The 56609-nt window shown below is 70.1% G+C and carries 51 protein-coding genes and 1 tRNA gene (1 of these 52 running past the window's edge); 25 read left to right on the forward strand and 27 right to left on the reverse strand.

All coding sequences use genetic code 11. The annotated features are described in order from the left end of the window. Window positions 1-555 (forward strand): murein hydrolase activator EnvC family protein (locus FIF60_RS11025; protein ID WP_144186136.1); only part of this gene is annotated, 555 nt, incomplete at its 5' end. 6 nt (window positions 556-561) lie between these two features. Here the strand turns inward: FIF60_RS11025 and FIF60_RS11030 are convergent. Then, window positions 562-1845, reverse strand: a complete 1284-nt coding sequence (locus FIF60_RS11030) for an MFS transporter (protein ID WP_144186137.1) — start codon at window positions 1843-1845, stop codon at window positions 562-564. Between the two features lie 203 nt (window positions 1846-2048). Here FIF60_RS11030 and FIF60_RS11035 point away from each other — a divergent pair, with 203 nt between their 5' ends. Continuing rightward, window positions 2049-2495 carry a hypothetical protein gene (locus FIF60_RS11035; RefSeq protein WP_144186138.1) on the forward strand — a complete coding sequence of 149 codons (447 nt, stop codon included), beginning with the start codon at window positions 2049-2051 and terminating at the stop codon, window positions 2493-2495. A 6-nt stretch (window positions 2496-2501) separates the two neighbouring features. On the opposite strand, the gene FIF60_RS11040 is transcribed toward FIF60_RS11035, so the two are convergent. Together FIF60_RS11040 and FIF60_RS11045 are read right to left on the reverse strand one after the other, a co-directional pair. Beyond that, complete coding sequence (locus FIF60_RS11040; protein WP_144186139.1) at window positions 2502-3380, reverse strand: ATP-binding protein; 879 nt, start codon at window positions 3378-3380, stop codon at window positions 2502-2504. A gap of 20 nt (window positions 3381-3400) precedes the next feature. Continuing rightward, window positions 3401-4156 (reverse strand): SDR family oxidoreductase, encoded by a 756-nt coding sequence (locus FIF60_RS11045; protein ID WP_144186140.1) that lies wholly within the window; start codon window positions 4154-4156, stop codon window positions 3401-3403. Between the two features lie 117 nt (window positions 4157-4273). On the opposite strand from FIF60_RS11045, the gene yajC reads away from it, so the two are divergent. Further along, entirely contained in the window at window positions 4274-4708 is a 435-nt protein-coding gene (gene yajC / locus FIF60_RS11050) for a preprotein translocase subunit YajC (RefSeq protein WP_338032074.1), read from the forward strand. A gap of 123 nt (window positions 4709-4831) precedes the next feature. On the opposite strand, the gene FIF60_RS11055 is transcribed toward yajC, so the two are convergent. Next, entirely contained in the window at window positions 4832-5443 is a 612-nt protein-coding gene (locus FIF60_RS11055) for a superoxide dismutase (protein WP_144186141.1), read from the reverse strand. Between the two features lie 120 nt (window positions 5444-5563). Here FIF60_RS11055 and FIF60_RS11060 point away from each other — a divergent pair, with 120 nt between their 5' ends. Then, window positions 5564-6394, forward strand: a complete 831-nt coding sequence (locus tag FIF60_RS11060) for a phytoene/squalene synthase family protein (protein WP_158639168.1) — start codon at window positions 5564-5566, stop codon at window positions 6392-6394. Here the strand turns inward: FIF60_RS11060 and FIF60_RS11065 are convergent. Further along, the gene (locus FIF60_RS11065) at window positions 6378-7589 is read right to left on the reverse strand and encodes an MFS transporter (protein WP_158639169.1); all 1212 of its coding nucleotides are present in this window, start codon (window positions 7587-7589) and stop codon (window positions 6378-6380) included. The two genes, FIF60_RS11060 and FIF60_RS11065, sit on opposite strands and share 17 nt — an antisense overlap. Before the next feature lie 61 nt (window positions 7590-7650). After that, the gene (gene trmFO / locus FIF60_RS11070; protein ID WP_144186144.1) at window positions 7651-9003 is read right to left on the reverse strand and encodes a methylenetetrahydrofolate--tRNA-(uracil(54)-C(5))-methyltransferase (FADH(2)-oxidizing) TrmFO; all 1353 of its coding nucleotides are present in this window, start codon (window positions 9001-9003) and stop codon (window positions 7651-7653) included. 61 nt (window positions 9004-9064) lie between these two features. Here trmFO and FIF60_RS11075 point away from each other — a divergent pair, with 61 nt between their 5' ends. Then, window positions 9065-9604: a hypothetical protein gene (locus tag FIF60_RS11075; protein WP_144186145.1), complete on the forward strand. Its 540-nt coding sequence runs from the start codon at window positions 9065-9067 to the stop codon at window positions 9602-9604. Window position 9605: 1 nt separating this feature from the next. Here the strand turns inward: FIF60_RS11075 and uvrA are convergent, their stop codons facing one another. After that, complete coding sequence (uvrA, locus tag FIF60_RS11080; RefSeq protein ID WP_144186146.1) at window positions 9606-12485, reverse strand: excinuclease ABC subunit UvrA; 2880 nt, start codon at window positions 12483-12485, stop codon at window positions 9606-9608. A gap of 157 nt (window positions 12486-12642) precedes the next feature. On the opposite strand from uvrA, the gene ssb reads away from it, so the two are divergent. Further along, entirely contained in the window at window positions 12643-13152 is a 510-nt protein-coding gene (gene ssb, locus FIF60_RS11085) for a single-stranded DNA-binding protein (protein WP_144186147.1), read from the forward strand. Between the two features lie 182 nt (window positions 13153-13334). Here ssb and FIF60_RS11090 read toward each other — a convergent pair whose 3' ends face one another. Beyond that, complete coding sequence (locus tag FIF60_RS11090; protein WP_158639170.1) at window positions 13335-14705, reverse strand: phosphatase PAP2 family protein; 1371 nt, start codon at window positions 14703-14705, stop codon at window positions 13335-13337. Window positions 14706-14961: 256 nt separating this feature from the next. Between FIF60_RS11090 and FIF60_RS11095 the strand changes: the two genes are divergently transcribed. Then, window positions 14962-15636, forward strand: a complete 675-nt coding sequence (locus FIF60_RS11095) for a hypothetical protein (RefSeq protein WP_144186149.1) — start codon at window positions 14962-14964, stop codon at window positions 15634-15636. A gap of 19 nt (window positions 15637-15655) precedes the next feature. On the opposite strand, the gene FIF60_RS11100 is transcribed toward FIF60_RS11095, so the two are convergent. Then, window positions 15656-16141, reverse strand: a complete 486-nt coding sequence (locus FIF60_RS11100) for a GlcG/HbpS family heme-binding protein (RefSeq protein ID WP_204251167.1) — start codon at window positions 16139-16141, stop codon at window positions 15656-15658. Between the two features lie 142 nt (window positions 16142-16283). On the opposite strand from FIF60_RS11100, the gene FIF60_RS11105 reads away from it, so the two are divergent. Both FIF60_RS11105 and FIF60_RS11110 read left to right on the forward strand, forming a co-directional pair. Continuing rightward, entirely contained in the window at window positions 16284-16892 is a 609-nt protein-coding gene (locus FIF60_RS11105; RefSeq protein WP_144186150.1) for a 2-hydroxychromene-2-carboxylate isomerase, read from the forward strand. Continuing rightward, entirely contained in the window at window positions 16889-18154 is a 1266-nt protein-coding gene (locus FIF60_RS11110; protein WP_144186151.1) for an NAD(P)/FAD-dependent oxidoreductase, read from the forward strand. The genes FIF60_RS11105 and FIF60_RS11110 overlap by 4 nt, the downstream gene beginning before the upstream one ends. Window positions 18155-18172: 18 nt before the next feature. Here FIF60_RS11110 and FIF60_RS11115 read toward each other — a convergent pair whose 3' ends face one another. Together FIF60_RS11115 and FIF60_RS11120 are read right to left on the reverse strand one after the other, a co-directional pair. Further along, window positions 18173-18637, reverse strand: coding sequence for an Hsp20/alpha crystallin family protein (locus FIF60_RS11115; RefSeq protein WP_158639171.1), 465 nt, complete (start codon window positions 18635-18637; stop codon window positions 18173-18175). Between the two features lie 88 nt (window positions 18638-18725). Then, window positions 18726-19340, reverse strand: a complete 615-nt coding sequence (locus tag FIF60_RS11120) for a class I SAM-dependent methyltransferase (RefSeq protein WP_144186153.1) — start codon at window positions 19338-19340, stop codon at window positions 18726-18728. A gap of 198 nt (window positions 19341-19538) precedes the next feature. Here FIF60_RS11120 and FIF60_RS11125 point away from each other — a divergent pair, with 198 nt between their 5' ends. The 4 genes from FIF60_RS11125 to FIF60_RS11140 all read left to right on the forward strand — a co-directional run bounded on the left by FIF60_RS11125 (window position 19539) and on the right by FIF60_RS11140 (window position 28073). Further along, window positions 19539-20945 carry a PleD family two-component system response regulator gene (locus tag FIF60_RS11125; protein ID WP_144186154.1) on the forward strand — a complete coding sequence of 469 codons (1407 nt, stop codon included), beginning with the start codon at window positions 19539-19541 and terminating at the stop codon, window positions 20943-20945. 319 nt (window positions 20946-21264) lie between these two features. Next, window positions 21265-22371, forward strand: coding sequence for a helix-turn-helix transcriptional regulator (locus tag FIF60_RS11130; RefSeq protein WP_144186155.1), 1107 nt, complete (start codon window positions 21265-21267; stop codon window positions 22369-22371). A 157-nt stretch (window positions 22372-22528) separates the two neighbouring features. Then, window positions 22529-23944, forward strand: coding sequence for a calcium-binding protein (locus tag FIF60_RS11135; RefSeq protein WP_158639172.1), 1416 nt, complete (start codon window positions 22529-22531; stop codon window positions 23942-23944). Between the two features lie 109 nt (window positions 23945-24053). Next, on the forward strand, window positions 24054-28073 hold the full coding sequence (locus tag FIF60_RS11140) for an Ig-like domain-containing protein (RefSeq protein ID WP_144186157.1): 4020 nt from the start codon (window positions 24054-24056) through the stop codon (window positions 28071-28073). A gap of 37 nt (window positions 28074-28110) precedes the next feature. On the opposite strand, the gene rpmG is transcribed toward FIF60_RS11140, so the two are convergent. From rpmG to ruvX, 10 genes are all read right to left on the reverse strand, one after another. Further along, window positions 28111-28278 carry a 50S ribosomal protein L33 gene (rpmG, locus tag FIF60_RS11145; RefSeq protein WP_144186158.1) on the reverse strand — a complete coding sequence of 56 codons (168 nt, stop codon included), beginning with the start codon at window positions 28276-28278 and terminating at the stop codon, window positions 28111-28113. Between the two features lie 33 nt (window positions 28279-28311). Beyond that, window positions 28312-29817 (reverse strand): S41 family peptidase, encoded by a 1506-nt coding sequence (locus FIF60_RS11150; protein WP_144186159.1) that lies wholly within the window; start codon window positions 29815-29817, stop codon window positions 28312-28314. 103 nt (window positions 29818-29920) lie between these two features. Beyond that, complete coding sequence (locus FIF60_RS11155) at window positions 29921-30604, reverse strand: hypothetical protein (protein WP_144186160.1); 684 nt, start codon at window positions 30602-30604, stop codon at window positions 29921-29923. A 25-nt stretch (window positions 30605-30629) separates the two neighbouring features. Then, window positions 30630-33257, reverse strand: coding sequence for a type I DNA topoisomerase (topA, locus tag FIF60_RS11160; RefSeq protein ID WP_144186161.1), 2628 nt, complete (start codon window positions 33255-33257; stop codon window positions 30630-30632). A 47-nt stretch (window positions 33258-33304) separates the two neighbouring features. Further along, window positions 33305-34426 (reverse strand): DNA-processing protein DprA, encoded by a 1122-nt coding sequence (dprA, locus tag FIF60_RS11165; protein WP_144186162.1) that lies wholly within the window; start codon window positions 34424-34426, stop codon window positions 33305-33307. Further along, window positions 34423-35031: a glycerol-3-phosphate 1-O-acyltransferase PlsY gene (plsY, locus tag FIF60_RS11170; protein WP_204251168.1), complete on the reverse strand. Its 609-nt coding sequence runs from the start codon at window positions 35029-35031 to the stop codon at window positions 34423-34425. Before plsY ends, dprA begins: the two co-directional genes overlap by 4 nt. Further along, complete coding sequence (gene pyrC, locus FIF60_RS11175) at window positions 35028-36296, reverse strand: dihydroorotase (RefSeq protein WP_144186217.1); 1269 nt, start codon at window positions 36294-36296, stop codon at window positions 35028-35030. Before pyrC ends, plsY begins: the two co-directional genes overlap by 4 nt. A gap of 5 nt (window positions 36297-36301) precedes the next feature. Continuing rightward, the gene (locus FIF60_RS11180; RefSeq protein WP_144186218.1) at window positions 36302-37234 is read right to left on the reverse strand and encodes an aspartate carbamoyltransferase catalytic subunit; all 933 of its coding nucleotides are present in this window, start codon (window positions 37232-37234) and stop codon (window positions 36302-36304) included. A gap of 95 nt (window positions 37235-37329) precedes the next feature. Beyond that, on the reverse strand, window positions 37330-38835 hold the full coding sequence (locus FIF60_RS11185) for an ABC transporter substrate-binding protein (protein ID WP_144186163.1): 1506 nt from the start codon (window positions 38833-38835) through the stop codon (window positions 37330-37332). A gap of 52 nt (window positions 38836-38887) precedes the next feature. Further along, window positions 38888-39352, reverse strand: coding sequence for a Holliday junction resolvase RuvX (gene ruvX / locus FIF60_RS11190; protein WP_144186164.1), 465 nt, complete (start codon window positions 39350-39352; stop codon window positions 38888-38890). A 70-nt stretch (window positions 39353-39422) separates the two neighbouring features. On the opposite strand from ruvX, the gene gatC reads away from it, so the two are divergent. The 9 genes from gatC (at window position 39423) to FIF60_RS11235 (ending at window position 47352) form a co-directional block, all read left to right on the forward strand. After that, complete coding sequence (gene gatC, locus FIF60_RS11195; protein WP_144186165.1) at window positions 39423-39719, forward strand: Asp-tRNA(Asn)/Glu-tRNA(Gln) amidotransferase subunit GatC; 297 nt, start codon at window positions 39423-39425, stop codon at window positions 39717-39719. After that, on the forward strand, window positions 39719-41197 hold the full coding sequence (gatA, locus tag FIF60_RS11200; RefSeq protein WP_144186166.1) for an Asp-tRNA(Asn)/Glu-tRNA(Gln) amidotransferase subunit GatA: 1479 nt from the start codon (window positions 39719-39721) through the stop codon (window positions 41195-41197). Before gatC ends, gatA begins: the two co-directional genes overlap by 1 nt. 7 nt (window positions 41198-41204) lie before the next feature. Then, window positions 41205-41696, forward strand: coding sequence for a hypothetical protein (locus tag FIF60_RS11205; protein ID WP_144186167.1), 492 nt, complete (start codon window positions 41205-41207; stop codon window positions 41694-41696). After that, on the forward strand, window positions 41693-43144 hold the full coding sequence (gatB, locus tag FIF60_RS11210) for an Asp-tRNA(Asn)/Glu-tRNA(Gln) amidotransferase subunit GatB (protein ID WP_144186168.1): 1452 nt from the start codon (window positions 41693-41695) through the stop codon (window positions 43142-43144). The genes FIF60_RS11205 and gatB overlap by 4 nt, the downstream gene beginning before the upstream one ends. A gap of 91 nt (window positions 43145-43235) precedes the next feature. Then, entirely contained in the window at window positions 43236-43967 is a 732-nt protein-coding gene (gene otsB / locus FIF60_RS11215; RefSeq protein ID WP_144186169.1) for a trehalose-phosphatase, read from the forward strand. Beyond that, window positions 43964-45316, forward strand: a complete 1353-nt coding sequence (locus FIF60_RS11220; RefSeq protein ID WP_144186170.1) for an alpha,alpha-trehalose-phosphate synthase (UDP-forming) — start codon at window positions 43964-43966, stop codon at window positions 45314-45316. The genes otsB and FIF60_RS11220 overlap by 4 nt, the downstream gene beginning before the upstream one ends. 91 nt (window positions 45317-45407) lie before the next feature. Next, a complete protein-coding gene (locus FIF60_RS11225; protein WP_144186171.1) occupies window positions 45408-46052 on the forward strand; it encodes a glutathione S-transferase family protein in 645 nt (214 codons plus the stop codon). Window positions 46053-46076: 24 nt separating this feature from the next. Continuing rightward, complete coding sequence (locus FIF60_RS11230) at window positions 46077-47195, forward strand: AI-2E family transporter (protein ID WP_144186172.1); 1119 nt, start codon at window positions 46077-46079, stop codon at window positions 47193-47195. Window positions 47196-47259: 64 nt separating this feature from the next. After that, window positions 47260-47352 (forward strand) — tRNA-Ser (locus tag FIF60_RS11235). Window positions 47353-47533: 181 nt separating this feature from the next. On the opposite strand, the gene FIF60_RS11240 is transcribed toward FIF60_RS11235, so the two are convergent. From FIF60_RS11240 to FIF60_RS11255, 4 genes are all read right to left on the reverse strand, one after another. Then, window positions 47534-48430, reverse strand: coding sequence for a YihY/virulence factor BrkB family protein (locus tag FIF60_RS11240; RefSeq protein ID WP_144186173.1), 897 nt, complete (start codon window positions 48428-48430; stop codon window positions 47534-47536). A gap of 112 nt (window positions 48431-48542) precedes the next feature. Continuing rightward, window positions 48543-49574: a DUF3618 domain-containing protein gene (locus tag FIF60_RS11245; RefSeq protein WP_144186174.1), complete on the reverse strand. Its 1032-nt coding sequence runs from the start codon at window positions 49572-49574 to the stop codon at window positions 48543-48545. Next, window positions 49571-49966: a phage holin family protein gene (locus FIF60_RS11250; protein ID WP_144186175.1), complete on the reverse strand. Its 396-nt coding sequence runs from the start codon at window positions 49964-49966 to the stop codon at window positions 49571-49573. The genes FIF60_RS11245 and FIF60_RS11250 overlap by 4 nt, the downstream gene beginning before the upstream one ends. Further along, window positions 49963-50727 carry a hypothetical protein gene (locus FIF60_RS11255; RefSeq protein ID WP_144186176.1) on the reverse strand — a complete coding sequence of 255 codons (765 nt, stop codon included), beginning with the start codon at window positions 50725-50727 and terminating at the stop codon, window positions 49963-49965. Before FIF60_RS11255 ends, FIF60_RS11250 begins: the two co-directional genes overlap by 4 nt. A 272-nt stretch (window positions 50728-50999) precedes the next feature. On the opposite strand from FIF60_RS11255, the gene FIF60_RS11260 reads away from it, so the two are divergent. The 3 genes from FIF60_RS11260 (at window position 51000) to rnk (ending at window position 54223) form a co-directional block, all read left to right on the forward strand. Next, window positions 51000-51812 carry an enoyl-CoA hydratase gene (locus FIF60_RS11260; protein ID WP_144186177.1) on the forward strand — a complete coding sequence of 271 codons (813 nt, stop codon included), beginning with the start codon at window positions 51000-51002 and terminating at the stop codon, window positions 51810-51812. A gap of 2 nt (window positions 51813-51814) precedes the next feature. Next, on the forward strand, window positions 51815-53476 hold the full coding sequence (locus tag FIF60_RS11265) for an acyl-CoA synthetase (protein WP_144186178.1): 1662 nt from the start codon (window positions 51815-51817) through the stop codon (window positions 53474-53476). A gap of 315 nt (window positions 53477-53791) precedes the next feature. Further along, entirely contained in the window at window positions 53792-54223 is a 432-nt protein-coding gene (gene rnk / locus FIF60_RS11270; RefSeq protein ID WP_144186179.1) for a nucleoside diphosphate kinase regulator, read from the forward strand. A gap of 17 nt (window positions 54224-54240) precedes the next feature. Here rnk and FIF60_RS11275 read toward each other — a convergent pair whose 3' ends face one another. Next, window positions 54241-55647 (reverse strand): amidase, encoded by a 1407-nt coding sequence (locus FIF60_RS11275; protein ID WP_204251169.1) that lies wholly within the window; start codon window positions 55645-55647, stop codon window positions 54241-54243. A 4-nt stretch (window positions 55648-55651) separates the two neighbouring features. Next, a protein-coding gene (locus FIF60_RS11280; RefSeq protein ID WP_144186180.1) for a molybdopterin-containing oxidoreductase family protein crosses the window boundary here: on the reverse strand, window positions 55652-56609 show its 3' end. The gene runs 1064 nt beyond the window's last position; 958 of the gene's 2022 nt are visible here — the last part of the coding sequence; its start codon lies off the right edge, out of view; the stop codon is at window positions 55652-55654.

A 56609-nucleotide genomic window follows, 5' to 3' on the forward strand; every position in this document is an offset into this window, starting at 1 on the left:
CTCGCGACGCCCGCCGCGGCGGAGGAGGCCGAGCAGCTCGCATCGCTCCCCCTGCCGCCACCGCCACCTCCCGCACTGGCAGACGCGGTGGCGCGGGACGAGCCGACGCGGGCGGAACGGCCCGGCTCGCGCAGCGTCTCGCCGCCGCCACGCCGCCTGCCGCCCGGACGCTTCGCCTGGCCGGTTCAGGGCCGCGTCGTCTCCGCCTTCGGCGCGAAGGGCGGCGGGATGGTCAATGACGGCATGAACATCGCCGCCCCGCGCGGCACCCCGATTCGCGCCGCAGCCGACGGCACGGTGATCTACGCAGGCAACGAGGTGCGCGGCTTCGGCAACCTCGTGCTGATCCAGCACCAGGGGGGGTGGGTGACCGCCTATGGCCATGCCGAGCGGCTCCTGGTGCGCCAGGGCGAGACGGTGCGGGCTGGCGAGGAGATCGCACGGGTCGGCTCGACCGGTGCGGTGTCGACCCCGCAGGTGCATTTCCAGGTTCGCCAGGGCGGCAAGCCGGTCGACCCGGCCGCAAGGCTCGACCGCGCGATGGCGGGGCGCTGAGAAGCCTCAGCCTGCCGCTGTGCGTGCGCGCCGCCCGACGAGGATGACGGCCGCCGACGCTGCCTGGACCATGACGGCAAGCGCCAAGGGCGCAGGATAGCCGCCCGAGAGGTCGCGCAGCGCGCCGATCGCACCCGGCCCCAGCGCACCTGCCGGCTGGGCGAGCGCGAAGGCGAACGACACGACACGCTGGACATCCGTGCGCCGGTACTCGACCTGGACGATGTTCGGCACCATCGGAGCCAGGTTCGACGCCCCGAGACCGAACAGGACGCATCCCCCGGCCGCCAGCGCCGCAGCGCCCCTGACGCCCTCGCTCACGGCGAGCGCCAGCAGGCCGAGCGCGCAGGCCTGCAGGGACAGAAGCGCCGCTGCCGCGATGCGGCGGTCAGACGTTGCGCCGGGGCCGCTCTGGTACCAGGCGAACACTGTCCTGCCGCCGATGATGCTGAGCGTGGTCAGCGAGACGGCAAGCGCGCTGCCTCGCTCACCGAGGATCGGGGCAAGTGCCACCAGCAGATGGGCGAAAAGTCCGATATGCACGGATAGGCCGAGCGCGAATGCTGCCATGAGCGTGAGGAATCCGCGGTCGCGCAGCAGCGCCACGCGGGCCAATGGCGGCCCCGTGTCGGGCTCTGCCGCACGCCTCGTCGCGACGGGCGGAACCCCGTCGGGGTGCTGGCCGAGCGAAGCCGGGGTGAGCCTGATCCTCGGCCCGGCAAGCACCATGATCACGCCGAATGCTGTTCCGCCCAGCAGCATCGCCGCCGACTGGAACCCGACCGCATCGATCAGCAGGACCCAGGCCGGGACGAGCAGGAGGCCCCCGAGGGCAAAGCCGTTGACCGCCAATGCGTTCGCCGCGGGGCGCTTCCTGTCGAACCAGGGAGCGATGATGGCGAACGCCAAGACGGTGCTGCAGGCTCCGGAACCGATGCCGGTGAGCGCCGCGGCCAGGCCGAGCCCCCAGGGAGAGGCGGCGCTCGACCATGCCAGAGCACCGGCCGCGAGGCAGAGGCCGCCGGCGCGCGTCGTCGCAACGATGCCGAAGCGACTGTGAAGGTCGGGCAGGAGCGCGAACACGACGCCAGTCAGGAGTTGCGCGCCGCTTGCTGCGGCGGACAGGGCGCTGATGCTCCACCCGAGCTGCGCGTGCAGGGTGCGGATGTAGACGCCGATCCCGAAATAGCCGAGCCCCGCGCTGAACACCATGATGCCGGACGCGGCCGCCACCACCCGCCATCCGTGGAAGGGCAGGGACAATCCCGTCGAGGCAACACCGTGCGCCATGTCGGCCGCGCCTTCGGCCGGTGCATCTTCGTAACAGATTGCGCCGGACGGGCTGGATGGGTCAACGACTGGGCTTGCCTAAGCCAGTCTAGAAAAATGTCCAAAAACCGAAAAAAACGACGTCTCGAAATACGAAAACAGTTTGCAGAACCGTTAAAGGCTGCTACTCATGGTCGTAACAGTGATCGCGATGGGCTCGTATCATGGAACGCACACGCCTCAGTCGCTTTTTCCTGATTGCCGCCATGCTTGTTTCGCTTGGTGGTTGTGCGACCAGCTGGGAGCCCGCCTCCCTCCCGCTCAGCGGCGGCCCGACGCGGACAGCCGATTGCGAAGCCAAGGGGCTGTCCTGGACCCATTCGCGTCCGCTGTCGTGGCAGCAGCTTCAGATCCACCCGAACCTGATGGCCCGGCCAGAGCGGGTGAACACGCTCGTCTCGGCGGATGGGCGCACCGTCGGCTACTGCATCAATGGCTGCGGGTGCCGGACGAATGACTGGCGCCGCGTCGCCGATGGAAGGGCCGACTGCCCGGCGACGGCCCGGCCGGCGGGCATGTGCATGCCGGCCGATGCCGGAGAGACGCGCCCGCCGGAGCAGGTGCGCGCGCCCGCCCCGGCGCAGCAAAGCGCAGTCGTCGTCGCGAACTGACGGCGGTCAGACCGGCGAGGCGCGGATCGCCACGCCAAGCCGCCCCGCGAGGTCCTGCACGAACTGCCAGGCCACGCGGCCGGAGCGCGAACCGCGGGTGACGGACCATTCCGCGGCCTGGCGCTTCAGCTCGTCGGGCGGCACGTCGAGCCCGAACGCGGCGGCGTAGCCCTCGACCATCGCGAAATACGTCGCCTGGTCGCAGTGGTGGAAGCCGAGCCACAGGCCGAAGCGATCCGACAGCGACACCTTCTCCTCGACCGCCTCGCCCGGGTTGATCGCCGAGGAGCGCTCGTTGTCGATCATGTCGCGCGGCAGAAGGTGCCGGCGGTTCGAGGTGGCGTAGAAGATCACCGTCTCCGGCCTTCCCTCGACGCCGCCCTCGAGAACGGCCTTCAGGCTCTTGTAGTCGGTCTCGCCCGCGTCGAAGGAGAGGTCGTCACAGAACAGGATCGCTCGCCGGTTCACCCCGCGCAGCACCGCGAGCAGGGCGGGAAGCGTGCGGATGTCCTCGCGATGGATCTCGATCAGCGCGAGCCCGCCCGACGCGCGCGCCTCGGCGTTCACCGCCGCATGCACCGCCTTGACGAGCGAGGACTTGCCCATGCCGCGCGCGCCCCAGAGAAGCGCGTTGTTTGCCGGAAGGCCCCTGGCGAAGCGGCGGGTGTTCTCGAGAAGCTGGTCCCGCTGGCGTTCCACCCCATGCAGGAGCTTCAGCCCGACGGCATTGACCACCGGCACGGGCGCGAGCAGGCCGGGATCGGGCTGCCAGACGAAGGCATCGGCCCCGGCGATGTCGGTCGCCGCCGGCGGCGGAGGGGCGAGGCGCTCGAGCGCATCGGCGATGCGGGCGAGCAGGCGGGGAAGCTCTGTCGTGTCGTTCATGGCGGCGGATGTCTACTTGGCTAGAGCGAAGCCGTCACCCCGCCATCGACGTAGAGGATCTGCCCCGTCACGTAGCTCGCCGCATCGGAGGCCAGGAACACGGCCGCGCCGGCGATCTCCGCCGGCTCGCCCCAGCGGCGGGCGGGCGTGCGGGCGCATACCCAGGCGTTGAACTCGGCATTGGCGATCAGCGCGGCGTTCATCTCGGTGTTCACGTAGCCTGGCCCGATCGCGTTCACCTGCACGTTGTGGGGCGCGAACTCGGTGGCGAGGCAGCGCGTCAGCATCCGCACGCCTCCCTTCGCCGCACCGTAGGCGGGAACGTTGGCGCGGCCGAGCTCCGACAGGAGCGAGCCGAGATTGATGATCCTGCCGGACCGCCGCTCGATCATCTGCGGGGCGACGCGCTTGATGAGCCGGAACACGCTCGTCAGGTGGCTCGCGATGATCGCGTCCCACGCATCGTCGGGGAATTCGAGGGCCGGGGCGCGATGCTGGATGCCGGCGTTGTTGACCAGGATGTCGATGCGCCCGGCCTTCGCCACGGCCTCCGCGGCGGCGGCATCGTCTGTCACGTCGAAGGGGAGGGGCTCGGCGGCGAGCCCCGAGGAATTGAGCGAGGCGACGGCCTGCTCCACCCCCTCCGCGCCGCGGCCGTTGACGAGGACGGTCGCGCCACACTCGGCGAGCGCCTGCGCGATCGCCCGGCCGATGCCGCGCGTCGCGCCCGTGACGAGCGCGCGGCGCCCGCTGAGGTCGAACCCCTTGTACCGCATGTTTCCCTGTTCCCTCCCGAGGCCCGCGTGCCTAGGAGCCTGGGTGCCTAGGAACATGGAGGGGCCGCTGCTATGGTCCGCCCCCTTCCGAGACCGAGAGAGACTGACCGGAGCGCGATGATGCTGATTTCCCCCGCCTATGCCCAGGCCGGCGGCGACCCGACGGGCGGGCTGATGAGCCTGCTGCCGCTCGTCCTGATCTTCGTGGTGTTCTATTTCATCCTGATCAGGCCGCAGCAGAAGAAGGCGAAGGAGCATCGCGCGATGCTCGTCGACCTCAAGCGCGGCGACAGGATCGTCACCGGCGGGGGGCTGATCGCGACGGTGATCCGCGTGACGGCCGACAGCGAGGAGGTGATCGCCGAGATCGCGCGCGACGTGCGGGTGAAGGTGGTCAAGAGCACGATCCAGCACGTCATGCGCGAGGGGACGGAAGCGCCGGCCAAGCAGGACAACAAGCCGAAGGCGGAGAAGTCCGAGGAGAAGCCGGAGGAGAAGGCCGAGGAGCCGCCGCCCGCCAACGATGCCGTACCTCCACCCAAGCAGGGGTGAGCGCCTGGCGAGAGGCTGAAATCGAAGGGGCGGGCCCGCAAGGACCCGCCCCTTCCTTCATCCAGTGGAGCGCCGTGGACGGCCCAACGAGGCCGGCCACCCTCGACCCCGACCGCGGTGCGGTCAGGCCTTGGCGAGGAGGCTGTCGACGTATTCCCAGTTCACGAGCTTCTCGAGGAAGTTCGTGAGGTAGTCGGGGCGCCGGTTGCGGAAGTCGAGGTAGTAGCTGTGCTCCCACACATCCACGCCGAGGATGGCCGTGCCGGTGCCTTCGGCGAGCGGGTTGGACCCGTTCGGCGTCTTGGCGGTGGCGAGCTTGCCGTCCTTGCCGACGACCAGCCAGGCCCAGCCCGAGCCGAACTGCGTCGCGCCGGCCTGCTTGAAGGCGTCCTTGAACTTGTCGAGCGAGCCGAAGTCGGAGGTGATCTTCGCCTCGAGCTTGCCGGGCAGCGCGCCGCCGCCGTTCGGCTTCATGCAGGGCCAGAAGAGGTTGTGGTTCCAATGCTGGCCGGCGTTGTTGAACACGCCCGCCATGTCGGGCTTGCCGTACGACATCTTCACGATCTCCTCGAGCGACTTGCCCTGGAGGTTCGCGTCCTTCTCGACGAAGCCGTTCAGCGCCGTGACGTAGGCCTGGTGGTGCTTGCCGTGGTGCAGCTCCAGCGTCTCCTGGCACATGCCGCTCTCGGCGAGGGCGCCGTGCGCGTAGGGCAGGGAGGGGAGGGTGAAGGCCATGGGGGCTCTCTCCGGTTTCTTGATGTCTGTCGGCGTGCGGTTCTGACCTAGGTCGAGGCCGATGCAACGTCAACAGCACGACCCCTCGCGCGGTTGCGGCGGCCACGCCATGTTCGGGGCGTGAGCGAGGCCGAGATCCTCTCCCATCTTCGCGAGGCGGACCCTGACCGCCTCCTCTGCGTGCTCGCCTCGCCTGCCACGGCGCGCGAGCCGGTCGCGGTGCTCTACGCGTTCAATGCCGAGCTCGCACGCGTCGCCTCGTCGGTCACCGAGCCCGGGCTCGGGATGATCCGGCTGCAGTGGTGGCGCGAGGTTGCGGAGGAGGGGGCGCACGGGAAGGTCCGCCGCCATCCGGTGGCGGAGCCTCTCGGGCGCCTGATCGCCGCCCGCGGCCTCGAGCCGTCCCTCTTCGACGCGGTGATCGGCGCGCGCGAGCTCGAGCTCGACGAGGCGGGCATCCCCGACCCGATCGCGCTCGAGGCCTATGCGGGGGCGAGTGCGGCGGGGCTGATGCGCCTCTGCCTCGATGCGCTCGGCGTGACCGATGGCGCCAGCCGAGAGGCGGCGCGGCAGGCCGGGCTCGTCGTCGGGCTCACGGGCGTGCTGCGCAACGCGCCCTTCCTCGCGGCACGGGGCCGCACGCTGCTGCCGCGCGCGCTTCTCGCCGATGCCGGGGCGCGGGTCGCCGATTTCGCGCGCACGCCGCTGCCCGGGCCTGCGCGCCGCGTCACGGGCCAGGTGGCGGAGATGGCTGCGGGACATCTCGCTGCGCTTCGCGCGATGGCGGTGCCGCGCGAGGCCGTACCGGTGCTGCTTCCCGCGGCACTCGCGGCGCGGACGCTTCGGCGTCTTGCGCGCGCGGAGAACGACCTGTCCGACCGGCGCGTCGAAGGCCCGCGCGCCACGGCGCAGTGGGCGGTGTTCCGCGCAGCCCTCAGCGGAAGGTTCTGACCGCGGCGTAGGCCACCAGAAGGCCGCCGACGACAGAAAGCACCGTCACCGCCCATTGCGCGCCGAGCACGGCCGCGGCAGTACCGGACAGCACCATGCCGATCGGGCCCGTGCCGATGCACATCGTCACCAGCCCCATCAAGCGCGAGCGCGCATCGGCCGGGGCGTTCTCCAGCACGATGCTCGACTGCAACGTGCCGAACGCCGCGGTGCCGAGGCCGGAGGCGACGAGCAGAAGGAACGCCAGCAGGTAGGATGGCGCGTGCGGCATGAAGGCGAGGAACACGAGGAAGCTCGCCGATCCCGCGAGGAACAGCCGGACGCTCGCTGCCCCTGAGCGGCGGGCGAGCGCGATGGCGCCGCCGATCGCGCCGAGCGGCTCGGCAGCGACGAGAACGCCGATGCCAATGGCGGTCGCCTCGAAGGCAAGCCGGCCGATCGGCGCCATGAGCGCGATGTAGGAGAAGCCGAAAGTGTTCATCGCGACCGTGACGATCAGCACCGTGCGCACGGCGGGAAGCCCGCGCGCGATCGCGATGCCTTCCGCGACCGTCGAGGCCATCGCGCCGAGGCGGAGGACGCGGCGCTCCTGCTGGTGGTTCACGCGGATGACGAGAAGGAGCGCGACCGCGTTGAGCACCGCCGACAGCCCGTAGGCGCCGGCGATGCCGAACGCCGCATAGGCCGCGCCGCCGGCAACGGGGCCGACCAGCCGTGTTCCGGCATTGGTGATCGAGTCGAAGGCGATTGCCTGCGACATGGTCGAGCCCACCGCGCTCTCGGCGACCATGCGGCGCCGCACGGAGAGCTCACCGGCGGCGAGCAGGCCGGAGGCGAAGCCGGCGAGGGCGAGATGCCAGGAGAGAAGCGAGCCCGCCGCGCCAAGCAGCGTCACGGCGAGGGCGGCGACGGTGGTGATGACCAGGCCGATGACGAGAAGCAGCTTGCGGTTCACCGCCTCGGCCACGGCGCCGGCGGCAGGGCCGAACAGGAGCATCGGCATCGCGCGGGAGGCGGAGACGAGCGCGACGGTCATCGCGTCCCCCGTCGCGTCGAGGACAAACAGACCGGTGGCGATGAGCTCGAGCCAGCGCATGGCGTTGGCGAGGCCGCCGACCATCCAGAGACGGCGATAATCTCCGATCGCGAGCAGGGCGAGCCCCGCCCGCGCGCGTTTTTCCTCCCGACCGTGCATTGGCGGCGAGTGTGCGCCTACCCTCGCAGCCTGGAAAGACCGGCGGCGCCGGCGGGGATTCTTAAGCCGCTTCCTTCGGGGTCGGCAGCACGTGAGGCCGGCCGGCCCAGGCATCGGCGGCCGCGAGCGCGCGTTCGCAGTACGCGCGCTTGCGCTCGCGCCCCTTGGGCGGGTTTGCAAGCGGCGGGAACAGGCCGAAATTGACGTTCATCGGCTGGAACGTTTCGGCATCCGCCCCGCCCGTGATGTGGGCGAGAAGCGCGCCCATCGCCGTCTCTGGAGGCGGCGGGGCGAGGGGCTGGCCCTTTGCCTCCGCTGCGGCGAAGCGGCCAGCCAGAAGCCCGATCGCCGCGCTCTCGACATAGCCTTCGACGCCCGTGATCTGCCCGGCGAAGCGGAGATGCGGCGCTGCCTTCAGGCGAAGCGTTCCGTCGAGCACGCGGGGCGAGTTCAGGAAGGTGTTGCGGTGCATGCCGCCGAGCCGCGCGAACTCGGCGCCGCCGAGGCCGGGGATGGTGCGGAACACGCGCACCTGCTCGGCGTATTTCAGCTTCGTCTGGAAGCCGACCATGTTCCAGAGCGTGCCGAGCGCGTTGTCCTGCCGCAGCTGCACGACGGCCCAGGGGCGGCGGCCGGTTCGCGGGTCACGCAGGCCGACGGGCTTCATCGGCCCCCAGCGAAGCGTGTCCGGCCCGCGCTCCGCCATCACCTCGATGGGAAGGCAGCCATCGAAATAGGGAGTGTTCGCCTCCCACTCCTTGAAGCTTCCCTTCTCTGCGGCGTTCAGCGCGGCAATGAAGCCCTCGTACTCCTCGCGCGAGAGAGGGCAGTTGATGTAGTCGGCCCCGCCGCCCTTGTCGTAGCGCGACTGCATCCAGGCGATAGACATGTCGATGCTGTCGCGGTGCACGATCGGCGCGATCGCATCGAAGAAGGCGAGGCTCTCCTCGCCCGTCGCGGCACGGATGGCCTCTGCGAGGCCTGGCGCGGTGAGCGGGCCGGTGGCGACGATCGTGCTGCCCCACTCGGCGGGCGGAAGGCCGGTGACCTCCTCGCGCACCACCGTGACGAGCGGGTGCGCGCCGAGCGCGGCGGTGACGGCCGCCGAGAACCCGTCGCGATCCACCGCGAGCGCGCCGCCGGCGGGAAGCCTGTGCGCCTCTCCCGTGCGGAGGATGATGCTGCCGAGCCGACGCATCTCCTCGTGCAGCAGCCCGACCGCGTTGTAGAGCGGATCGTCGGCGCGGAAGGAGTTGGAGCAGACGAGCTCGGCGAAGTTCTCCGTGCCGTGCGCCTCCGTCATCCGCACCGGGCGCATCTCGTGCAGCACCACCGGCACGCCTGCCTCGGCGAGCTGCCAGGCCGCCTCGGAGCCGGCGAGCCCTGCGCCGACTATGTGAACCGCATCACCCATCCGGGGGAGATAGCCCCCTCCCGCATCGCGTTCAACGCCGCATGGGCGTATCCTGGCCGCCATGGCGCTGCCCATCCCCATCGCCCTCCCGGCAACCGCCAACCAGCGCCTCGCCGTTGCGGGGGCGACGCTCGTGCACATCACGCCTCTGGCGCGGCTCGGCGACATCGTGCAGCGCCAGGGCGGCGCGCCGAGCGGGGAGTGGGCCGAGGCTGCGCGCAGCCTTCCCGCCACGCGTGGGCTCGCGCGCATCTGCACCATCCGGCTGCTTGCGGGGCATGGCTACAGCCGGGGGCGCTGGCTGCGCGACTACTCCGTGATCGACCTGCCGTTCGGCATCGGCGGCGGGGAGGATTTCGCGCGCTACATGTACTTCTTCCGCTCGACGCCTGGCCGCTGGGCGGCGATCAAGAACATCGGGCGGTCGTGGTCGAGCATCCTCGAGACCGAGGCGGTGATCATGATCCGCGGTCTCGACCTCCTCGTGGGCGAGAATAGCGGGCCCGTGCCGCTGTTCCTGCGCGGCGACGACGATGCCGTGGTGGTGCGGCGCGCGTCCTACGAGGGCGAGGCGCTCGTCTGGCCCGTGATCTCGGGTTAGCTCACTCGGCCGCGCGGCGCCGTTTCGCGGGTGCCGAATCCCGCGTGAGCACGGGCGCGAGGAAGCGGCCGGTGTGGCTGTCCTTCGCCACCGCCACCGTCTCGGGCGTGCCTTCGGCGACGATGCGGCCGCCGCCATCGCCTCCCTCGGGGCCGAGATCGATGATCCAGTCGGCGGTCTTGATCACCTCGAGATTGTGCTCGATCACCACCACCGTGTTGCCGGCATCGACGAGCGCGTGCAGCACCTCGAGAAGCCGCCGAACGTCCTCGAAATGCAGCCCCGTGGTCGGCTCGTCGAGGATGTAGAGGGTGCGGCCCGTCGCGCGACGGGAAAGTTCCTTCGCAAGCTTCACGCGCTGCGCCTCACCGCCAGACAGCGTCGTCGCAGGCTGGCCGAGCGTGACGTAGGAGAGCCCGACCTCTGCGAGCGTGCGCAGCTTGTCGCGGATCGGCGGCACGGCGGAGAAGAACTCCACCCCGTCCTCGACCGTCATCTCCAGCACGTCGGCGATCGACTTGCCGCGGAACTGGATCTCGAGCGTTTCGCGGTTGTAACGCTTCCCCTTGCACGAATCGCAGGTGACGTAGACGTCGGGAAGGAAGTGCATCTCGATGCGCGTGACGCCGTCGCCCTGGCAGGCCTCGCACCGCCCCCCCTTGACGTTGAAGCTGAAGCGGCCCGGCTTGTAGCCGCGCTGGCGCGCCTCGGGCAGCTCGGCGAACCAGTCCCGGATCGGGGCGAAGGCGCCCGTGTAGGTCGCGGGGTTCGAGCGCGGGGTGCGCCCGATGGGCGACTGGTCGATGTCGATCACCTTGTCGAGAAGCTCTATGCCCTCGATCCGGTCATGCGGCGAGGGCGCCTCGCGCGTTCCCATCAGCCGCCGCGCAACGGCGCGGTACAACGTGTCGATGACGAGCGAGGACTTGCCGCCGCCCGAGACGCCGGTGACGCAGGTGAGCGTGCCGAGCGGGAAGGCGGCGGTGACGTCCTTGAGGTTGTTGCCGGTCGCACCCACCACTTTCAGCAGGCGCTTGCGGTCGATCGCGCGCCGCCGCTCGGGAAGCGGAACGCGGCGGCGGCCCGTCATGTAGTCGGCCGTCAGGCTGTTGCGGTTGGCGAACACCTCCTCCGGCGTGCCGATCGCCACGACCTCGCCGCCATGCACGCCAGCGCCAGGCCCCATGTCGACCAGGTGGTCGGCGGCGCGGATCGCGTCCTCGTCGTGCTCGACGACGATCACCGTGTTGCCGATGTCACGCAGCCGCTTGAGGGTTCCGAGAAGCCGCTCGTTGTCACGCTGGTGCAGGCCGATCGAGGGCTCGTCGAGCACGTAGAGCACGCCGGTGAGCCCCGAGCCGATCTGACTCGCGAGCCGGATGCGCTGGCTCTCCCCGCCGGAGAGCGTGGCCGAGCCGCGCGACAGGGTGAGGTATTCGAGGCCGACGTCGTTGAGGAAGCCGAGGCGCTCGTCGATCTCGCGCAGGATGCGGCGCGCGATCTCCATGTTCTTCTCGCTGAGATGCTTCGGCAGCTCCTTGAACCAGGCGGCGGCCTCGCGGATCGAGAAGGCAGAGGCCTGGCCGATATGCAGGCCGCGGATCTTCACCGACAGCGCCTCCGGCTTCAGGCGATAGCCGCCGCAGGCCTCGCACGGCGCGTCGTTCTGGTAGCGCGCCAGCTCCTCGCGCACCCAGGCGCTGTCGGTCTCGCGCCAGCGACGCTCCAGGTTGGCGACCACGCCTTCGAAGGGCTTCTTCGTCTCGTAGGCGCGAAGCCCATCCTGGTAGCGCATCGTCACGGGCGTCTCGCCGGTGCCGTGCAGGATCGCCTCGCGCGCGGCCTTCGGCAGATCCTTCCACGGCGTCTTCATGGTGACCTTGAGATGCCGCGAGAGGCTCTGCAGCGTCTGCCGGTAGTAGGGAGAGGAGGCGTTCTCCCAGGGCGCGACCGCGCCTTCCTCGAGGGAGAGGCGATCATCTGGCACGACGAGATCGGCGTCGAAATACGTCGTCACACCCAGGCCGTCGCAGGCCGGGCAGGCGCCGGCCGGCGCGTTGAAGGAGAAGAGCCTCGGCTCGATCTCCGCGATGGTGAAGCCGGAGACGGGGCAGGCGAACTTGGCGCTGAACACCGTGCGCTCGGGCTCGGCTCCCTTCCTCGCATCGGCGTTCTCGGCGATGGCGATGCCGTCCGCCAGGGCGAGGGCGGTCTCGAAGCTGTCGGCGAGCCGGGCCGCGATTCCCTCGCGCACCACCAGGCGGTCGACCACCACCTCGATGTCGTGCTTGCGCTTCTTGTCCATCGGCGGCACGGCATCGATCTCGTAGAGCGTGCCGTCCACCTTCACGCGCTGGAAGCCGCGCTTCTGAAGTTCGGCGAGTTCCTTCTTGTACTCGCCCTTCCGCCCGCGCACGACGGGCGCGAGGAGGTAGAGCCGCGTTCCCTCCGGCATGGCGAGCACACGGTCGACCATCTGGCTCACCGTCTGCGCCTCGATGGGCAGGCCGGTGGCAGGGGAGTGCGGCACGCCGACGCGGGCCCAGAGAAGCCGCATGTAGTCGTTGATTTCGGTGACGGTGCCGACGGTCGAGCGCGGGTTGCGCGAGGTCGTCTTCTGGTCGATCGAGATCGCCGGCGACAGGCCCTCGATGCTGTCGACGTCCGGCTTCTGCATCAGCTCGAGGAACTGCCGCGCATAGGCCGAGAGGCTCTCGACATAGCGGCGCTGGCCCTCGGCGTAGATCGTGTCGAAGGCGAGCGAGGACTTGCCCGAGCCGGAGAGGCCGGTGATCACCGTCAGGCTGTGGCGGGGAATCTCGACATCCACCCCCTTGAGGTTGTGCTCGCGGGCGCCGCGGACGCGGATGGCATCGGTCATCGGGAGGCAACCTCGGGGGGAGAAACGGAGCGTGAACAAAGCCCATGTGGGGGCGGGCGCGCAAGGTGCCAAGGCGGCCGGTCATGGGGGTGTGAAGAGGGCCCCGCCCGGCCTACACTCCGCCCCCATTCGTGCCGAATCCTGGAGGGCGTTGAAGATGGCCGGCAGCGTGAACAAGGTGATCCTCGTCGGCAATCTCGGCCGCGACCCCGAGGTGCGCGTGATGCAGCAATCGGGCGGCAGGGTTGTGTCCTTCTCGGTGGCGACCTCGGAGACGTGGAACGACCGCGCCTCAGGCGAGCGCAAGGAGAAGACGCAGTGGCACCGCATCGCGATCTTCAACGAGAAGCTCGGCGAGATCGCGGAGAAGTACCTGCGCAAGGGCTCGAAGGTGTACATCGAGGGCCAGCTCGAGAGCCGGAAATACACCGACAAGGACGGGGTTGAGCGGGAGACCTTCGAGGTGGTGATCGGCCGCTTCAAGGGCGAGCTGACGCTTCTCGACGGCCGCCAGGGCGGCGGGGCAGGGGCGATGGACGACGAGGGCGGCGGCTACCAGAGCCGACCCGCCGCGCGTACCGCGCCAGCGCGCCAGGGAACCGGCGGTGGCGGTGGCGGTGGCGGCTGGGACAGCAAGCGGGACCTCGACGACGACATTCCCTTCTGAAGACTTGGGCGGCGGTTTCCCGCCGCCCGCGCCGCCGCAGAGACCGTTTCAGAATTCGCTGCCGTGAGTCGTATGGCGCGGTTTCCGAGGACCGGAGCGGAGCGGCCTGATCGGCCGTCAGCACCGGAAGCGCAGGAAGCCGATGCCAGACGGCCGCGGCAGTAGAATGATCAAGTGGTCTCTCACTGCATCATCGTGAGCCCGCCCATCGTCGCTACCTTCTCGGCGGCGCGACGGCCGACCTCGTTGCCTGCCTCGACGTCCACCCGGTAGTGGATGCGCGCCCAGAGGCGGGATTCGCCTGCCTCACGCATCAGCGCCTCGATCTGCTCCCGGTCCGACGGGAACAGGCGCACGAGCATCGCCCCCGCCCCGCCCGAGAGGCAGGCATGCGCCGAGGGGTAGCTCGGGTGCGGAGGGGCCGCGAAGAGCGGCTTGAGGCTCGGGTCGAGTTGTGCGGGGCGGATCAGCCAGTAGGCATACTTCGCGTCCCAGCACGCCACGGCGGCATCGTGGAAGGCGATGGAGACGAGCGCGAAGGCGCGCACCGCCTCGGCCGGGTTGGCGGCAAGCCCGTGTTCCAGGACCTTCCGTGCCGTCACCTCGTTCCAGAAGGCGGGTGAGCGGAGCCCGCCCGCCGCCGCCTCCCAGTACACCGCCGCAGCGGACTGCACCCGCGACGGATCCATCGCGCGAAGCTCGGCAAGGTCGCGGGCGATTTCCGGCCCATCGAAGGCCGGAGCGGCCGGGCGGATCGCATCGCCACGGCCGAGTGCCCAGGTCCTCCAGGTTCCGGCCTGGGGCAGGGCAGGCGCCGTCCCCTGCCATTTCCCGGGCCCTGTCGGCACCGTGCCGGTCCAGCGCGCGTCCGACCCGTCCGCCCGGCCGCGCGCCACGGCACGCGCGCCGACCGCTTCGCCCAGCGTCATGCCGGCCTCGACATCGCTTCGATACTGCAGGCCCGCAGCGATTCGGCTTTCGCCTGCCTCGCGGGCCATCGCCGCATACGCAGCCGCCTTCTCGGGGAAGATGTAGGCGAGGACCGAAGCAGCCGCGGCCGCGGCGGCCGCGTGCTCGGAGGGGTAGGAGGGCGTTGCCTGGCTCGGCAGCGCGGTCGTGAGCGTCGCGTCGACTGCGGACGGGCGCACCCGCCCATGCGCGGCCTTGCTGTCGTAGGAGGCGACCGTCGCGTCATGGATCGCGGCGTTCATCAGCGCGAGATGCCGTCCGAAGAGCGGGGCGGGGATGCCGCGCCTGACGGCCTCAGCGACCGCGATCTCGTTCCAGCGATAGGCCGGCCCGCCCGCGTCCCAGTGCCGGATGCGCGCAAGCATCGCCGCGTCGCGCCGCGCGGCGAGGCGGCGCAGCTCCTCGAGCTCGCCCCGCGTCGCCGCTTCATCGGGCGGGGCGGGGAGGCGGAGCTCGGACGGCGAGGCGATGATCCAGGTGGGCCATCGCGCAACGTCGCCCGGTGCTTCGGCAACGGCGGGCGACAGGGAGGCGAGAAGCGGCATGGCGAGCGCGCTTCGTCGCAGGGTTCGCAGCAGTGTCATCGTCTCTCTCCACAGCATGTTGCGCAGAGCGAACGATATGATCGCGGTCCGTCCGCCGGGGGCGGCGCGTCTCCCTCGTTCGCCGTCTCTCTCGCCGGGCACGCCTGGCGACGGCGCCGGTCCATGCATGAGCGTGCGGAGACGATGTTTCGCGGCGATTTCAGAACGAAAACGTGATCGATGCATTGTCCGCAACGGTCGGCGCGGGATAGCCTTACTCTGGTCGTGCAGCCCTGCACGACAGGGAAGGATGCCCATGCCAATCACGATCAATGACTTCCAGAACACCTGCTACGACGTCGCGCTCGCAAACGGCGTGCAGGTGAGCGAGCAGCTCTACGGCACGAACAACGAGCACCACTTCGTCAAGAACGGCTCGACGTTCCGCTCGCACGTCGTCGCGAGCCCCTACCCTGGGCTGCGGCGCATCGAGATCATCGCCGGCAACGACACGGTGTTCCTTCCCTACTACCAGGACCAGATCGCTTCGGTGCGGCTGACCAATGCGGGGCCGGACTTCTTCATCACCGCCAACATGTCGGGTTGCGCGCTCTTCATCGGGCGCGAGAGCCCGACGAACCATCTCGTCGTCTTCCACGCCAACAGCCAGATCGGCTCGGACAAGGCGACGATGGACGCGCACGCGCCATCGCATCAGAGCATGCAGGCGCTCGGCGCGATCGACACGCTCGTGGCCACGGCGAAGCCGAACTTTCCCGCCATGCGCCTCGTCTGCTCGCTGACGAAGCCGACCTACCTCGCCAATGTCGACCAGCTCACCAACTCGGGCGGGAACTTCCTCGGCGGAACCACCATCGCTGGCTGGCGTACCGGCACGACATGGGAGTTCTGGTACCAGAACTGGGGCCAGGTGAACGGTACGGGCGGCGTGCGTCTGCTCAAGGCGCGGAAGTTCTACGAAGGCCCCTGAGCGCCGCCGCCCCGCACGCTCACCGCAGCATGTCGCGGTGCTTCTCAAGAGCGGCGTTGGCGCATTCCTCGTCGATCTGACCGCTCGGCGCACCGCCGACGCCGATCGCGCCGACAACCTCGTCGCCCGCGCGGATCGGCACGCCGCCGCCGAGAAGAAGGAAGCCCGGGATGTGGACGAGGTTGCGCGCTCCGGGATTGGTCTCGGCTGCCTGGGCCATGGCAGAGGTCGCGTTGCGCGCCGAGGCGGAGGTGTAGGCCTTCTTGCGGCTTGCGCCGAGCGTGTGCGGCCCGGCCCTGTCCGCCCGGAGCATCGCACGCACCACGCCTGCCCGATCGACGACCGTCGCGGCCACGTTGAAGTTCCGCGCGGCGCAGGCCTCGACGGCGGCGAGCGCGAGCGCCTGGGCGGCGGCAAGCGAAACGGTTCGTTCCTGGATCAGCTGGGCCTGTGCCCCGCCACCCATCAACAGAGCAGTCGCGGCAAGCAATGCCTGGCGCATCATCGACGTTCTCCCTTCCACGGTCGTCTTCGACGTTCTCTCCTGGGCGCCCGGCACGCCACGGCAGGCACGGTAGCACGGGGCGCGCCTCTTTCCAGATGCGACACGGACGCTAGGATGGACGCATTGCCGCGAAAGGACAGAGATGACCGAGACGGTCAGTTGCTACTACACGCTCTCGAGCCCGTGGATGTATCTCGGCGGGCCGCAGCTTTCCGACATCATCCGCCGCCACCGCGCGACGCTCGTGCTGAAGCCGTACGACTTCCTCGAGGTGGTTCCCGACAATGGCGGCATCCCTCTGCGCACCCGCCCGCTCGCGCGCCAGGAATACCACGCGCTGGAGCTTGACCGCTGGCGCCGCGCCCTCGGCCTGCCGCTGAACCTTCGCCCGCGCTTCTACCCGCCTGCCGACCAGCGACCCGCCGGAAGGATGGTGATGGCAGCACAGGCAGCGGGGCAGGACGCGATGCGGCTGTCGCACGCGCTTCTCCGCGCGCTCTGGGTCGAGGAGCGGGACATCGCGCTGCCCGAGACGCGCCGCGCCATCGCCGATGAGAACGGCATGGATGGAGCCGCGCTGCTCGCGGCCGAGGACGCACCCGCCATCCTCGCGGAATGGCAGGCGAACAACCGCGAGGCCGCCGAGCGCGGCGTGTTCGGCAGCCCGACGATCTTCTGCGGCGATCTCTGGATCTGGGGCCAGGACAGGCTGTTCTTCCTCGACGAACACCTGTCGCGTCGCGCGGCATGAGCGCGCTCTCCGTCGCCGTCATCGGCGCGGGTGCCGTCGGAGCTGCCACGGCGCTGACGCTCGCCCGCGAAGGCCACCACGTCACCCTCATCGAGCCAGGCGAGCCTGGCGGCGAGCAGGCCGCCTCCTACGGCAACGCCTGCTGGATCAGCCCCGAAAGCGTCGTGCCGATGGCAACGCCCGGGGTGTGGAGAAAGGTTCCGGGCTGGCTGTCCGACCCGCTGGGGCCGCTCACCATCCGCTGGGCGCATCTTCCCACCCTCGCTCCCTGGCTCGTCCGCTTCCTCCGCGCCGGCTCGACGGTCGCCAAGGTGGAGCGCACGAGCCGGGCGCTGCGCGGCCTCGTCCATGACGCTGTGGAGCGGCACGAGGCGCTTGCGGCCTCGGCAGGGGTGTCTGAGCTGATCGCCCGCAACGGCCATCTCTACGCGTTCCGCGACCGTGCAGCCTTCGAGGCCGAGGCGCTCGGCTGGCGGCTGCGGCGCGAGGCGGGCGTGCGGTGGCTGGAGCTCTCGGCGGAGGAGCTGCACCAGCGCGAGCCGGCCCTGTCACGCGAGTATCGTTTCGCCCTGCTTCTCGAGGACGCCGCGCACGTGACCGATCCGGGCGCTTATGTTGCCGCGCTCGCCTCGGCCGCTCTGGCGCAGGGGGCGATGCACCGCCGCGCGCGTGCGACAGGCTTCGAGATCAGGGCCGGGCGTCTCCAGGCAGTGCTGACCTCGGACGGCCGCGTCGCTGCCGACCGCGCCGTCATCGCCGTCGGCGCGCATGGCAAGGCGCTCGCTGCCGCGGCGGGCGATTCCGTGCCGATCGAGAGCGAGCGCGGCTACCACATCGTGATCGAGGCGCCGGAGGCCTCCGTGCGCACCCCCGTGATGGTGGCCGATGCCAAGACGCCCCTGACGCCGACGGTCCGTGGCCTGCGCGTCGCCGGCCAGGTCGAGCTCGCCTCGATCACGGCCGAGCCGGCCTGGGCGCGGTCCGACGTCCTGCTCGCGCTCGCGCGGCGGTTGCTCCCCGGACTTCCCTCCGACATCCCGCCGGAGCGGATCAGGCGCTGGATGGGCCACAGGCCTTCGGTCGCGGATGGGCTTCCCGTACTCGGGCCGGCCAGCGGCTCGGCCGACATCGTCCACGCCTTCGGGCATGGGCATATCGGCCTTGCCGCCGCGCCGAAGACAGCCGCCCTGGTGGCCGACCTCGTGGCGCAGCGTGCGCCGGCGATCGACCTCGCCCCGTTCTCCCCCACCCGCTTCCGCTGAGGGGGGCGGGCCGGGCGGTCAGCCGGTCTTGATCTCGATGCGGGTCCTTGGCTTCTCGGCCTCGGGCGGTCGGGGAAGCATCACGGTCAGCACGCCCTTGACGAAGTTCGCCTGCACGGCGTCGGTCTTCGGCGTGAAGGGAAGTTGCAGCGCGCGGGAGAAGGCGCCGTAGCTGCGCTCCTGAACGTGCCAGCCCTTCTCCTCGCGCTTCTCCTCCGTCCGCTTCTCGCCCTTGATCGTCAGCACGTCCTCGTCGAGCGAGATCTCGACATCCTTGTCGTCGAGCCCCGGAAGCTCGGCGGTGACGGTGATGCCGTCCGGATTCTCCTTCACGTCGATCGCTGGCTGCCAGTCGGAGCGCATGAGCGGCATCGGCCCGCTTCCGCCGAACGCCTTCTCCATCTGCTGCTGCAGCCGGCGCACGTCCTCGAGCATGCGGTCGATGCCGCCTGAACCGCCGAACAGATTGGGCAAGAGTGCCATCGCCTGGTCCTCCTTCTCGGGCGCCCGCATTCCACCTGGGCGCCGGGAAGGAACTACGCCGTCACCGCCAGGGTTTCCTTGATCGACCTCAACCTGCCGCGCGCGGGCGGTAATGCCATACCGAGGCGGGCGGGAGGTTGAGCGGGGTCCAGGCGAGCCGCCTGCCCTCGAGCCCGTGCGCGGCGCGGGGCAGGGGCGAGGTGATGCAGTATGAGTAGTGAAGGAAGCCGCGGCCCGGTGCGGCGTCCTCGATGGCCTCGATCAGCGCCGCCTGGCGCGGCCGCGGGAGGAGGACGAGCGGGATGCCGCAGACCACCGCGCCAACCCGCCCCGTCGCTTCCGGCCCGAGGAGAGTGCGCAGCGACCAGGCATCGCCACAGACGACATTCACGCCTTGGTAGGCCGCGGCCAGCACATCCGCCATCTCCGGCACGATCTCGACTACGGTCAGCCGTGCCGGGGCGATGCCGCCCTCGAGCAGCGCCCGCGTGATCGCCCCGGTGCCCGCGCCGAGCTCGACCACGGGCGCCCCGGCGGCGATCCGCTTCGCCGCTGCGGCGACGCGCCGGCCGAGCGCGGGGGAGGAGGGCACGATCGAGCCCATTTCCAGGGGGTTGGCTACCCAGCGCCTGAGGAAAAGAAGGGTCCGCGAGGCGGGGGTGGAGGCGGAGCGCGTCTCCGCGTGGGTTCCGGCAGGTACCATGGCGTGGTCGACTCGTCCTTTCTCGCGGTGTCGGAAAGACAGCGAACGGCAGGACGACGGGGGCAGGCGCGGGGCGCCATCTCGGTTCGATGACGGTTGCACGCGGCGGTCGTGTGCTGCGGCGCACACAGCGGCCTCGCGATTTCGGGTGCGGGCTGGGCACGATTCGTTATTCTAGGTTGTGGAACATCACGCCCCATGAGCGCCCGAATCCTCGTTGTCGACGATGTGCTCGCGAACCTCCGCCTTCTGGAGGCGAAGCTGGCTGCCGAGTACTATGAGGTTCTCGCGGTCCAGGATGGGCAGCGCGCGCTCGAGGCTGCGCATGACTGGGCGCCCGACCTGGTGCTGCTCGACGTGATGATGCCGGGGATGGACGGGTTCGAGGTCTGCCGCCGCCTGAAGGCCGACCGGGCGACCGAGCATGTCCCCGTCGTGATGGTCACCGCCCTCGGGGAGACCACCGAGCGGGTGAGGGGCCTCGAGGCGGGGGCGGACGATTTCCTCACCAAGCCGGTCGATGACGAGACGCTTCTTGCCCGCGTGCGCTCGCTCGTCCGCCTCAAGCGGCTTCTCGACGAGTGGCGGCTCAGGGCGGAGACGACGCACCAGCTCGGCGTCGGCGCCGGGGCGCTGCCGCCCTCCGTGCGCGGCGCCCGCGCGCTGGTGGTCGACGACAACCCCCACACCCTCGAGCGCATCGCCGAGGCGCTCGCGGCGGAAGGGATCGACAGCACGACCGAGCGCAGCGCGGCCGCAGGCTTCGAGCGGATCACCCGGGCGCCGGTCGACATCGTGATCGTCTCCATGCTCGGCAGCGAGGACGACCCGCTCCGCTTCGCCTCCCGCCTCCGGGCCGATGCAACGACCCGCGAGGTACCGCTCGTGCTGATCGCGGACGAGGCGCACATGCACCTGTTGCACCGGGCCTTCGAGCTCGGCGCCAACGACTACATCGTCGCCCCGATCGACCCCAACGAGCTCCGCGTGCGCGCGCGCAACCAGATCCGCCGCAAGCTCTACCAGGACCGGCTTCGCGCCGACCTCGCCTACTCGATCTCGCTCGCGCTGACGGACCCGCTGACGGGGCTGCACAACCAGCGCTACCTGCGCGGCCATCTCCGCTCCCTGATCGGCTCCGTGCGGTCGGCCGGCGGCGCCGTCTCCGCGCTGATGATCGACCTCGACCACTTCAAGCGCATCAACGACCAGCACGGCCACCCGGTGGGCGATGCCGCGCTCAGGCTGGTCGCTGGCTGCATCCGCGGCAATGTGCGGCTGTTCGACACGGTGGCGCGCTACGGCGGCGAGGAGTTCGTCGTGGTGATGCCGGGCGCGAACATGCCCGATGCGATGGTTGCTGCGGAGCGGCTTCGCGGCGAGATCGCGCGGCTTGCCTTCCGGCCGGGCCCGGAGGCGCCGCTTCTGCCGCTCACCGCCAGCATCGGCCTCGCCACCCTCTCGCAGCCTGCCGATTTCGAGGGCGACGGCGCGGACGAACGGCTCCTGCAGATGGCCGATGCCGCGCTCTACGAGGCGAAGCGCGCAGGCCGGAACCGTGTCGCGACGATGCCTGGCGACACCGGAGCGCCGGCGACGACCTGAGCCTCCGCGCCAGGCGCTCCCCGTCCCTCACTCTTCCTGCCATCCGTGGACCGCGCGGCGCCCGCAGCCGCGTGCGTTCCTGACGCACGTGTCGGGAGCGTACCAAGTAAAGCATGCAACCACTGGTTAGAGACGTTAGTCAATCTGCGCCTGATATTGACGGAGGACCAGTAATCAAGACGGATTTCCATCATGAACGGACCGTGTTCTTGCGCACAGTCAAGTGTTCATGGAGTGAAGTTAACTTGTTTCGATAGGCTATGCATTCGTATCGTCGCAGCCAAGGCATTTCAGGGGGAACGATCAGTGGCGAAGCGCCATGAGCGATGCGGCCAAGGACGCTGATGCGTCAGCGCTCGAGCAGCTCCAGCCGACGCTCGCCGAGGTCGTCGCCGGCCTGGGCTGCGCTGCCGGCGCGATCCTTTCCCGCACGCCCGACGGCGTGGAATTCCGCGCCGCCGCCGGGCTGAGCCCGGTCGCGATCGAGGCCTATCTCACCCAATGGCAGCGGCGCGACCCGTGGCTCGGCGCGCTGCGCGGCAGCTTCGCCGGACGCGTCTTCAGGGGCGAGGAGCTCGTCGGCACGCGGCTTCTCCGCGGCTCCGAGTTCCACGCGCGCTGGCTCGAGCCCAATGGGCTCGATCATGCGATCTTCGCCGAGATCGCCGAGGCCGGAGCGATGCGCGACCTGCTGTGCCTCTGGCGGCCGAAGGGCGGACGCGCCTTCAGCCGAAGCGAGGCGCGCCTCGTCGGCGCGGTGGCGGGCATGCTCGGGATGCTGATGCGCCAGCGCGAGCTCGCCGGAGGCGCCGCCATCGCGGCGGAGCTCGTCGCGCAATCCTCCGTGCCGATCGTGCTGCTGCGCGCCGATGCCAGCATCGTCTGGTCGAACGCCGCGGCGGCGGCCTTGTGGTCGGGCGAGGGACCGCTGCGCCGGGCCTGCGGCAAGCTCGCGCTGCGCCATGCCGGCCACGCCGCCCGCTTCGCGCAGAGCATCGCCTCGGTCGCTGCACCTGGCGGGCGCCCCGCCATGCTCGGCGTGCAGACGGACGAGGGGATCGCCGCGCTCCGGCTGCAACCGCTGGTTCTCCGCTCCGGCGGCACGGTCGTTGCACTCACCGGGTATCTGCCCGGCATGGGCGTGCCCACCGCCGCGACGATCGCGGCAGCGCTCGGGCTGACGCGCGCGCAGGCCGAGGTGGCCGTGCTGCTCTGCCATGGTCTCGAGACGGCGGCGATCTCCGCACGGATCGGCGTGAGCCAGCATACGCTGAACGGACACCTGCGCGACCTCTACGGCCGCCTGCGCGCCTCGAACCGCGTGCAGGCCGTGGTGCGCGTCCTTGGCGCCTCGGTTGCCCTCTCCCTGCTCGCGCCGCCCACCGGCGCGAATGGCGGGGCGGGGGAACAGCACACGCCAAAGTAGAGAACATTACGCTAGCGGATATTTTTCCCACCAATCCTAGGGGGGCGGCAGGTCAGTACGAGAACGTACCCTTATTCGAGGTTGGCGGGGGGGCCGCCGCCTTCCGGAACGGCGCCGTTCACCGGCGCGGATGTCCGGCCAGAACCAGAAATGGAGCATGACCATGTACGTATTCTCGCTGACGAGCAGCACGAACTTCTTCCTCGACGGGGACCCGTTGGTGGATGATTCGATCGACATTTCAGACAACCTGATCAACGGAGACGAGGCGACGGACGAGGACGGCTTTCCTCTTCCCGAGGACGTGGACCTCAACGCAGGCGGCATCGGCTGGTTCCGGCGCCTGACGGTCACCGATCTCGGCGGCAACAACACCTTCATCGCCGGCAACGACGTACTCGTCCGCCTCACGATCAACATGGGCGACGGGGACGACTTCATCGAGGGCGGCAGCAACCACGACCGCATCAATGCCGGGGACGGCAACAACGAGGTCTACGGCTACGACGGCAACGACACGATCAACACCGGCAGCGGTGAGGACACGGTCGATGGCGGCGCCGGCAACGACACGATCAACACCAATGGCGGCAACGACACCGTGTATGGTGGCGATGGCAACGACACGATCAATGCCGGTGACGGCGACAACTACGTCGAGGGCGGCGCCGGCAACGACAGGATCAACGCGAATGGCGGCAATGACGTCCTCCTCGGCGACGAGGGCGACGACACGATCCATGCCGGCGACGGCAACAACATGGTCGACGGCGGCGACGGCAACGACAAGATCACCGCCGGGTCCGGCAACGACATGATCGAGGGCGGCGCCGGAGACGACACGATCAATGCCGGCGACGGCGACAACTACGTCAGCGGCGGCGACGGCAACGACAAGATCACGACCGGCTCCGGGTCGGACTTCGTCGAGGGCGGCGCCGGCAACGACACCGTCTACGCCGGTGCGGGCAACGACTTCGTCGTCGGCGACGACGGCAACGACACCCTCTACGGCGAGGATGGCGACGACACGCTGGAGGGCAATGCCGGCAACGACCGTCTCGACGGCGGCGCGGGCGAAGACAACCTCTTCGGCGGCTCCGGCAACGACCAGATCACGGGCGGCGCCGGCAACGACTACATGGAGGACGGGGTCGGCATGGACCGTCTCTTCATGAACTTCGGTGACGACGTCGTCATGAACGCCGCCGACGGCGAGCGCGACGTGTTCGTCTGGAACAGCCTTGGTGCCATCGTCGAGGCCGGCCCGGAATACGACACGATCGAGTTCTTCGACGTGCGCGGCGCCCGGACCAACGACGTGCTCGACTTCTTCGGCCTCGGCAGCGGCCTCTACGCCCAGCTCTACGGCGGCGGCGCGGGCGAGACCGGTGTGTTCGCGGTGTTCCTCACCGAGGAGGCGCGCGACGCGGGCGACTACCTCGTCGCCGTGCAGTGGAACGAGCAGATCGGTGCCGAGCCGATCAATGTCGGTGTGTCCTCGAGCTCCGACATCCGCATCGGCTTCGGCTGGAACGTCCAGAACATCGTCGACGGCGACACCTTCATCTGATCGCCGCGTCGCTTTCGCGACGGGGAGGCGGGCCTTCGGGCCCGCCTCCGACCAGCCGATAGCCCGCGCCGCATCCACGGGGGTGGTGGTGGCGCGGGAGGGGGACGACATGGCATCGCAGGCGCTGCCAGGAGGGAATTGGCCCTCCGAGGACGACACATCCGATCCCGACAGCACGCGCGCGCCGACGTGGCCGAAGCTTCTCGGCGCGACGGCGGTCGCGGGCGCCTCGCTCGCGGGAGCGACAACGTTCCTGTTCCAGACCGGTCTCGGCGTCAGCCACCCGAACGCGGGCGGCACGGCCGAGGCCGCGCCACTGCCCGCGGCCGAGGATGCCGGAGCCACGACGCAGGGGCAGGAGGTGATAGCCGAGCAGCCGGCAAGCGCGCAGGAGCCCGCGCCGGCCCTGGCCGACCGTCCGGCCGAGGCGGCCCCGCCCGCGGAACCCGCGACGGGACACGCCTGGCAGGAGGCCGCTGCCCCGCAGGCCGATGGCGAGAACGGAACGGCGCCGCAGGAAGAGATGGTCGGCGGCAGCACGGAGGAGGCCATCTCCGCCTTCGCCGAGTTAGTCGGGCTCGACCCGATCATCGCCGTCGATGGCGGCGGAGGCGGCGGGATCATCGACGACGTGATGGCCATCGCGATGCGGGGCGGCGCCCAGCCCGGGCGCTTCGCGGCACCGCCTCCGTCCGTGCTCCTTCCGGGCGCGCCGGCCGGCTCGCCCGCCTCGGCCACGCCGGCGGCACCGGGCGCCTCGGTGCCCGCGAAGGCCGAGCAGACCGTTCTCTCCTTCTCGCTGTTCCGCGATGGCATCCGGTGGTCCGATCGTGCGGCAGAGGTGCGCACGGCGGATGGGCGCATCGTCGAGGCGAACGGGGAGGGCACGTTCAGCGGCGCGCGCGACCAGGCGCTCACCGAAGTCACCTTTGCCTCGGGCGCGAGGCTCGGCGATGGCCGCACCCCTGTGGTCTCGCTCGTCGTCGACGAGGCCGCGCGCGCGGCCACCTTCAGCCTCGAGGCGGCACTGCCGCCCGGCAACGTCGCGGTCGACGCCTTCTCGGGCACGCACCTGACCCTCGAGGCGTGGCATGCCGCGCGGGTTTCGCTCGAGAGTGCCGGCCCGCTCACCCTAATTCTCGAAGGCGTGCGCGGCGGCGAGCTGGCGCTGACCGGCCCGGGCCCCAAGACGGTCGTTGTCGGCCTCGCCGAAGCCGGGCGGGACGGGCAGCGCCATTTCGAGATCGAGACAGGAAGCGGTGCGGACCGCGTCGTGCTCCGCCCGGCGTGGGAGAGCACCACGCTCGACCCTGGAGCCGTGACGGCGCGCATCGCCACGGGGGCCGGCGACGACACGATCATCGGCTGGCGCGCAGACGAGACGGTCGATGGCGGCGCTGGCAACGACGTCTTCGTCGTGAGCGGTCGCGGCACCGGCTATGCGATCACGCGGGAGGGCGAGGGGTACACGCTGCGCGACCTCCTCGCCTCCGACGGCGATGACGGAACCGATCGCCTCGTCGGCATCGAGCGCGTGCGCTTCGGAGACGGCCGCGAGGTCGTGCTCGACCCCGCCGCCCCGAACGGCGCCCCGGTGCCGGGCGAGGATGCCGCGGTGGTCCTTCGGCCCGGCGAGACCTGGACGATCGACCCCGCCCTCCTTCTCGCCAACGACACCGACCCGGACGGCCAGCCGCTCACGCTTGTTCCGCGCTCGGAGCGGAGCGGGGCGGGCGGAACCCTGGATGTGCTCGCGGACGGCACGATCCTCTACACCCCGCGCGAGGGCTTCGAGGGGCTCGACCTGTTCGACTACCTGGTCTCAGACGGCATCGGCGGCGTCGCCGAGGCGAGCCTCGTTCTCGCCGTCACCGACCGGCCGATCGCGCAGGAGGACCGGATCGTCCTCCGCCCCAGCGAAACGGCGAGCTTCACCGGCGAGGATCTGGTCGCGAACGATCTCGCCCCCGAGGGCGCGCTTCTGTCGGCAAGCCAGATGGCAAGCCTTTCCGCGATGGGCGGAACCGTCACCGTCACCGCCGCCGACACCTATCTCTACACCCCGCCCGCGGGCTTCCTCGGGCTCGACAGAATCGCCTACGTGGTGCGCGACGAGGCCGGCGGAAGCGCGCGCGCGAGCCTTGTCGTCGAGGTGGTGAACGCCGCCCCCGTGCCTGGCCGCGATGCGACGATCCTGCTCCGGCCGGGGCAGGAGGCGGTGTTCTCGGCAGGCGAGCTTCTCGCGAACGACCGCGACGCCGACGGTGACGACCTTTCGCTCCACTCGGCGACGCTGACGAATGAAGCGGCCGGAACGCTCGAGGAGCTCAGCCCCGGTCTCTACGGCTACAGGCCGGCGGAGGGGTTCCTCGGCACCGCGCGCATCAGCTACACGGTCGACGACGGGTATGGCGGGCGGGCCGACGGCGCGCTTGCCATCTCCGTGAGCAACGCCGCGCCGATGCCGGTGGCCGATGCGCCAATCGCCGCCGAGAGCGGCGGGGTAGCACTCGTCCCCGTAACGGTGCTGACAGGCAACGATCAGGACGATGACGGCGATGCGCTTTCCGTCTCCGCGCTCGACACGGTGACGGCGGAGGGCGGAACGCTCTCGCTCGCCGCCCCGGGGCTCTACCTCTACACCCCTGCCGAAGGGTTCGAGGGCACCGACCGCGCGCGCTATCTCGTCTCCGACGGGTTCGGCGGCGAGGCGGAGGCGGAGCTCGAGTTCGCCGTCGGCCTGCCGCCAGATCCTGGCGGTGGCGGGGGCGAGGCGCCGTATGCGTTCAGCCTGCTCTCCGATCTCCGCTTCCTTCTCGAGGGAAGCGCGGAGGAGGACAACGTCGCCGACCTCTCGGACGGTTCGATCGACGGCGCCGATGCGCTCGGCCCCTGGGGCGAGGCGCTGCCCGAGCCTGTCGCGCTCGGCGCCGGCGGCCTCTTCTGGTTCCGCACCGTCACGGTCACCGATACGGGCGGCAACAACACGCTCCGCGCGGGAGAGAGCGTGCTCACCCGCCTCGCCGTCACGATGGGCGACGGCGACGACCTGGTCGAAGGCGGTGCGAACCGCGATGCGATCCTCGCGGGCGGCGGCAACAACGTCCTCCGCGGCTTCGGCGGCGACGACGTCCTGGCCGCAGGCGCAGGCGACGACACGATCGAGGGCGGCGCGGGCGATGATGTGATCAACGCCGGCAGCGGCCTCAATCGCGTGGATGGCGGGGCGGGGAATGACCGCATTACCTCCGGCGCGGGCGACGACGAGATCGACGGCGGCGCTGGCGACGACGTGATCCATGCCGGCGCGGGGGCGAACCGTGTCTCGGGCGGCGAGGGGCATGACCGGATCGTCACCCTCGGCGGCGACGACGTGATCGATGGCGGCGCCGGGGACGACGAGATCGCCCCCGGTGCCGGCGACGACACGGTCGACGGCGGCGCAGGCGACGACACGATCGATGCCGGCGAAGGCAACGACGAGGCCCGGGGCGGTGAGGGCAACGACCGTCTCGATGGCGGCGAGGGCGATGACCGCCTGTTCGGCGAGGCCGGCGACGATCTGCTCGCGGGCGGCGGGGGCAATGACTGGCTCGAAGGCGGCGAGGGGAACGACCGGCTCGAGGGCGGGGCGGGGAACGACCACCTGGCGGGCGGAGCGGGCGACGACACCATCGCCGGAGGCGCCGGTGACGACGTGATCGAGGACGGCACGGGGCGCGACCGCATCGTCATGAACGGCGGCAACGACACGGTGCGCAACGCGCGCGACGGCGAGCGTGACGTGTTCGTCTGGGATGACCTCGCGGCGCTGACCGCGACGCCGGAATACGATTCGCTCGAATGGTTCGACGTGAGCGACCCGCGCGACGGCGACGTGATCGACCTCTCAGGCCTCGGAGACGGGCTGGTGCTCGAACTCTACGGCGGCGGCGAGGGAGAGACCGGGACGGCCGCGGTCTATCTCTCGGAGGCCGAACGCCTGGTCGGCAACTCCGTGCTCGCGATCGACTGGGCCGAGCAGGTCGGCGACAGCCCGATCATGATCGGGCCCAGCCTCTGGGCGCATATCCGAACGGGAACGGGATGGTCCGTGGTGAAGCCGGTTGTCGGCGACACGTTCGGGTGACGCAGGCGATTGTCGCGCGGCGTGATGCCGCGCTGCCTCACTTGATCTTGGCTTCGCGGAAGACGACGTGCTTGCGCGCGACGGGGTCGAACTTCTTCAGCTCGAGCTTGCCCGTGGTCGAGCGCGCGTTCTTCTTCGTCACGTAGTAGTAGCCCGTGTCGGCGGTGCTCACGAGCTTGATGAGAACGGTGTTCGACTTGGCCATGATCGTCCGGTCCTTCGCGCCTTGGGCCGCACGCTAGCGCGCGGCTTCGCCCGGCGGGGCCGGGGCTTCGGCAAGTGAGCGGCGGAGAAGCCATAGCGCCGCGGTGATGTCAAGCGCGCCGCCCTCCGCCGCAGGGCAGGCGGAACGCCCGCCTGCCTCAGACGCGGCAGCGGGGGCGAAGCCTGCGCGCGCGTCGTGGCTGGCGGAGATCAGCCGCCCTGCCTCCTCGCGCGCGGCCGCCTCGCCGCGGCTGGTGCAGAGCTCGGGCATCACGCCGCGGCCCTGGATGCTGCCGCCGCGCGGCCCGAGAAGCCGCGCCCAGGTGATGTGCAACTCAGACCCGTCGGGCAGGGGGTGGACGTACTGGATCAGCCCCTTGCCGCGCGTCGCCGAGCCGACGACGACGGCGCGGCCGAGTTCCTGGAGCGCTGCGGCGACGGCTTCGGCGGCAGAGGCGGTCGCGCCGTCGACAAGCACCACGATCGCCATGCCTTCGGCGAGGTCCGCTCCGCCCGCGAGGTAGCTTCGCGAGGCGTCCGGGTGCCGGCCGCGCGCTGCCACCACCTCTCCGTCGGCGAGGAACACGTCCGACACGGCGACGGCCTGCTGCAGGAGCCCGCCGCGGTTGCCCCGGAGGTCGAGGATCAGCCCGGTCGGCGCCGGCTGGCGCGCGGCGAGCCCCGCGACCAGCCGGCCGACGATCTCCCCGGTCTCGCGGCTGAAGCCGCTGACGGCGATGACGGGCCAGCCCTGGTGCCAGGAGAGCGAGGCGGTCGGCGGAAGGTCGGGCGCGCGGACGAGGAGCAGGGACTCTGCCGGGGCGGCGCGGCGCTGCACGACCAGCCGTGCCGCCGTGCCCGACGCGCCGGCGAGAGCGGCCTCGAGCTCCTCGAGCGCGAGCCCTGCCGTCGGCCGGCCGTCGATCTCGATGACCTTGTCGCCGAGCGCGAGTCCCGCCCGCCAGGCCGGGCCCTCCGGCACGAGCGCGCCGACGCGCGCCCCATTCCCCTCCGGCTCGAGCGAGAGGCCGAGCGTGCCTGAGCCGAGGCGCTGCCGGCGCTGCGCGCTTGCCTCTGCGAGCGGCACGAAACGGGAGTAGGGGTCGAGCCCCGAGGCCATCTCGTCGAGAACGAGGCCGCGCCGCTGGGCCGGCTTCAGCCTGGCGAGGCGCGGCGAGGCGGCCGTCGCCGCGTTGAGCGCGGCCGCACCCGTGCGTCCCCAGGCCTCGGCATCGGCGGGTCGGGGGGCGGGCAGGATCGTGCGCGAGGTCGAGTCGAGCCCGAGCTCGAGCCTATCCGGTGCGATTACGACGGTGATCGATGGGTCGGCGACGGCGAGGCCCTTCAGGCCTGCGGCCATGCGCTGGGCGGGCACGAGCTGCTCGATATGGCGGTCGCGCAGCGCGGCGAGGGCGGAGGCGAACACCGCCTGGTCGAGCACGGCCTCGCGGTCGGGCCGGATCTCGGCTGCTGCCGAGGGGCCTGCGAGCAGCGCGGCGAGGGCGCACAGGAGCGGGGCGGGACGCGCGCGTTTTCCCACGGTCGACCGAGGTGGTTTGGGCTCGCCGGCTGCCGCGCGACTCCGCGCCGGGCCGGCTTGCACACCAGTGTGCGACAAGAGCGCAGCCGTTGCGAGCGGCCGTTCAGTTCCGGAACGAGGCGATACGCCAGGCCGTCAGGTCGATCTCGCGTGCGATGTCGTCGATCGCGCCGGGCCGGACGATCAGCCCGCAGCCGAGAATATGAGACACGAGCGCAGAGGCAACGGCGTGGGCGTCCTGCGCGCGGGCGAAGGAGAGCTGGAAGCCGGTGACCTTCGCAAGGGTGAGCGACGTCGCCGTGCGCGGCCGGGCCCGCCCGCCCTGGCCTGCCTCGACCTTCTCCGACGTCGACCCGAGCAGGCTGTTCGAGCGCCGGTCGACCGGCACGGCGCGAACCAGCACCCAGCCGCGCCGGGCGGCCGCCGTTTCGGGGAAGAGGTGGTCGATCGCCTGGGGCCGGCCCGCGATCGAGGAAGGAGCCTCGGCATGGCCGTGCAGCGCGGCGAAGGCGGCCCAGGCCTCCGCATAGAGCTTGCTGCCCTTCGCCTTCTCCTCCGGCATGACCCAGAGCTGGCGCTGTCCGTCGCGCGCACGCCAGCAGCGCGCATGCTTTGGCGAGAAGCCCTCGAGCGGCAGCCAATGCCCGCCGCCGCCCGGCATGGCCGGATCCTCGAGCCGCGTCAGCCACTCCTCGCTCGGAAAGGCGATGAAGGCGGTGTTCACCGGGCCGAGCCACTGGTCAAGGATGGCTTGGTGCTGGGCCCGAACGAAATCGGCGTAGGCCATGCGCTCCTGCCTTCAGCCGTTGCCCTCAGCCGGCTTCCTTCTTCCTCGCCGGCACCTTCGCGCCGCGCTTGGCAGCCGCCTTGCCGCCACCCTTGGCCCCCCGCCCGCGCCCGGCGAGCGGCTTGCCCTTCTCCGCAAGCAGGCCCACGGCCTGGTCGAGGTCCATGTCATCCATCGCCACGCCCTTGGGCAGGTTGGCGACGGTGGTCCCGTGCTGGACATAGGGACCGAACCTGCCCTTGCGCATCGTGACCTCGCCGCCCTTGGGGTGGGGCCCGAGGAGCTTCACGCTGTCGAGCTTCTTGGCGAGAAGCACGACGGCGCGGTTCAGCCCGAGCGAGAGCACGTCGTCGTCCTTGTCGAGCGAGGCGTAGATCGGCCCGAGCTTCACGTACGGCCCGAACTGGCCGATGCCGGCGTGGATGGGCTCCTGCTTCTCGGGATGGATGCCGACAAGGCGGGGAAGCGAGAGAAGCCCCAGTGCCGTCTCGAGCGTCACGGAGGTGGGGTCCATGCCCTTCGGCAGGGAGGCGCGCTTGGGCTTCGGGACGGCGACCTTCTTCGCGCCCTTCTTCGGCTTGGGCGCCTCCGGGTCAGGCGCCGGGGCCTCGCCGAGCTGGACGTAGAGCCCGTATGGACCGGGGCGGAGCGTCACCTCCTCGCCGGTCTCCGGGTGACGGCCGAGCGAACGGATGTCCTCCGCCCCCGAGGCCTGGTCGCCGCCCACGTTCCGCGTGTAGCGGCACTCGGGGTAGTTCGAGCAGCCGATGAAGGCGCCGGTGTTGCCGCCGATGCGCAGGCCCAGCCGCCCGGTGCCGCAGCGCGGGCAGGCGCGCGGGTCCGACCCGTCGCCCTTGTCGGGAAACAGGTGGGGGCCGAGGTCGCGGTCGAGCGCGTCGGTCACGTCGGCGATGCGGAGTTCCTTCGTGTCTTCCACCGCCTTGACGAACTCGCGCCAGAACCCGGCAAGCACCTCGCGCCAGGCGGCACGGCCGCCGGAGACGTCGTCGAGCTGCTCCTCGAGCGCGGCGGTAAAGTCATACGCCACGTAGTGCTCGAAGAAGCCGACGAGGAAGGCGGTGACCAGCCGGCCGCGATCCTCCGGAATGAAGCGCCGCGCATCGAGCCGGACGTACTGCCGATCCTGCAGCACCTGGAGGATCGAGGCGTAGGTCGAGGGCCGGCCGATACCGAGCTCCTCGAGCTTCTTCACCAGCGAGGCCTCGGAAAAGCGCGGCGGCGGCTGGGTGAAGTGCTGGCTCGGTGTCACGCCCTTGAGGCCTGGCCTTTCGCCTTCCGCCATGGAAGGAAGCAGGTGGCTGTCCTCGTCCTCCGCCTCGCCTGGCGCAGGCGCGTCGTCGCGGCCCTCCCGGTAGAGCTTCAGGAACCCGTCGAAGGCAATCACCGAACCCGTTGCGCGGAAACCGACCTTGCCGTCCTCCGAGGCGATCTCGACGCTCGTCTGGTCGAGCTCGGCAGAGGCCATCTGGCTCGCCACCGCGCGCTTCCAGACGAGCTCGTACAGCCGCCGCTGGTCGTCGGAGACGGCGTGTGCGACGTCCTCGGGCGTGCGCGCCACGTCGGTCGGGCGAACCGCCTCATGGGCTTCCTGGGCGTTCTTCGCGCGCGACTGGTAGAGGCGCGGGCTGTCGGGCAGGTAGGCCTTGCCCGCCGTCGCGCCGATATGGCTGCGGATGGCGCTGACCGCCTCCGCCGCCATCTGCACGCCATCGGTCCGCATGTATGTAATGAGACCAACGGTCTCGCCGCCGATCTCCACACCTTCGTAGAGCTGCTGCGCCGTCCGCATGGTGCGCGTTGCCGAGAAGCCGAGCTTGCGTGCCGCCTCCTGCTGCAGCGTCGAGGTGGTGAAGGGCGCGGGCGGGTTCCGCCGCACACGCTTCTTCTCGACCGAGGCGATCCGGTAGGCAGCCGCCTCCGCGCGCGAGACCGCTGCCTTCGCGGCTTTCTCGTCGCCCAGGTCGAACTGGCCGAGCTTCCTGCCGTCGAGCGAGACGAGTCGCGCGGTGAAGGGCGTGCCGCCCGGCGTGGCGAAGGCGCCCTCGATCGTCCAGTACTCCCGGGGGCGGAACGCCTCGATCTCCGCCTCGCGCTCGCAGATGAGGCGCAGCGCGACCGACTGCACGCGCCCAGCGCTTCGGCTTCCCGGAAGCTTGCGCCAGAGCACGGGCGAGAGGGTAAAGCCGAACAGGTAGTCGAGCGCCCGGCGGGCGAGATAGGCGTCGATCAGGTCGCCGTCGAGGTCGCGCGGGGCGGCGAGGGCGGCCTTTACCGCTGCCTTGGTGATCTCGTTGAAGGTGATCCGCCGCACCTCGACGCCGGCAAGCGCGCGGCGGGAGGCCAGCATCTCCTTGACGTGCCAGGAGATGGCCTCGCCCTCGCGGTCAGGGTCGGTGGCGAGGAAGAGGCGCTTGGCCCCCTTCAGCGCCTGCGCGATGGCGCGCACCTGCTTGTCGCCCCGGTCATCGGCCTCCCAGTCCATCGCGAACCCGTCATCGGGCCGGACGGAGCCGTCCTTGGCGGGCAGGTCGCGGACATGGCCGTAGCTTGCGAGCACGGTGTAGTCACGGCCCAGATAATTGTTGATCGTCTTGGCCTTGGCCGGTGATTCGACGACAACGACATCCATCAGATCGGTCCCTCGCGCCCGGTCATCCGGGCCTCTGTCGGCAATCCGCGTCAGCGTTCCTTCAGGGCTACACGATTGCCCGGCAGGCGGTCGAGCCGCCCCTCGAGGTCAAGGTCGAGGAGGGCCGCATGCACCGCGGCTGCGCTACATGGGGTTCGGCGCAGCACTTCGTCAACCGACACGGGTGTGTGGGAGAGAAGGGTCTGGAGGTGCCGCCGCGCCTCGGAGGCTTCGTCATCGGCGGCAGGGACGGCCTCGTCGTCCTCTGCCTCCTCTGTATCGGCGTGCGGCTCGGCCTCGCGGGCGCGACGCGGCGGCGGGGCGGATGGGGCGGAGGCGGGAAGGGCGGCGAGCACGTCCTCGGCCGTCTCGACCAGCGTCGCACCCTGGCGGAGAAGGTCGTTCGAGCCGCGCGCACGCGGGTCGAGCGGCGAGCCGGGAACGGCGAAGAGCTCGCGCCCCGCTTCGAGCGCCATCCGCGCCGTGATCAGGCTGCCGGATTTCAGCGCAGCCTCGACGACGATCGTGCCCAGAGCGAGGCCGGCGACGATGCGGTTGCGGCGGGGGAACAGCTTGGCCATCGCCGCGGTGCCGAGCGGCGCCTCCGCCACCACAACGCCCCCCTCGGCAATGCGGGCCTGGAGGGCGGCGTTCTGCGGCGGGTAGGGCTTGTCGAGCCCGCCCGCAACGGCGGCAATCGTGACACCCCCTTCCGCGAGCGCGCCCTCATGCGCTGCCGTGTCCACCCCCCGCGCGAGGCCTGAGACGACGGCAAGCCCGGCATCGGCGAGGTCGCGCGCAAGACGCTCGGCGATGATCCGCGCGCCGGCGGAGGCGTTGCGCGCACCGACGATGGCGACGGCACGGCGGGAGAGATGCCCGGGCTCGCCCGCGACGGCGAGCGCGAGCGGCGCGTCATGCGTCGCGGCAAGCGCCTCGGGGTAGAGAGCGTCGGTGTCGAGGAGCAGCGCCGCGCCCATGGCGGCAAGCCTCTCCTCCTCCCGGCGCACCTCCTCCTCGGACGGGATCGACACGGCCCGGCCGCGCGCGAGCCTCGGCAATGCCTCGATCGCCGCCGCCGCACCACCCTCGCGGGCGATCAGCGCGCGGATGGCGCCCGGGCCGAGCCCCTCGGCGCGCGCGAGGCGAAGCCGCGCGAGGCGCTCGCTCAAGCCTCGTCCTTCTTCGAGGCCCCGATACGCGGCTCGGTTCCAGCGATCAGGCGGCGGATGTTGCCCTCGTGGCGGAGATAGACGAGCGCGGCGATGGCAAGGGCAGCGACGGCGGGCATGGGGCCGGCGAAGACCCAGGCGGCAAGAGGGGCAAGCGCGAAGGCGACCAGCGCCGAGGCGGAGGAGATCTTCGTGATCTTGGCGGTCGCGAGCCAGGCGGCGCAGGCGACGAGCCCCGCGGGGAAGGCGAGGGCGAGAAGCGTTCCGAGGCCCGTCGCCACCCCCTTACCGCCGGAGAAGCCGAGCCACGGGGTGTAGAGATGCCCGATGACGGCAGCGACGCCCGCGACCGCGCCGGCGAGCGGCCCCCACAGCGCTGCGGCGATCACCACGGCCGCGGCTCCTTTGCCGCCGTCGAGCACCAGCGTCGCGGCGGCAAGGTCCTTCCGCCCGGTGCGCAGCACGTTTGTCGCCCCGATATTTCCCGACCCCACCTTGCGGATGTCGCCGAGCCCGGCTGCCTTCGTCAGCACCAGGCCGAACGGTATGGACCCGAGCAGCGCACCGAGGATCGCGCCCATGAGCAGTTCGGGCGCGAGGCTCATCCGAACACCCGCCGGCCTGCCTTCCAGGTGCCGAGCACGCGGCCCTGCATCGGCCTTCCGTCGAAGGGCGTGTTGCGGGCGCCCACGAGCGCCTCCTCCCGCACCTGCCAGGCGCGGTCGGGGTCGAACAGGACGAGATCGGCCGGCGCACCCTTCGCCAGCGTTCCCGCCTTCGCGCCGAGAAGCGCCGCCGGGCGGCACGTGAGCAGCGCCAGCGCCTCGGAAAGCCCGAGCTTGCCGGTGTGCACGAGGCCGAGCGTGACGGCGAGAAGCGTCTCCAGCCCCGCGCCGCCGGCTTCGGCCTGGGCGAAGGGAAGGCGCTTGGCGTCGGTGTCCTGCGGCTGGTGGTCCGACGCGATGGCATCGATCGTGCCGTCGGCCAGCGCGGCCACCACGGCCTGGCGATCCTCCTCCGTGCGCAGCGGCGGCGAGAGCTTTGCGTAGGTGCGCCACTCGCCGATGGCGGTCTCGTTCAGGTCGAAATACGGAGGGGCGGTGTCGCAGGTCACGCGCAGGCCGCGTGCCTTCGCCTCGCGGATCAGCCCGATCGCCTCCGCCGTCGAGACATGCGCGACATGGAGGTGTCCGCCCGTCAGCGCGGCGAGGCGAAGGTCGCGCGCGACCATCAGCGCCTCCGCCGCGGCCGGGATGCTGGGAAGGCCGAGGCGTGTGGCGAGCTCGCCTTCCGTCACCGCGCCTCTGGAGGCAAGGGAGGGTTCTTCCGGGTGCTGCACCACCATCGCGCCGAAGGCGCGGGCGTAGGAGAGCGCGAGCCGCATCGTCCGCGCCTCGGCGATCGCGTGCCGCCCGTCGCCGAAAGCCACCGCGCCCGCCTCCTGCAGCAGCCCCATCTCGGCAAGCTCGCGCCCCGCGCAGCCCTTCGTCGCCGCCGCACAGGGAAGCACGGTGACGGAGCCGAACGAGGCCGCACGGCGGGCGACGAACTCGACCAGCGCCGGCTCGTCCAGAGGCGGGTCGGTATCGGGTAGCACCATCAGCGTGGTCACGCCGCCGGCAGCCGCCGAGGCGGCAAGGCCAGCGAGGCTCTCCTTGTGCTCTTCCCCAGGCTCGCGGAGCCCAACCCGCATGTCGACGAGGCCGGGCGCGAGCACCGCACCGCCGCAGTCCACGACCTCCGCGCCGTCGGGTGCGTCGTCGGCGATGCCCTCGATCGCTCCGTCGCGCACGATAAGCGTTCCCGTGCGGTCGAGCCCCGCGGCGGGGTCGATCAGCCGCGCGCCGGTGAAGGCCCGGAAGGTATTCAGGCGGCTCACGCGTTGCCCCGTGCGTCGCGGGTGAGAAGGTCGAGCACCGCCATGCGCACGGCGACCCCCATCTCGACCTGCTCCTGGATGACGCTGTGCTGCAGGTCGTCCGCCACGGCGCTGTCGATCTCGACGCCGCGGTTCATCGGCCCGGGGTGCATCACCAGCGCATCGGGGCGGGCGCAGGCGAGCTTCGCGGCATCGAGGCCATAGAAGCGGAAATACTCGCGCGCGGAGGGAACGAAGGCCCGGCTCATCCTCTCCTTCTGGAGCCTGAGCATCATGACGATGTCAGCGTCCTCGAGCCCGCGCTCCATGTCGGTGAACACCTCCACGCCCATGGCGGCGAGGCCCGACGGGATCAGCGTCGGCGGCGCGATCACGCGCACCCGGCTTCCCATGGTGGTGAGAAGAAGGATGTTCGACCGCGCGACGCGCGAGTGCAGCACGTCGCCGCAGATGGCCACGGTGAGGTTCTCGAGCGTGCCCTTGTGCCTGCGGATGGTCACGGCATCGAGCAGCGCCTGGGTCGGGTGCTCGTGTGTGCCGTCGCCTGCATTGATCACGGCGGCATCGAGCTTCTGCGCCAGAAGCGCCGCGGCGCCGGACTGATCGTGGCGGACGACTAGCATGTCGACATGCATGGCGTTCAGCGTCATCGCCGTGTCGATCAGCGTCTCGCCCTTCGACACGGATGAGCCGGAGGTGGACATATTGACGATGTCTGCGCCGAGGCGCTTGCCTGCGAGCTCGAAGCTCGTGCGGGTGCGGGTGGAGTTCTCGAAGAACAGGTTCACCAGCGTCCGCCCGCGGAGGACGTCGCGCGGCCCGCCCTTGCGGTTCAGCGAGATGTAGGTCTCGGCGAGGTCGAGCGCGGAGCGAATCTGGCCGGGGTCGAGCCCGCCGATCCCGAGCAGGTGCCGCCGCCGCCCCGCCATCTGCCCGAACCCAGAGTCGGCCACCACGATCCTCCCGCGTTCAAACGGGGCGGGAGGGAACGCGCGCAGCGCGGCGGCGTCAAGCGCGATCGCCGCTACCGCGCCACCTTCACGTCCTGCAGCCGGATCAGCCCGTCTGGGTGCGCGGCGAAGCCGGTCACGGCTGCCCGGGCGGCGAAGAGGCCCTTGTGGTGATAGAGAACCAGGTGCGGCCTGTCCGCCATCCAAATGCCTGCCGCCTCGCGGTAGAGGGCCCGGCGCTGCCCGGTGTCCGTGACGCCGCGCGCCCTGGCGAGAAGCTCGTCGAGCTTCGGGTTGCAGTACCTGCCCCAGTTCACGAAGCCCTCGCACTGGAGCCAGATCGAGATGTTGCCGTCAGGATCCGGCCGGCCCGACCAGATGGCGATCGCCGCGTCATAGTCCCCCCGACGCGTTGCGGCGACGACCGCGGCACTCTCCCCGGCGCGGATGGAGATGTCGAACCCGGCCTCCGCGGCCATAGACTGGATCACCTCCGCCACCTGGCGGTCGACCGGGGTGTTGGGCACGGCCAGCTCGAAGGCGACCTTCTGGTGCCCTGCCTCGCGCAGCAGGGCGCGCGCGCGGGCGACGTCGCGCGGCGGAACCGGGCGATCCGACACCCAGAAGGTGGTGTTCGGCGCCTCGAACTGGTTCGAGGGAATGAACTGGCCCTCGAGCGCAACCTGGTTGATCACCTGGCGGTCGATCGCCGCCTCGAGCGCGGCGCGCACCCGCGGGTCCGACCCCAGCGGGCCCTTGGCGCGATCGCCGGCCCCGACATTGATGCTCATCGTCTGGAAAGCCATGGCCGGCCCGGCGACCAGCCTCAGGGACCGGTCACGCTCAACCGCGGCGACGTCGTTCGGCGACAGCCGCTCGATGAGGTCGAGCTGGCCGGAACGGAGGTTGACGAGACGCACCGTGCCGTCCGGGATCGGGCGGTACTCCACGCGGTCGATATGGATGCGCCCGGCGTCCCAGTATTCCGGGAAGCGCTCGAGCTCGACCACCTCCTGCGTGACTCGTCGGACGAAGCGGAACGGCCCCGAGCAGGAGGGGTTGGTGTGGATGCGCTCGGCCAGCGAGGCGATGGCGGCCGGCGACATCATCATGCCCGCACGGTCTGCCAGCACCGCGAGAAGCGGCGCGTCGGGCGCCTTGAGGGCGAGGCGCACGGTGAGCGGGTCGACCACCTCGACGGAGGCGACGGAGGCGAGCTCGGTCCTGCGGCGGCTCTCGCGCGCCTCGCGGTAGCGGTCGAGATTGGCCTTGACGGCGGCTGCGTCCATCGGCGTGCCGTCATGGAAGCGCACGCCCTGGCGGAGCTTCAGGGTGAGTGTCTTGCCGTCCTCTCCCCAGGCCCACTCGGTTGCGAGCTGCGGCACGAAGCGGAGATCGGCATCGAGCTCGATCAGCTTGTCGCAGAGGGCGGAGAACACGACGCGCTCATAGACGCTGCCCGACTGCGCGGGGTCGAGCATGTTCGGGTCGGCCGCGAGGCCGATGCGGAGGGTTGTCTGCGCAATGGCGCCTGGCACGAAGGACAGGGCGAGGGCGGCGGCCAGCACGGTGCGCATCATCATCGTCTCCAGGGGTGTTGGACCGCCACGACACGCCGATGCGTGGGGGCTGTCAACGCCGCGTGGCGTCCAGGGCGGCCTGGAGCATGTAGGCGGCAGCGGCCTTGTCCACGACCTCGGCGCGCCGGCGGCGGGTGAGGTCCATCTCGCCGATCAGCATGCGGTTCACCGCCGCCGAGGAGAGCCGCTCATCCCAGAGCGCGACGGGCAGCCTCGTCGCTTGCGCGAGTGCCAGCGCCCAGTCCCGCGCGCCCTGGGCCGCGGGGCCGGCCGCACCGTCCATCGAGAGCGGGTGGCCGACGACAATGCCGCCCGCGCCCTCCTTCGCCGCGATGGCGGCGACCTCCGCGGCGTTCCTGCCGAGCTTGGCCCGTGCCAGCGCGCCATAGGGGCTCGCGATGGTCAACGACACGTCGGACAGCGCGACCCCGATCGTCCTTGAGCCAAGGTCGAGGCCGATCAGCCTCTGCCCGCGGGGGAGGGCAGCGCGGAGATCGGCCAGATTGGCAAGCGTCATGGCCGGATGCTACCACCGCCCGCTCGATCCCAAAGCTTCCAGGCCCCAAGGTTCCAGGAGTTCCCGGCGCATGTCGCTCGACGCCGATACGATCCGCCGCATCGCCATGCTCGCCCGCATCCGCGTCGGCGAGGACGAGGTCGCCAAGCTGCAGGGCGAGCTCAACGGAATTCTCGCCTGGATCGAGCAACTGAATGAGGTGGACACGGACGGCGTGACGCCGCTCTCCGGCGCCTCGCGCCTCGCACTCCGGATGCGCGAGGACGCGGTGACGGATGGCGACATCCGCGACAAGGTGCTCGCCAACGCGCCTGAGCGCATCGGGCCGGACGGCGCGTTCTTCGCCGTGCCGAAGGTGGTCGAGTGATGGCCGCGCTAACCGACCTGAAGCTTGCCGAAGCGACCGAGCTTCTCGCGGCGAAGAAGATCTCGGCGACCGAGCTCGCCAAGGCGCATGTCGACGCGATCGAGAAGCTCAGCTCGCTCAACGCCTTCATCGTCGCCACGCCCGAGCGGGCGATGGCGGATGCGAAGCGCGCCGACGAGCGCATCGCCAAGGGCGAGGCCGGGCCGCTCGAAGGCATCCCGCTCGCGATCAAGGACCTCTTCTGCACCGACGGCATCCAGACAACCGCCGGCAGCCGCATCCTCGGGGGGTTCACCCCGCCCTACGAGAGCACCGTCTCTGCCAATCTCTGGCGCGACGGGGCGGTGTGCCTCGGCAAGACCAACCTCGACGAGTTCGCCATGGGCTCGTCCAACACCACCTCTGCCTACGGCAACGTGGTGAACCCGTGGAAGCGGCGCGGCGACAACCGCGACCTCGTTCCGGGCGGTTCCTCGGGCGGCTCGGCCGCTGCGGTGGCCGCGCGGCTCTGCCTTGGTGCGACCGCGACCGACACGGGCGGCTCGATCCGCCAGCCCGCGGCGTTCACTGGCACGGTCGGCATCAAGCCGACCTACGGGCGCTGCTCGCGTTGGGGGATCGTCGCCTTCGCATCGTCGCTCGACCAGGCCGGGCCGATGGCGCGCAGCGTGAAGGACTGCGCGATCCTGCTCCGCTCGATGGCCGGGTTCGACCCGAAGGACAGCACGTCTGCCGACGTCGCCGTGCCCGACTTCGCCGCCGCGCTCGGCCAGGGCGTGAAAGGACTTCGCATCGGCGTGCCGAAGGAATACCGGCTCGACGGGCTCGCGCCCGAGATCGGCGCGCTGTGGGAGCAGGGCATCGCCTGGCTGAAGGCGGCGGGCTGCACCATCCACGAGATCAGCCTGCCGCACACCAAGTACGCGCTGCCGACCTACTACATCGTCGCGCCGGCCGAGGCGTCGTCGAACCTCGCGCGGTATGACGGGGTGCGGTTCGGCCTGCGCGTTCCGGGCGACAGCCTCGATGCGCAGTACGAGGCGACGCGCGGCGAGGGGTTCGGCGAGGAAGTGCGCCGGCGCATCATGATCGGCACCTACGTTCTCTCGGCCGGGTACTACGATGCCTATTACCTGAAGGCGCAGAAGGTGCGGGCGCTGATCGCGCGCGACTTCGACGAGGCGTGGAAGAGCGTCGATGCGATCCTGACGCCCGCGACGCCGTCCTCCGCCTTCGCCATCGGCGAGAAGCAGGACGACCCGGTGACGATGTACCTCAACGATGTGTTCACGGTGACAGCGAACCTCGCCGGGCTTCCCGGCATCTCGGTGCCTGCGGGGCTCGATGCGCAGGGCCTGCCACTCGGGCTCCAGGTGGTGGGCCGCGCGTTCGACGAGGAGACGGTGTTCCGCGTCGCCGAGGCGATCGAGCAGGCGGCGGGGTTCAGCGCAGTGCCGCAGATCAGGGCGGGGGCGTGAGTGTGAGATGTCCGACCTAGCTGCAAAGACCGACACAGAATGGGATTCGCTGATCGAGAACCATCGTGCGAAGGGGGCCACAGGGGCACCTCTTTACCTCGCCGCGCTTGAGGAGCGCGAACGCCGGAAAGGCCAAGGTTTCGATTTCGAGAAGACGAAATCGGTGCTCATCGCAGCCGCAACAAACGGTAAGGTGATCACCTACAAGGATTTGGCGGACGCCAGCGGGCTCGACTGGTCAAAGGTACACTGGAGCGTCACACCGCACCTCGAGCGAATGCTGGAGTTCTGCCATCGCAACGGATGGCCGCTCCTTTCTGCGATCGTGGTGTCGAAGGAGCAAGCGGCCGGTGATGGCAGGCTCCGCGACGATAATCTTAAGGGCTTCATCTCTGGCTGCGAACGGATTGGGATCGCTGTCGATGCCAATCACATGGCGTTTGCTGACATGCAACAAGACCGGGTCTTCGCTTGGGCGAAGGAGCAGATATCGTCATGACCTACACACTCGAAGGCACCACCGGGACGTGGGAAGTCGTCGTCGGGCTCGAGGTGCATGCGCAGGTGATCTCGAAGGCGAAACTGTTCTCCGGTGCCGCCACCGCTTTCGGGGCTGAGCCGAACACGCAGGTCTCCTTCGTCGACGCGGCCTTCCCCGGCATGCTTCCGGTGATCAACCGCGAATGCGTCGCCCAGGCCGTGCGCACGGGGCTCGGCCTCAACGCGCAGATCAACCTCGAAAGCCGGTTCGACAGGAAGAACTACTTCTACGCCGATCTTCCCGCTGGCTATCAGATCAGCCAGTACCAGCACCCGATCGTCGGCACCGGCGTCATCACGATCGATCTGCCCGACGGTACGTCGAAGGAGATCGGCATCACGCGCCTGCATCTCGAGCAGGACGCCGGCAAGTCGCTGCACGACCAGCACCCGACGAAGAGCTACATCGACCTCAACCGCGCCGGGGTCGCGCTGATGGAGATCGTGTCGGAGCCCGACATACGCTCTCCCGAAGAAGCAGGCGCTTACCTCACGAAGCTGCGGCAGATTCTCCGCTACCTCGGCACCTGCGACGGCAACATGGAGGAAGGCTCCATGCGGGCGGACGTGAACGTCTCCGTCCGCAAGCCCGGAGAGGCGTACCGCACGCGCTGCGAGGTGAAGAACGTCAACTCCATCCGCTTCGTCATGCAGGCGGTGGAGGCCGAGGCGCGGCGCCAGATCGCCGTGTGGGAGGAGGGCGGCGAGGTCGCGCAGGAAACCCGCCTGTTCGACAGCGCGCGCGGCACCACCCGCTCGATGCGCTCGAAGGAGCACGCGCACGACTACCGCTACTTCCCCGACCCCGACCTTCTCCCGCTGGTTCTCGACCCGGCCTGGGTGGAAGGCCTGAAGGCGCATCTGCCCGAGCTGCCCGACGCCAAGGCGGCGCGGTTCATGAAGGATTACGGCCTTCCGGCCTATGACGCGCGCGTGCTCGTCGCCGAGCAGGCGACCGCCGATTTCTACGAGGCCGTGGCGAAGGGTCGGGACGGCAAGCAGGCCGCGAACTGGGTGATGGGCGATTTCTTCGCTGCCCTCAACCGCACCGGCCGCAGCATCGAGGAAAGTCCTGTTTCCGCGGCCTCGCTCGGCAAGCTTCTCGACCTGATCAACGACGCGACGATCAACGGCCGGATCGCCAAGGAGGTGTTCGAGGCGATGGTCGAGACCGGCGACGACCCTGTCGCGATCGTCGACGCCAAGGGCCTCCGGCAGGTGACCGACACAGGCGCGATCGACGCCGCGGTGGCGGAGGTGCTGGCGAAGAACGCCGACAAGGTCGCCGAGTACAGGGGCGGCAAGGACAAGCTGTTCGGCTTCTTCGTCGGCCAGGTCATGAAGGCGATGGCAGGGAAGGGCAATCCCGCCCTGGTCAACGAGGTGCTGAAGAAGCAGCTCGGATGACGGGTCCAAGTATTCGGCCAGCAGAAGCGCGAATGCTCACGATGGCGTGATAGGGGTCGTCTTTCCCGGCTTGTTCCGGTAGACCCCTCGGATGTCCGGAATTGACGAGATACCGCTGCGCGACATCGCTCGGCGCGGAGCCCTGTTTCTCGATTTCGACGGGACGCTTGTCGACATCGCGCCGACGCCGGACGGCATCACCGTTCCGGCGGAGCTGCCCAGCTTGCTCACGCGGCTCTCCGATCGCACGCGCGGGGCAACGGCGCTGATCTCCGGCCGCACCGTCGAGACGCTCGACCGCTTCCTCGCTCCGGCTCGGCTTCCCGCGGCCGGTGGCCACGGGGCGGAGCTTCGCCGGACGGCCGGCGGGCCGCTCGAGCACGCAGCCTCGCCCGAGGTGCCGGCGGCCTGGATCGCACTCGCTGAGGCGCTCGCCGCGTGCCATCCCGGCGCGCTCTTCGAACGCAAGCCGCATGGCTTCACCCTGCACGCCCGCAGCTGCCCGCCCGCGTTGCCTCGCTTCGCCGAGGCGCTCGCCGAGCTCGTCTCGGCCGATCGGCGCTTCGCCCTTCTGCACGCGCACATGGCCGTCGAGATCCGCCCGGCGGGAACCGACAAGGGCAGGGCGCTCGTCTCGCTGATGCGGCAACCCCCGTTTGCCGGCCGCGTTCCGTTCTTCGTGGGAGACGACGTGACGGACGAGGACGCGATCGCGGCGGCGGAAAGCCTCGGCGGGCGCGGCTTTCGCGTGGCCGATCATTTCGGCGACCCCGACGGCGTGCGCGCCTGGCTCGAGGCGATTGCAGCGGAGAATGGATCATGAGCCGGCTTGTCATCGTCTCCAACCGCGTCCCCGTGCCGAAGCCCAGAAGCGGGCCGCACGCGGGCGGACTTGCCGTCGCACTCGCCGAGGCGCTCGCCGGGCGCGAGGCGCTTTGGTTCGGCTGGTCGGGAGAAACAGCCGGCTCGCCGGGCGTGCCAAGCATCACCACCGTCGGTCAGACCACTTACGCCACGCTCGCGTTGAACGAGTCCGAGAAGCGCGGCTACTACGGTGGCTTCTCGAACGGCACGCTCTGGCCGCTCCTGCACTACCGCATGGGGCTCGCCGAGTTCCGCCGCGAGGATCACGAAATCTGGCGGGCCGTGAATAACCGCTTCGCCGCGGCGCTTGCCCCTCTTCTGCGTCCCGACGACGTGCTCTGGGTGCATGATTTCCACCTCTTCCCCTTTGCCGCGGCGCTTCGCTCGCTCGGCTGCCGGCAGAGGATCGGCTTCTTCCTGCACGTGCCGTTCCCGCCCGCCGCGCTGTTCGATGCGCTGCCGCAGGGAAGGCGGATCCTCGAGGATCTCGGGGCGTTCGACCTGCTTGGCATGCAGACCGAGGCGGATGCGAACAATCTCCGCGAGGCGCTTGCCGGCGTCGATGTAGCCACCCCGGTTCAGGCCTTTCCCGTCGGCATGGACTCTGCGGGCTTCGCACGGGATGCCGAGAAGGCCGCAGCGATGCCCGAAACGAAGAGGCTTGCCGAGAGCCTCGGCGGTCGGTCGCTGATCCTCGGCATCGACCGGCTCGACTACTCCAAGGGCCTGCCGCATCGGTTCCGCGGCTACGCGGCGCTGCTCAAGCGCTTTCCCGAGCACCGCCGCAACGTCACCTTCCTGCAGGTCGCGCCGGTCAGCCGAAACGAGGTGGCGCAGTACCGTGCATTGCGCCGCGAGCTCGACGAACTCGCCGGGCGGATCAACGGCGAGTACGGCGAGATCGACTGGATCCCCATCCGCTGGATGACGCGCGCCCTGCCGCGCGCCACGCTGGCCGGCTTCCACCGGATCGCGCGGATCGGCCTCGTCACGCCGCTTCGCGACGGGATGAACCTGGTCGCGAAGGAGTTCGTCGCGGCACAGAACCCGGCCGATCCGGGCGTCCTCGTCCTCTCCCGTTTCGCCGGTGCGGCGGCAGAGCTCCGCGGCGCGATCCTCGTCAACCCGAACGACCCGGACGAGATCGCAGAAGGGCTCGACGTCGCGCTGAGGATGGAGGAGGCGGAACGCCGCCGCCGCGCGGAGTCGGATCGCGCGGCGCTTGCCGCCAACAGCGCGGCGGACTGGGCGAAGCGCTTCCTCGTCGCGCTCGACGCAACCGGCACGTCGGTCGGCCGCGCCGCCTGACGCGGCACCTTGCTCGGCGATTGTGAGGCGGGCTGTTCCCCCCGGCCGCGGCTTACTCTAGCGTCCGCCCCGCAACATCGCGGGGATACGCATGATCGACCTCTACAGCTTCGACACGCCGAACGGGCGCAAGATAACTGTCGCGCTCGAGGAAATGGGGCTGCCCTATCGCGTCCATGTCGTCGACATCTCCAAGGGCGAGCAGTTCGCGCCCGATTTCCTCCGGATCAGCCCGAACAACAAGATCCCCGCGATCGTCGACCCCGAGGGGCCGAAGGGCCGGCCCGTGAGCGTGTTCGAGAGCGGCGCGATCCTGCTCTATCTCGCGGCCAAGACCGGACGTTTCCTGCCCGATGACCCCGAGGCGCGCATCCCCGTGTGGGAGTGGCTGATGTGGCAGGTCGGCGGGTTCGGCCCGATCCCCGGCCAGGTGCACGCCTATCTCCAGGTCGAGGACGAGGCGGCACGTGCACACCCGCTCGCCCGCTACCAGAAGGAGACGAACCGCCTCTACGGCGTGCTCGACCGCCGCCTCGCGGGGCGCGACTTCGTCGCGACGGAGGGTGAGCCCTCGATCGCCGATTTCGCGATCCTCGGCTGGGCCTGGCGGCATGAGCGCCACCGCGTCGACCTTGCCACCGTGCCGAACGTGAAGGCCTGGTACGAGCGGATGATGGCGCGGCCGGCCGTCAAGCGCGGCTTCGCGGTGCCCATGCGCCACCCGGTCGCTGCCTGAGGCCCTGGGCGGGGAAGGGCCGCGATGCCCGAGGAGTCTCGCCGCTGGCGCGACAGGAACGCGCTGATCGAGGGCGGCATCGCCGTCGTCCTGCTCGGCGCGCTGGCCATCGCCTGCTTCACCATCCTTCGGCCCTTCATCTCGCCGATCCTGCTCGCGGGCGTGCTCGTCCACGCCACCTGGTTCGGCCAGGCCTGGCTCACGCCACGGATCGGGCGGACCTGGGGGGCGGCGGTGATGGTGCTGCTCGCGGCCCTCGTCCTCGTCGTGCCGCTGGCGCTAATCGTTCCGGGGCTTGCGGCCAACCTCCAGGGCGCGGGCGACGTCGCCCGGAGGATCGGCGCCGCCCTGCCGCTCGAAGCGCCGGCCTGGCTCGCGGGCCTGCCGCTGATCGGCGGGGCGATCGACGGGCTCTGGTCCGAGGCTGCGCCTGCGCTCGCCGGCGGGGGCGAGGCGCTCCGCCACCTCATCGAGCCGCACGCGACCTTCCTGGGCCGCCTAGCGCTTGCCTTCGCGCTCTCCGTGGGCGAGGGGCTTCTGCAGCTTCTCTTCGCTCTACTCGTCGCGTTCTTCCTCTATCGCGACGGCGACAGGCTCGTGGTCAAGCTCAAGGCGATCGCCGAGCGCATCGGCCGCCACGGCGCGCTCGAGCTGCTTCAGCTCACCGGCGACACCGTGCGCGGCGTCGTCTGGGGGCTGATCGGCACAGGCATGATGCAGGGCGTGCTTGCCTGGATCGGCTTCATGATCGCGGGGGTGCCGGGGGCGGCGGTGCTCGGGTTCATGACCGTGCTTCTGTCGATCGTCCAGATTGGCGCCCCCATCCTCTGGGCCTCCGCCGCTGCCTGGCTCTTCGCCGAGGGGCAGACGGGCTGGGGCATCTTCATGCTCCTCTGGGGCGGCGTGGCGGTGAGCTCGACCGACAACATCCTGCGCCCCTGGCTGATCAGCCGCGGCGCGAACCTGCCCTTCCTGTTGATCGTTCTCGGCGTGATCGGCGGATTGCTCGCCTTCGGCTTCCTCGGCCTGTTCCTCGGCCCGGTGTTGCTCGCCGTTGCCTGGCGGCTCGTCGAGCGCTGGACGGAGAAGGCCGTCGCCGTGCCGTTGTCGCCACCACCACCGCCTGACGAGGGCGTTCGTTGACGTGCCGGGGGTGGGCGGCTAGAAGCGAGGGCGTTGCATATGCCGTGCACACACCGCTCTCGGCGGAGGGGTGGCCGAGCGGCTGAAGGCGGCAGTTTGCTAAACTGTTGTAGGGGGTCAACTCCTACCGTGGGTTCGAATCCCATCCCCTCCGCCAGCCACTCCCGGCCCCCGCGCTTCGTGTCCACGCTTCTTCGCTGGGACGGATGCGCAAGTGACTCCTCGGGGTTTCGAATGAAATCTCCTACGGGCTCGAGAGGGCATTACCGCTCCCTCTGTGCCGACCAAATGCAGTGGTGAATGTGCGAAGGCTCGCGCGCGGCGAGTGCCTTCTCAACCTACGTCGGCTGAGCGCGTTCGTCCGATCTGGCAGGAATGGGCGCAGTCCGCCTGCTTCCGTGGCGGTTGGCCCAAGCGCGCGTGAATTCAGCTCCGGCCAGGAATATCAACGCTGAATAATATATCCACACGAGCAGGATGATAAGCGCTCCAGCGGCGCCAAAACCGGCATCAATGCTGCTGAAGCCGATGTAGACGGAGATCGCCCATTTTCCGATCGAGAACAGGATTGCTGTAACAAATGCTCCGATGAATACGTCACGCCAATCCAGTTTCCTGTCGGGAAGAACTCGGAATATCGCAGCGAACAGTATTGTTAGGATCGCGACAGTTACCGCAGTGTTCAAGAGCAAAGCGAGCGCCGCCCCGCCGGGAAGGGCGCTCTCCAGCCATGATGCAAGAGACGATATGGCGGCGCTGACGGCGAGTGACGCGATCATGACGAACCCCGTGGCTCCCACGAGCCCGAGCGCTGCAGCTCTCGCCTTGACCAGTCGGGAGACCGTTTCAACTATCGAATCGGCCTCGGGGATTTCGGCTTTCCAGATCGCATTCAACGCCGACTGAAGTGACGCAAAAGCGCCGCTTGCCGTGATCAGGAGCGTCACCAGCCCGATCGCAAGCGCCCAGCCGCCGCGCGCATCGCCGAGCGCACCATCAGCCATCCTTTTGACCTCGTCGGCACCCCGCTCGCCGACGATGCCCGTCAGCTGAGCGACAAGCGCGCTGTCGATCTGTTGCCGATCAAACATCAGGCCAGCGATGCCGGTCACGATGAATAGCAGCGGCCCGACGGAGAAAAGGGTGAAATAGGCGATTCCAGCCCCGCGCGTCAGGCACTCATCCGCGATGAACCCTTCGCCAGCGTCCATCAGGATTGCCCGAATGTCACCCATGACGACATCCGTCCTTGCGACGATCGAGGTTGGCTCTCATTCGCCTGCGCGCATCATCCGGACGATGGATCACGGCCGAGCGGGCACCCTCCGTCACACCCGGATCAGCCAGTCATGATCGCGCGTTCGGGCGGGAGGGGGTCTGCGTATCGCTCGGCTCGTCCTCGCCAGGCTTCAGCCGCGACGCAACTGCGCTTGCGGTTTCTTCGAGCGTCTCGGCGACATCGTCGGCGGCCCTCTTCAGGGAGTCGCCGGTGCCTCCCTGATCCAGCTCCTCCTTCGTGCGCGCATAGGTCTCCTTGATCTTCTGCGTGGCTTGCTCGGCCTGCTCGCCGACAACCTCGCGAACCTCGTCGTAGGTCGCGGCGGCGCGGTCGACGACGGCGTCCCGTGCCTCTCCCATCAACCGGTCTTCCGTCCGGGTGCGTGGGAGGGCTGCACCGACTGCCGCGCCGAGTGCGACGCCAAAGACGCCGAGCAGCAATGGTTGCGCTTCGGCAAGGTCCTCCCAGCTGTCGGCAGCCCGGCGCGCGAACGCCGTCGACCGTTCCCGCGCGGTCTCGACACCCTCGCGCAGCGATCCCATCGAAGGAGCGGCGTCGTAGAGCCTCTCCCCCGCGTCAGACACGGCCTCGACCGCACTCGATGCCGCCGACGCCGTTCGAGACGCGGCATCCCTGACAAAACCGGAAGCGCGAGAGGCTGCGTCACCCATCGCCTCGGCAGCCTGGCCTACGCCGCTTGCGACGTTCGAGCGTCGTTCGCCTCCAGGCTGGGCTGTGGGGGCGCGATCTACCCCCACCGCCTCGGCGCGCCGCGTCACCGGATAACCCGCGGGCAGGTGTACCGAACTGGGTTCGCTGCCTTGCTTGGACAAAAGGAGCCACCCGATGCCCGCGCCAATCAGCAAAACCGGCAAGGGATTGTCACGAACCGCGGTGCCCAGATTGCGAGCGAAGTCCGCACCGCCCGACCCTTTGGCATAACTCGAGATGCGGTCCACGACCTCGTCGACAATCTGGCCGGGCTGCAGCTTGTCGCGCAGCGCGTCCACCGTTCCCGATACGCTCGCGCGCGTCTGCTCCACCTCGTATTCGATCTGGTCAGCAGACTTGCCACCGGGATGCGTCGTTGTCGCACTCATAGCACTTGCTCCTTCACGACTGCCGCATCGCGCGACATCTGGTTCATCGTCCGCTCCGGAGCCAGGGTTGTCGCCTTCATCCGGTTCAGACCGGTCCGCAGGACGGCGTATCCGACAAGGGCAACGACAACGCCGACGATCAGCGCCGAAACCGTGGCCGACAGCCCGGCATACTCGACAAGGAGGGCGACTGCCGCCTGCAGCAGGATGATCAGGGCGGCGAGCATGACGAACGCGCCCGCACCGATGGTCGCTCCTGCATTGCCCATCGAGGAGACGTTCTCGCTGAACTCGGCGCGGGCAAGCTGGATCTCCTTGCGAACCAGGGTCGTCGTCTGGTCGACGAGATCACCGAGCAGGTCGGGAACCGATCGCTGAGTGTCCTGGTTCATGGCATTGCCCCCGACTGGTCGTTGACGGTTGACGCCTCGCGGGTTTCGGCGGGGCGGGTGGCGCGATCGCCAGCGGCTGGCTCGTGCGTGCCGCGCGATCCCGTCGGTATCGGTCCGCCCGCGCCTTTGCCATGCTGCTGCGCTGCGGCACCACGCAGACTGGCCTGTCCCGCCGTCATCGGTGCGGACGCCGAACCGACGTCACGCCTCATCGATCCCGACGCCACGTCTTGCGCCGCACTCGACCGGTCATGACGTCGCGGACGCGCGGGTGATTGCTCCGTCGAACTCTTGGCGAACCGAGCGAGAGCGAACCCCGCCATCACGGTGATGCCGAAGAAGGCCGTGGGCTGTCGGCGTGCGAAACCGGACAGGTCCTGCAGCAGTTGCCCGGCGCTACGCTCCCGGATCGCGCCGGAGATCCCGTCAATCGCTTCGGCTGCCGAGCGCACGTGGCGCGCTATTTCCGGCGAGGAACTGTCCAGATCATCCGCCGCGGTCAAGAAGGCGCTCGCCACGCCTGACAACTGTTCCGCACCGGCGTCCTTGCTGTCCGCGGCCAGTCCTTCGACATGGCTCAGCGCCGAGTCCACCGCCTCGCCGGCTTTCTCGGTGAGGCGTTCCCCGGCGCCTGCGACCTTGTCCCGCAGGTCGTGCGCAAGATCTTTGCCGTCCGCCTCGGCGTCAGAGAAACCCGCCCGTGCGTCGTCGGATGGTCTGGCACGCGGGTCTTGTGCATTCGGGTCCGATGGGGTGGCCATGGGCGCTACCTCCGTGGTGGGCGACCTTCGTCGCGCGTCGACAGCGACTCCCTGTCTTGACCGGAACGGATCGGGCGCAGATGAGGTTCCAAGTGTAGTCATCACGGTTTTGTCACCGCGCACGCTTCGGCTCTGCTGGGGCCGCGCTTCGTCCCCGCCGTTGCCCGCCCGGTCCTATGTGCATAAGCATCCTTGGAGGTTTGCAGGCACTGGCATCACGGCCGATCCGGCGGCACCCTCGGGGGTCAACAAGCGCCTGCGAAGGAACGCCGATGGACAGCCATGCGCACCCCGACACACCGATCCTCTACGAGCTCGGCGAGGGCGGCGTCGGCCTGATCACGCTCAACCGTCCGGCGCGGCGCAACAGCCTCTCGCTCGCCACGCTCGGCGCGCTCAACGCCACCCTCGTCTCCATCGCGGCAGACCCGGCCGTGCGGGCGGTCGTCATCGCCGGGGCGGGGCCAGCCTTCTGTGCCGGGCACGATCTCGCCGAGCTCACCGCCCACCGGTCCGACCCGGATGGCGGCGCGGCCTTCTTCGCCAACGCCATGGGCGCCTGCGCCACCATCATGCAGGGCATCACGGCACTGCCGCAGCCCGTCATCGCCGCGGTCCATGGCATCGCCACCGCTGCCGGCTGCCAGCTCGTCGCGACGTGCGACCTCGCCGTCGCGGAGGATGGCGCGCGCTTCTGCACGCCTGGCGTATCGATCGGCCTCTTCTGCGCCACTCCCGCCGTCGCGCTGTCCCGCGCCGTGCCGCGCAAGGCGGCGATGGAGATGCTCCTGACGGGCGACATGATCGATGCGTCGGAGGCGCACCGCATCGGCCTCGTGAACCGCGTGGTCGGCGCGGGCACGGCACGGGACGCGGCGCTCGCGCTCGCGCGGAAAATCGCCGGCCGCTCCACCCTCACGGTGCGGCTCGGCAAGGCGGCGTTTCACAGGCAGATCGACTGCGACCTCGCCGATGCCTACCGCGACGCCGCCGCCGTGATGGTCGAGAACCTGATGGCGCATGATGCCGCGGAAGGCATCGGCGCCTTCCTCGGCAAGCGCGAACCGGTGTGGGAGGACCGCTGAGCATGGAGGTGCGAGGGCCGCAGGGGCAGGGCAAGTACGATGCCGGCATGCCGCGCAACCCGGCGAACTTCGTGCCGCTCTCGCCGCTGCCGTTCCTCGCGCGCGCTGCTTCGGTGTTTCCCGAACGTCCGGCCATCCTGCACGCGGGTGGGGTGACCACCTATCGCGCCTTTCATGATCGCTGCGTGCGGCTTGCCTCGGCGCTGGCGTCGCGCGGCATCGGCCGTGGCGAGACGGTGGCCGCGCTGCTGCCGAACGGGCCGGCGATGCTGGAAGCGCATTTCGGCGTGCCGATGGCCGGCGCGGTCTTGAACGCCATCAACACGCGGCTCGATGCCGAGACGATCGCCTACATCCTCAGCCATGGCGAGGCCCGCGCCGTCATCGTCGATCGGGAATTCATCCCGCTTCTGCGCGCCGCGCTGGCGCGTTGCACGGAGCCGGTTCTGGTCATCGAGGTCGATGATCCGCTCTGCCCGGAGGCGTCGCGCGGCGAAAGCATCGGCGGGATCGCCTACGACGCGCTGCTCGCATCCGGCGATCCAGCGTGGGAATGGCCCATGCCGGACGACGAGTGGGACGCGATCACGCTCAACTACACGAGCGGCACAACGGGGCGCCCCAAGGGTGTCGTCTACCATCATCGCGGGGCGCACCTGCTCGCGCTCGGAAACGTCACGGCGGCCGATCTCGGGCGGCACCCGGTCTATCTCTGGACGCTGCCGATGTTCCACTGCAACGGCTGGTGCTTTCCCTGGACGATCACCGCGCTCGCCGGCACCCATGTGTGCCTGCGGTCCGTCAGGGGCCCGGAGATGTGGCGGCTCATTGCCGCGCATGGCGTGACGCATCTCTGTGGTGCACCGATCGTGATGGCAACGCTTCTCGAGGTTCCCGAGGCGGACCGGCCGCGCATCGCTGGAACGCCGACCTTCGTCACCGCCGCCGCGCCGCCGCCCGAAGCCGTGCTCGCCGCGATGGGCGAGGCGGGGTTTCGCGTCTGCCACGTCTATGGCCTGACGGAAGTCTACGGCCCGGCGGTGGTCAACGAGTGGCACGACGCCTGGAACGCGCTGCCGCTGGCCGAGCGCGCGCGGAAGATGGCGCGGCAGGGTGTGCGCTACCAGGCGCTCGAGGGCCTGACGGTGGCCGATCCCGCCACGCTCGAGCCCGTGCCGGCGGACGGCGAGACCATCGGCGAGGTCATGATGCGCGGCAATGTCGTCATGAAGGGCTATCTCAAGGACGAAGCGGCGACGCAGGCGGCCTTCGCCGGCGGCTGGTTCCACACGGGCGATCTCGGCGTGATCGACCGGGACGGCTACATCCAGCTCAAGGATCGCACCAAGGACATCATCATCTCGGGAGGGGAGAACATCTCCTCGATCGAGGTGGAGGACGCCCTCTACAAGCACCCGGCCGTTGCCGTCGCCGCAGTCGTCGCGATGCCCGACGCGCGCTGGGGCGAAAGCCCGTGCGCCTTCGTCGAGCTCAAGCCGGACATGACCACGACGGCGGAGGAGCTGGTCGCCTTCGTGCGCGGTGCGATCGCGCACTTCAAGGCGCCGCGGAAGGTGGTGTTCGCCCCCGTGCCGCGCACCTCGACGGGCAAGGTGCAGAAGCACGTGCTGCGCCGGCTCGCGCGCGGCGAGGACAGCGCCTGATCGCCAGGAGGGCGGCCGCGCCAGGGGGATGCATTGAGCTTCGGGGACGGACAGGCTAGGCTGACAGCCATGCGGCAACATGTGTCACCGTGCCGCCCTCGTTGGGCGGGCCTTCTGCTCGTGGGCTCCTAGCCCCCGGGTCCGTTCGCACGCGCTGAGGTCGCGCCGCGGCGGGACCTTGGGGGCGCATACACACCGCACACTTCACATCCCCTGAGGTCCGCCCAGGCGCGCCGTACCCGCGCGGGCGCCGTGCACGCGGCGCAGCCGGAGAGCGCGCAGGCGGCCAAGGGCCAGACGCAAAGGCACCCTACGATGACGCGCAAGCCCACCACAATCGACCGATCCTCCGCCCCGCCCGTGGTCATCTCCGCAGCCGACGAGGAGCGCCTCTACGGCCTCGCCTCGGCTGCCGCCTCGCGAACCCCTGCGGTCAGCAGCCTTCTGCTGCGCGAGATCGAGCGCGCGACCGTCGTCGCCCCCGAGGACGTGCCGCCTGGGGTGGTGTCCATGCATTCCCATGTTGCCTACCGCGACGAGGCCACCGGCGAAACGCGTCGTGTGCAGCTCGTCTATCCGCCCGATGCCGACATCGACGCAGGCCGCGTTTCGGTCCTGACCCTGATCGGGGCGGGGCTGCTCGGCCTCGCCGCGGGCCAGTCGATCCTCTGCCCGATGCAGGACGGGCGCGAACGGCTCATCACCGTTCTCGAGGTCTCGCGCGAGCCGCTCGACGGGCGGGGCTGAGCGTCGCCCGCGGTTCGTCACGCGCGCGCGGGGACGATCGCGAAAGGCTGGGCCTCGAGGAAGGCGGCGGCCGCCTGCATCACCAGGCGGTCTGCCAGCCGCGGTCCGCCGAGCTGAAGCCCGATCGGCATGCCGTTGCCGGCCAGCCCGCATGGCACGGAAATCGCGGGGCCGTGCGAGAGGTTGAACGGGTAGGAGAACTCCGCCCAGACGATCCAGTCCCACCCGTGCTCCGGCCAGTGTTCGGGCCGCACGCGGCCGACGGGGAAGGCGGCAACGGAGGCAGACGGCGTGAGCAGCAGGTCCCAGCCGCTCGCGAACCAGGTGTTCACCGCGCCGGCATAGGCGAGCCTCCGCGTCTGCGCGGCGAGGATTTCGGTCACGTTCTGCTTCGTCGCTTCCGCCAGCAGGGCGCGCAGCCCCGGATCCATCTCCCCGCGGCGGGACTCTTCGGCCGGAATGAGCGGCAGGAGCGGCGGGCCCCAGAGTGCGCGGCAGAGCTCTCCCCCTTGCGTTCCCCAGGGCGGCGTCACCTGCTCGACCGTGGCGCCGAGCCGCTCGAACGTCTTCGCCGCGTCAGCGACGGCGGCGGCGACATCGGCATCGACGCGCGCATGCCCGAGATCGGGGCTGTAGGCGATGCGGAGGCCCGCGAGTGGCCGCGAGCCGAGCGTTGCGGGGAACGGCGAGGGCAGGGTGGTGAGGTCGAGCGGGTGGGCGCCCGACATCACCGCCAGCATCAGCGCCGCGTCCTCCACGTCACGCGTGATCGGCCCGATATGCGAGACGGCGAAATTGTTCGGCACCGGAACATACGGGACCGAGCCGTAGGTCGGCTTGAAGCCCACGACGCCGCAGAAATGCGCCGGCAGGCGCACCGAGCCCGCGCCGTCGGTTCCGAGATGCAGCGGCGCGCAGCCTGCGGCGGCGAGCGCGGCGGCACCGGAGGAGGAGCCGCCCGCCGTCATCCCATGCTTCCACGGATTGTGCGTCGCCCCCGTCAGCGGGCTGTCGCTCGCCGCGATCCAGCCAGCCTCGGGCATCGTCGTCTTGCCGATGATGATGGCCCCTGCTGCGCGAAGCCGCGCGACGGAGGGCGCATCCTCCGCTGTCGGCGTGGCGTCGGACAGGCGCGAGCCGCGGCGCGTCGGCAGGCCGGCGGCGGCCTGGATATCCTTGATCGTCACCGGCACGCCGTGCAGCGGCCCGAGCGGCTTCCCCGCCGTGACCGCGCGCTCGGCCTCGCGCGCTGCGTCCATCGCGCGCTCGCCGTCACGCACGACGAAGGCGTTCAGCGACGGCTCGAGCGCATCGACCCGGCGGAGCACCGCCTCGGCGATCTCGACCGGAGAGACCTGGCGCGAGGCGACGAGGTCGCGCATCGCTCGCGCGGAGAGGGTGGCGAGCGAGGCGTCATGGGGCATAGGGCTACTCCGCGGCTTCGACCTCGAGGAAGGTCGACTGATAGGTCGCGCCTTCCCCGATGTCGGTCAACCGGTCGGAGCAGAGCATGTTGACGGTGCCGCCCGACGCCTCGCCGGCCGGGCGCTGACCCGGAACGAGGCAGACCCCGGGGCGGACCTCGTCCGAAATTTTCAGGCGAAGCCGGATCGCCGCTCGATCGTTCCGGAGGCGTACATGCTGGCCGTCCTTCACCCCGCGACGCGCGGCATCCTCCGGGTGCAGGACGCAGAACGGCTCTCCCTCGCGGCCGCGCAGGAAGGCCACCCCGGAGAACGCCGTGTGCGCCTGGAAATACGACGGCGCGGTGAGAAGGCGAAGCGGCCAGCGCGCGGCGTCGCGGGCTTCCTCCTCATCCTCCTGCCAGTCCGGCATCGGCGGCAGGCCCTGCCCCTCGAGCGTGGCGGAGAAGATCTCGAGCCTCCCCGAAGCGGTTGCGAAGCGCTGCCCCTCGGGTGGGGCGGCCTTGCGGGCACGATGGTCGAACAGCGAGGCGGGCTCGATCGCGGCGACGGCGCCGGTGCTGCCCTTGAAGAAATGCGGAACAATCTCGCGCTCGCTCATCCGGAACACCGGCGCATCGAGGCCGAAGCGGCGGGCGAGTTCCTGCGCGAGGCGAAAATTCGACCAGGCCTGGTGCTGCGCCGGCACGGCGGCCGCGCCGTACTGCACCCAGAAATTGCCGTAGCCGCGGTAGAAATCCTCCGTCTCGAGATAGGTCGTCGCAGGCAGCACGATGTCGGCATAGAGCGCCGTGTCGGTCATGAACGGGTCATGCACCACCGTGAACAGATCCTCGCGCGAGAGCCCCTGTCGCACGGCACTCACGTCGGGGCAGGTGACGGCGGGGTTGTTCGCGGCGATGAAAAGGCCCCGCAGCTTCGGGTCCCGCATCTCGAGCAGCGCCCGTCCCAACAGGCTCTGG

Origin of the sequence: Elioraea rosea, from assembly GCF_007644105.1 — a bacterium.
Taxonomy (GTDB): Bacteria; Pseudomonadota; Alphaproteobacteria; order Acetobacterales; family Acetobacteraceae; genus Elioraea_A; species Elioraea_A rosea.

Bases quoted from the DNA above. Each gene is read 5' to 3' on its own strand.
- FIF60_RS11030 (WP_144186137.1), bottom strand. From the start codon at position 1,845: ATGGCGCACGGTGTTGCCTCGACGGGATTGTCCCTGCCCTTCCACGGA.
- FIF60_RS11035 (WP_144186138.1), top strand. From the start codon at position 2,049: ATGGAACGCACACGCCTCAGTCGCTTTTTCCTGATTGCCGCCATGCTT.
- FIF60_RS11040 (WP_144186139.1), bottom strand. From the start codon at position 3,380: ATGAACGACACGACAGAGCTTCCCCGCCTGCTCGCCCGCATCGCCGAT.
- FIF60_RS11045 (WP_144186140.1), bottom strand. From the start codon at position 4,156: ATGCGGTACAAGGGGTTCGACCTCAGCGGGCGCCGCGCGCTCGTCACG.
- yajC (WP_338032074.1), top strand. From the start codon at position 4,274: ATGATGCTGATTTCCCCCGCCTATGCCCAGGCCGGCGGCGACCCGACG.
- FIF60_RS11055 (WP_144186141.1), bottom strand. From the start codon at position 5,443: ATGGCCTTCACCCTCCCCTCCCTGCCCTACGCGCACGGCGCCCTCGCC.
- FIF60_RS11065 (WP_158639169.1), bottom strand. From the start codon at position 7,589: ATGCACGGTCGGGAGGAAAAACGCGCGCGGGCGGGGCTCGCCCTGCTC.
- trmFO (WP_144186144.1), bottom strand. From the start codon at position 9,003: ATGGGTGATGCGGTTCACATAGTCGGCGCAGGGCTCGCCGGCTCCGAG.
- FIF60_RS11075 (WP_144186145.1), top strand. From the start codon at position 9,065: ATGGCGCTGCCCATCCCCATCGCCCTCCCGGCAACCGCCAACCAGCGC.
- uvrA (WP_144186146.1), bottom strand. From the start codon at position 12,485: ATGACCGATGCCATCCGCGTCCGCGGCGCCCGCGAGCACAACCTCAAG.
- ssb (WP_144186147.1), top strand. From the start codon at position 12,643: ATGGCCGGCAGCGTGAACAAGGTGATCCTCGTCGGCAATCTCGGCCGC.
- FIF60_RS11090 (WP_158639170.1), bottom strand. From the start codon at position 14,705: ATGACACTGCTGCGAACCCTGCGACGAAGCGCGCTCGCCATGCCGCTT.
- FIF60_RS11095 (WP_144186149.1), top strand. From the start codon at position 14,962: ATGCCAATCACGATCAATGACTTCCAGAACACCTGCTACGACGTCGCG.
- FIF60_RS11100 (WP_204251167.1), bottom strand. From the start codon at position 16,141: ATGATGCGCCAGGCATTGCTTGCCGCGACTGCTCTGTTGATGGGTGGC.
- FIF60_RS11105 (WP_144186150.1), top strand. From the start codon at position 16,284: ATGACCGAGACGGTCAGTTGCTACTACACGCTCTCGAGCCCGTGGATG.
- FIF60_RS11110 (WP_144186151.1), top strand. From the start codon at position 16,889: ATGAGCGCGCTCTCCGTCGCCGTCATCGGCGCGGGTGCCGTCGGAGCT.
- FIF60_RS11115 (WP_158639171.1), bottom strand. From the start codon at position 18,637: ATGGCACTCTTGCCCAATCTGTTCGGCGGTTCAGGCGGCATCGACCGC.
- FIF60_RS11120 (WP_144186153.1), bottom strand. From the start codon at position 19,340: ATGGTACCTGCCGGAACCCACGCGGAGACGCGCTCCGCCTCCACCCCC.
- FIF60_RS11125 (WP_144186154.1), top strand. From the start codon at position 19,539: ATGAGCGCCCGAATCCTCGTTGTCGACGATGTGCTCGCGAACCTCCGC.
- FIF60_RS11130 (WP_144186155.1), top strand. From the start codon at position 21,265: ATGAGCGATGCGGCCAAGGACGCTGATGCGTCAGCGCTCGAGCAGCTC.
- FIF60_RS11135 (WP_158639172.1), top strand. From the start codon at position 22,529: ATGACCATGTACGTATTCTCGCTGACGAGCAGCACGAACTTCTTCCTC.
- FIF60_RS11140 (WP_144186157.1), top strand. From the start codon at position 24,054: ATGGCATCGCAGGCGCTGCCAGGAGGGAATTGGCCCTCCGAGGACGAC.
- rpmG (WP_144186158.1), bottom strand. From the start codon at position 28,278: ATGGCCAAGTCGAACACCGTTCTCATCAAGCTCGTGAGCACCGCCGAC.
- FIF60_RS11155 (WP_144186160.1), bottom strand. From the start codon at position 30,604: ATGGCCTACGCCGATTTCGTTCGGGCCCAGCACCAAGCCATCCTTGAC.
- plsY (WP_204251168.1), bottom strand. From the start codon at position 35,031: ATGAGCCTCGCGCCCGAACTGCTCATGGGCGCGATCCTCGGTGCGCTG.
- FIF60_RS11180 (WP_144186218.1), bottom strand. From the start codon at position 37,234: ATGGCGGGGCGGCGGCGGCACCTGCTCGGGATCGGCGGGCTCGACCCC.
- FIF60_RS11185 (WP_144186163.1), bottom strand. From the start codon at position 38,835: ATGATGCGCACCGTGCTGGCCGCCGCCCTCGCCCTGTCCTTCGTGCCA.
- ruvX (WP_144186164.1), bottom strand. From the start codon at position 39,352: ATGACGCTTGCCAATCTGGCCGATCTCCGCGCTGCCCTCCCCCGCGGG.
- gatC (WP_144186165.1), top strand. From the start codon at position 39,423: ATGTCGCTCGACGCCGATACGATCCGCCGCATCGCCATGCTCGCCCGC.
- gatA (WP_144186166.1), top strand. From the start codon at position 39,719: ATGGCCGCGCTAACCGACCTGAAGCTTGCCGAAGCGACCGAGCTTCTC.
- FIF60_RS11205 (WP_144186167.1), top strand. From the start codon at position 41,205: ATGTCCGACCTAGCTGCAAAGACCGACACAGAATGGGATTCGCTGATC.
- gatB (WP_144186168.1), top strand. From the start codon at position 41,693: ATGACCTACACACTCGAAGGCACCACCGGGACGTGGGAAGTCGTCGTC.
- otsB (WP_144186169.1), top strand. From the start codon at position 43,236: ATGTCCGGAATTGACGAGATACCGCTGCGCGACATCGCTCGGCGCGGA.
- FIF60_RS11220 (WP_144186170.1), top strand. From the start codon at position 43,964: ATGAGCCGGCTTGTCATCGTCTCCAACCGCGTCCCCGTGCCGAAGCCC.
- FIF60_RS11225 (WP_144186171.1), top strand. From the start codon at position 45,408: ATGATCGACCTCTACAGCTTCGACACGCCGAACGGGCGCAAGATAACT.
- FIF60_RS11230 (WP_144186172.1), top strand. From the start codon at position 46,077: ATGCCCGAGGAGTCTCGCCGCTGGCGCGACAGGAACGCGCTGATCGAG.
- FIF60_RS11240 (WP_144186173.1), bottom strand. From the start codon at position 48,430: ATGGGTGACATTCGGGCAATCCTGATGGACGCTGGCGAAGGGTTCATC.
- FIF60_RS11245 (WP_144186174.1), bottom strand. From the start codon at position 49,574: ATGAGTGCGACAACGACGCATCCCGGTGGCAAGTCTGCTGACCAGATC.
- FIF60_RS11250 (WP_144186175.1), bottom strand. From the start codon at position 49,966: ATGAACCAGGACACTCAGCGATCGGTTCCCGACCTGCTCGGTGATCTC.
- FIF60_RS11255 (WP_144186176.1), bottom strand. From the start codon at position 50,727: ATGGCCACCCCATCGGACCCGAATGCACAAGACCCGCGTGCCAGACCA.
- FIF60_RS11260 (WP_144186177.1), top strand. From the start codon at position 51,000: ATGGACAGCCATGCGCACCCCGACACACCGATCCTCTACGAGCTCGGC.
- FIF60_RS11265 (WP_144186178.1), top strand. From the start codon at position 51,815: ATGGAGGTGCGAGGGCCGCAGGGGCAGGGCAAGTACGATGCCGGCATG.
- rnk (WP_144186179.1), top strand. From the start codon at position 53,792: ATGACGCGCAAGCCCACCACAATCGACCGATCCTCCGCCCCGCCCGTG.
- FIF60_RS11275 (WP_204251169.1), bottom strand. From the start codon at position 55,647: ATGCCCCATGACGCCTCGCTCGCCACCCTCTCCGCGCGAGCGATGCGC.